The organism is Gelria sp. Kuro-4, from assembly GCF_019668485.1.
Taxonomy (GTDB): Bacteria; Bacillota; DTU030; order DUMP01; family DUMP01; genus DUMP01.
The window spans coordinates 56,149-111,303 of record NZ_AP024619.1 but is presented as its reverse complement, the minus strand read 5'-3'; the positions used below and the strand labels follow the sequence as shown (position 1 = coordinate 111,303).

Below are 55,155 nucleotides of genomic sequence, written 5' to 3'. Positions count from 1 at the left end.
ACCAGGACCAGCCGGGCATGGTGGCGCGCGTTTCCGTGGAACTGGCGGCCGCGGGCGTCAATATCGCCTTCATGCGGGTCTTCCGGCGGGCGCGGGGCGGCGAAGCCTCCATGGTGGTAGAAATGGACGAAGACGCACCGGAGCAGGCGGTCGCCCGGATCGCCGCGCTGCCGGGCATGCGGCGCGTACGCGTGGTGAAGGCGGTGAGCGCGTGCTGACCTTTGCGAGCGGAGCGGAACTGCTCGCCCTGGCGGAAAGGGAAAACCTCTCGCTGGGCACGCTGGCCCTGCGCTGGGAAAGCGAGCAGGAAAGAAAGCCGGAGGCGGAGCTTAAGGCACGCATGGCGGAGTACCTGGCAGTGATGCGCGCGGCGGTCGAGCGCGGCCTCACGGGGAAAGACCGGTCGCCCAGCGGCCTTGCCGGCGGCCGGGGCCGCCTGGTGTGGGAAGCCTCCGGTAAGGCGCGCGTCGGCGGAGCCACCCTGGCCCGGGCGGCGGCCCGCGCCTTGGCGGTGGCCGAAGTCAACGCCTGCATGGGGCGGATTGTGGCGGCACCGACTGCCGGTTCGTGCGGCATCGTCCCGGGCGTGCTCTTCACGGTGGCCGAGGAGAACCACAAGGACGACGAAGCGCTTGTCTTGGCGCTGTTTACCGCCGGGGTTATCGGCCAACTCATCGCCCGGCGGGCCACCCTGGCCGGCGCCGCCGGCGGTTGCCAGGCGGAGTGCGGCGCCGCGGCCGGCATGGCGGCAGCGGCCGCAGTGGAGCTGGCGGGCGGCAGCCCCGGGCAGGCGTTAGCCGCCGCCGCCATCAGCCTTAAAGGTTCGCTCGGCCTGGTGTGCGACCCCGTCGCCGGATTGGTGGAGGTACCCTGCATTAAACGCAACGCACTCGGCGCGGCCAACGCCCTGACTTCTGCGGAACTGGCGCTGGCCGGGGTGGAGAGCGCCGTCCCCTTTGACGAGGTGGTGGATGCCATGGCGGAGGTAGGTCGGAGCCTCCCGCGGGAGTTCAAGGAGACCGCCCTCGGCGGCTGTGCGGCCACTCCAACCGGACGGGCCTGGAAAGAGAAGCTGTGCCGGCCGTTTTAGTAAAAGGGCTGTGCGACCTGCGACCCGGATGAAGAATCCGGTTTATTTTTTTACACCTCAGCCCAGTTATTGGCAGGAATTTGCCGCCCAACGTCTAATATTATAGCCATGTCTACATCACATGAACAGATGTACACGAGACAAGCTCTGCAGGAAAGGGGGGAGGGGGTCAGGGTTTCTTGGGTTGAGGGGCGGGAAAAGGAGAGACAAAGGAGGAAGCGAGGGTGCGGAAAAGGATTGGTGTTTTACCGGTAGCGGTCTTGGTGGCAATCCTGGTACTTACGGCCGGATGTGCCCCGAAGCCGGCGGCCGAGCAACCGGCAGAGCAGGCCCCGGCGGCAGGTGACACCATCCGCATCGGTGTGTTTGAGCCTATGACCGGCGATTCGGCAGCCGGCGGTCAAATGACCTGGGAAGGCATCCAGCTGGCTTGGGAGCTGCACCCCCAGGTCCTGGGCAAGAAGGTGGACGTTAAGCTGGTGGACAACAAGACGGACAAGAACGAAGCCGCCAACGCCGTCGCCCGCCTGATTGAAAAAGAAAAGGTTGTGGCGATCATCGGCAGCTACGGGAGCTCCCTCTCCATGTCCGCCGGCCCCATCGTGCTGGAGAAGAAGGTGCCGGCCGTGGGCTGCTCCCCGACCAACCCGCTGGTGACGAAAGACAACCCGTACTACTTCCGCGTCTGTTTTATCGACCCCTTCCAGGGCAAGGTGATGGCCAAGTACGCCACGGAGAACCTTAGGGCCAAAACGGCGGTGATCATCCGCAACGTGGCCGACGCCTACTCGGTGGGCCTCTGCAACTACTTCAAAGACGCCTTCGTCAAGTTGACCGGAAATGAGAAGGCGATCCTGGCCGAGCTCGACTACCAGCAGGGCGACCAGGATTTCACCGCCCAGCTCACCACGGTAAAAACGAAGAACCCGGATGTTATCTTCGCCCCCGGCCCTTATAACGACGGCGCCCTGATGATCAAGCAGGCACGCAGCCTGGGCATTAAAGCCGCCTTCCTGGGCGGCGACACCTGGGAGGCGCCCGAGTTCATCCAGATCGGCGGGAAGGACGTGGAGGGCGTAGCCCTCTCCACCCACTACAGCGTGGACGCTGCACCCACGGAGGCGGCCAAGGAGTTCGTCGCGGCTTACAAGAAAAAGTACGACGGCAAGGCCCCGAATGCCTTCGCTGCGCTGGGGTATGACGCCTACATGGTGATCCTGGACGCCATAGAACGCGCTGGTTCGCCTGACCCGGTGGCCGTCCGCGACACCTTGGCCAAGACGGCGGACTTCAAGGGCGTCACCGGCACCATCACCCTGGACGAAAACGGCGACGCCACTAAGAGCGCCGTGATTCTCCAGGTGCAAAACGGGCAGTTCAAGTACCTCACCACGGTAGAACCGGAGTAAAGAAGAACGCCGGCTGAGGCAGGGTTTTCCGCCCGGCGGCTTCCGGGAGGCAGGAAGGGAAACCCTGCCGCGGCCTGCTCTTTAAGGCGGCTCAGATCTGCCGTAAAGTTTAGTGAGAAACGAGGCTTCAGCATGACCTTAACCCTGTTTTTTCAGCACTTGGCCAATGGGATTTCGCTGGGCAGCTTGTATGCCTTGATCGCCATCGGCTATACGATGGTCTATGGGATCGTCCGTCTCATTAACTTTGCCCACGGCGACCTCCTCATGGTGGCTGCTTATGCGGCTTTTTACGGTATCCTGCTCTTCAGCCTGCCCTGGTGGGCGGTTTTTCCGCTGGCGGTGGTTCTGACCACCCTCCTCGGCCTGAGCATCGAACGCGTGGCCTACCGGCCCCTCCGGGACTCGCCGCGCATCTCGGTGCTCATTTCCGCCATCGGCGTCTCATTCCTGTTGGAAAACCTGGGGCTGGTGGTGTTCGGCGGGCGGCCGAAGGCCTTCTTTGTGCCCCCCTTCTTTGCCACCATGCACAGCATCGGCGGCGTGGCGGTCGCCACCCTCACCCTGGTGATCCCGGTGATCACCGCCCTGCTGCTTCTCGGCCTGATTTACCTCATCTACCATACCAAGGTGGGCATGGCCATGCGCGCCGTCGCGCGGGACCTGGAGACGGCGCGGCTCATGGCCATCGACGTGGACCAAATAATCTCCCTCACCTTTGTGGTGGGCTCTTCCCTGGCGGCGGTGGGCGGCTTGATGTGGGGCCTGAAGTTCCCGCAGATCAACCCGCTGCTCGGCGTCATGCCCGGGCTCAAGTGCTTCATCGCCGCTGTTGTGGGCGGCATCGGCAACATCGCTGGGGCGGTGCTGGGCGGCTTTGTGCTCGGGGTGGGCGAGATCCTCCTGGTGGCCTTTGTACCCGAACTGGCCGGCTACCGGGACGCCTTCGCCTTTGTCCTCCTCATCTTGACCCTCCTCATCCGTCCCACCGGCCTTTTGGGTGAGCGGGTCGCGGAGAAGGTGTAGCCATGTTAGAGCGTAAACATTATCTCACCGCCGGTACCGGGCTCCTTCTCATTGCCGTCCTGGCCTGGGCCGACAGCGGCTTTTTCGGCCTCCTTCAGGCCTGGGATGCCTACACCGTGCGCATCTTCAACCTCTGCGGCATCAACATCGGCCTGGCCCTGGCGCTCAACCTGGTCAACGGCTTTACCGGCCAGTTCTCTTTAGGCCACGCCGGCTTCATGGCCGTGGGCGCCTACACCGCTGCCCTGCTCATTATGCCGCCGGCAGTAAAGCAGCTCAACTTCTTCATGGTGCCGCTGGTACCGGCGCTGGCGGGGATTAAGCTGCCCTTTGCGGTCGGTATTCTGGCCGGGGGCCTCATGAGCGCCGGCTTTGGCTTCCTGATCGGCGCACCGGTGCTCAGCCTGCGCGGCGATTACCTGGCCATCGCCACCCTGGGCTTTGCCGAGATCATCCGCGTGGTTATTGTGAACGTAAAACCGCTCACCAACGGCGCCCTGGGGCTCAAGGGCATTCCCGGTTACACCGACCTGTGGTGGAGCTTCGGCTACGCCGCCCTCACCACCTGGCTCCTGGTCCGCCTGGTTTCCTCCAGCTACGGGCGGGCGCTGAAGGCCGTCCGCGAGGACGAGGTGGCGGCCCAGGCCATGGGGGTTAACCTCTTTTACCACAAGATGCTGGCCTTTGTGCTGGGTGCCTTTCTGGCCGGGGTTGGCGGCGCACTGCAGGCCAGCCTCATCACCAGCATCGACCCTAACATGTATCGCTTCCCCCTGACCTTCCAGATTCTGCTCATCGTGGTGCTGGGGGGCATGGGCTCCATCACCGGTACGGTGATCGCCGCTACGGTGGTGACCGTTTTGATGGAATTCCTGCGCATAGTGGAATCACCCCTCACCCTGGGGGCGCTCACGCTGCCGGGCATTCCTGGGATGCGCATGGTAGTTTTCTCCTTGCTTTTAATCGTAGTCATCCTCTTTTACCGCAACGGCATCATGGGTGAAAGGGAGTTCTCTTGGGAGGCCGCCGGCGCCCGGCTCAGGCTGCTCCGGTGGCGGCGGGAGGTGAGCCGGTGAGCGCGCTGCTTACGGCCGAGAACCTGGCGATGCGCTTCGGCGGGCTTACGGCGGTGAACAACTTTTCCCTGGAACTGGCGGAGGGGGAACTGGTAGGGCTCATCGGCCCCAACGGCGCCGGGAAGACCACCGTTTTTAACCTTATTACCGGCGTTTACCGGCCCACAGCGGGTACCATCTCCTTCTGCGGCGAAAAGATCACCGGCCTCAGGCCGGACGCCATCGCCCGGCGCGGCATCGCCCGTACCTTCCAGAACATCCGCCTGTTCGGGCGCTTAACGGTGCTGGAGAACGTGCTGGTGGCCCAGCATTTGCGCCTGGGTGCCTCGCCGCTCGCGGCCGTGCTGCGACTACCCAACTACCGGCGCAGCGAAGCAACCATGCGGCGGCGGGCCGAGAGCCTGCTCGCGGCGGTAGGGCTGAGCGCCCTGGCCGAGGCGCCGGCCGCCTCCCTGCCCTACGGCCAGCAGCGGCGCCTGGAGATCGCCCGGGCGCTGGCCACCGGGCCCAGGCTGCTCCTCCTCGACGAACCGGCCGCAGGCATGAACCCGACCGAGACGGTGGACCTCATGGCCTTTCTGGAGCGCATCCGGCGCGAGTTCTCTTTGACCATTCTCCTTATTGAACACCAGATGCGGGTGGTAATGGGCATCTGCGAGCGCATTCTGGTGCTGGATTATGGTGAGCTGATTGCCGAAGGGCCGCCGGCGGCCATCCAGCACGACCAGCGCGTCATTGCGGCCTACCTGGGGGTGACGGCAGGTGCTTGAGGTCAAGAATCTCCACGTGTATTACGGCGGCATCCACGCCTTGAAGGGCGTCAGCCTCACCGTCCCGGAGGGGAAAATCGTCACCCTGGTGGGCGCCAACGGCGCCGGCAAAACCACCACCCTCAAGGCCGTCTGCGGCCTGGTGCGGCCTGCAAGCGGTGAGGTGCTCTTTCTCGGCCGGCGCCTGACCGGTCTTAAAACCACGGCCATCATCCAGGGCGGCGTTACCCTGGCCCCGGAGGGCCGCCATGTTTTCCCCGACCTCAGCGTAAAAGAGAACCTCATCCTGGGCGCTTACGCGCGGCGCGACAGCGCCGGCATCCGGGCCGACCTGGAAGGCGTCTACAACCTCTTTCCCCGGCTGAAGGAGCGGCAGGGGCAGCTCGCCGGGACCCTCTCCGGCGGCGAGCAGCAGATGCTGGCGGTGGGCCGCGCCCTCATGTCGCGCCCGCGCCTCCTTATGCTGGATGAACCCTCCCTGGGGCTGGCCCCGCTTCTGGTGCAGGAGATCTTCCGCATCATCCGGCGCATCAACGCCGAGGGAAAGACCATTCTCCTCATCGAGCAGAATGCCCGGGCCGCCCTGGAACTGGCCGACTACGGGTATGTGCTGGAGAGCGGGGCGGTGGCCCTTTCCGGGAGCGGGCGGCAGCTGCTTTCCGATGACCGCGTCCGGCAGGTGTACTTGGGTGAAACAGGTTGACCGGCGAAACTTCCCCGGGCTCTCTTTAAGTGGAACTTTGGGGTACCTGTGGGTACCCCTTTTGCATTGGGAGCAGCTTACTCTTTACAAGGGCGTCGGCCGAGTGGTAAGATAAGAGCGAGAAATTGTGATATAAATGACAAAGTCTGGGGGCCGTAGGATGCTGGAGGTCACGGTATGTGTGGGCAGCGCCTGCCACCTGAAGGGATCGGCTGAGGTGATCCGCATCCTCAAGGATTTAATCGCCGCCTACGACCTGGGAGACCAGGTGACGCTCGCCGGTTCCTTTTGCCAGGGCCACTGCACGGACGGTGTTGTCGTGCGGGTGGGAGAGGAGCTCATTACCGGCGTCAGCCGGGACCAGGTGTATGACCTTTTTCAGAAGAAAATCCTCGGGAGGTGCCGCCTGTGAGCGTCATCACCACCCGGGTGGCCGACTGCCGGGACTGCCACCGTTGCCTCAGGCACTGCCCGGTCAAGGCCATCTCCTTTGAATCGGGTCAGGCCCATGTGCTCGACGAGCGCTGCGTAGCCTGCGGCACGTGTACCCTGGTTTGTCCCCAGCACGCCAAGATCATTCACAGCGACCTGGCCCGGGCGCAGGATTTTCTCGCCCAGGGTGAAAAGGTGGCGCTCAGCCTGGCGCCGTCCTTTCCGGCCGCTTTCCCGCCGGCCGTCGCCGCTTCCCTTCCGGCCCGCGCCCGGGCCCTGGGTTTTACCTGGGTGGAAGAGACGGCCGTCGGCGCCGAGGTGGTGGCGGCGGAGTATGCCGCGTTGCTCAACGAGCGCGAGACGCCGCTTATTTCCGCCTGCTGCCCGGCGGTGGTGAACCTCTTGGAGAAACACCACCCGGAACTCCTGCCGTACTTGGCTCCCACCCTGTCGCCCATGACGGTGCACGCCCTGCTGCTTAAAGACCGCTTCGGGCCGGAGATAAAAGTGGTGTTCGCGGGGCCCTGTACGGCCAAGATCGATGAGGCCCGGCGCCCCGAGGTGGCCGGGCGGGTGGATGCTGTGATCACCTTTGCCGACCTTAAAGAATGGCTGGCTGCCGCGCCTGCGGCGTCGCCCCCGCCGGGGGCGGAGGCCTGGGGGTACAGGCTCCCGGCCCGCTCCTTTCCGGTGAGCGGCGGGGTGCTGGCCGCCGCCGGCATCAAGGCCGACCTCACCAGCGGGGTGGTGGCTGTGAGCGGCCTGGAGGAGTGCCTGGAGACCTTCGCCGACCTGGCGGCGGGGCGCATCCGGCCGCGGTTCATCGAGGCCATGGCCTGCCGGGGCGGCTGCGTAGGCGGGCCGGTTATGCCACAGGGTACCAGCGCAGCGGCGCGGCGCCTCCAGGTGGCTGCCTACTTCCGGGAAGCCGACGCTGCTCCCTCCCCCTGGCACATTCCTGCCGGGTTCCTGGCCGATGAGCGGCTGCGCCGCTCCTACGTGGACCGGCGGCAACGTCTCCCTGAGCCCAGCCCGGCCGAAATTGCCGCCATCCTGGCCCGTACCGGTAAGACCCGCCCGGCGGACGAGGCCAACTGTGGCGGCTGCGGCTACAGTTCCTGCCGGGAAAAAGCCTACGCCGTTTACCAGGGCTGGGCTGAAGAAGAGATGTGCATTCCCTTCATGAAGGCCAAGATTTCCTCGCTGGCCGGAGCCATCGTGGATTCCACCCCCAGCGCAGTGATTGTGGTGGACCCGGAGCTTACCATCCAAGAGTTCAACCCGCGGGCACGCAGCCTCTTTGCTCCCGGGAATGAGGCTGCGCAGGGGCAGCCCCTGTCTGCCTTCCTTGATCCCGGGGATTTCGCCCGGGCCTGGGCCGAGCAGAAAGCCATTGTGGATAAGCGCGTCGCCTACCCGGAGCGCCACCTGGTCACCCTTCAAACCATCCTGCCGATCAAAGACTACGGCCTCATCGTCGGCATCATCAACGATATTTCGGAAACGGAACGGCGCCGGCAGGAAGTGGAGGCCATGAAACGCGAGGCGCTCAGCCGGGCGGAACACGTCATTACCAGGCAGATGCAGGTGGCCCAGGAGATCGCCGGGGTCCTGGGCGAGACCACGGCCGAAACCAAGGCCACGTTGCTGGAGCTCATCCGCATTGTGAGCGGGAAAGAGGAGAAGAACAATGCGCCTCGTGGCTGACGTGGGGCAGGGCAGCCTGGCCAAGGCCGGCGAGGAGCTCTGCGGCGACCGGGTGGAAGTGGTGCGGCAGCCGCGCCAGACCACGGTGGTTCTTTCCGATGGACTTGGTAGCGGGGTGAAAGCCAATATCCTGGCCACCTTAACCACCAAGATTGCTGCAGGGCTCCTGGCCCGGGGTGTGTCTTTGGAGGAGGTGATCAGCACCGTCGCCCAAACCCTGCCTGTGTGCCGCGAGCGGCGCATCGCCTACTCCACCCTGGCCGTGGTGCAGGTGAAAACCAATGGGGCGGCGCGCGTGATGCTCCTGGACAGCCCGCCTGTCTTTCTGGTGCGCAAAGAGCAGGTTATCAGTTTCCCTACCCGGACGCGCCAGGTGGCGGGCCGTGCGGTGGAAGAGGGCGCTCTGGAGCTGGTGGCGGGCGACCGGCTGGTGCTGGTGAGCGACGGGGTGCTGCACGCCGGCATCGGTGGGATCCTCCCCCTGGGGCTGGGCGAAGAGGGGCTGGCCCGGCACCTCACGGAGCTCGCCCCCCGCTGCCCCACGGCCGAGCAGCTGGCCGAGCGCCTGGTGGAACTCTGCAATGCCTACTACACCCTGGCCCCGGGCGACGATACCACGGTGGTGGTGCTGGCCCTGCGCCGGCCGCGGCAGTTGGTCCTTTTTACCGGCCCGCCGCGCTCGCCGGCGGCCGATGCCGAGACGGTGGACAGGTTCATGCGTGCACCGGGCAAGAAGGTGGTTTGCGGCGGCACCACCGCCAAGATCGTGGCTCGGGAGCTGAGCCGGCCGCTCACCGTGGACCTGACCTATGAGGACCCGGAGATCCCTCCCTGCGGCCACATCCCAGGAATAGACCTGGTAACGGAGGGTATGTTAACCTTGAATCGAGCGCTCGTTTACCTCAAGGCGGGCCGCATTCCGGACCGGGCCGACGGCGCCAGCCAGGTGGCGCGCCTCTTGAGCGCGGCCGACGAAATAAAGATAGTGGCCGGACTGAGTGTCAATCCGGCGCACCAGAACCCGGACCTGCCGGCCGGGCTGAACCTGAGGGCGGGTACCGTGGACCGCCTGGCGGCAGAGCTCAAAGCTCAGGGACGTGTGGTGCAGGTGGAGTGGTGTTAGGCAGGCAACTTGACAGAGGTGCTTGTTCAGAGTACAGTATTTACTACCGGGAGAGTGTAACCTGGAGACAGGTAAGGGGGCGCACGGAGTGAGGGAAGGTAAAGAAGAACACGTGCCGATGGTGGTTATCCGCCGCCTGCCCAAGTACTACCGGTACCTGGGTGAGCTGGTGGAGCGCAAGGTGGAAAGGATTTCCTCGCAGACCCTGGCCGACATGATGGGCATTTCCGCCTCCCAGCTCAGGCAGGATCTCAACCACTTCGGGGAGTTTGGCCAGCAGGGTTACGGGTACCGGGTGGAAGACCTCTACCAGGAAATCGGCCGCATTATCGGCTTGGAAAAGGAATACAACATGGTCATCGTTGGTGCCGGCAACCTGGGCCAGGCCCTGGCGAACTATCCGAACTTCAGCAAGCGCGGCTTCATCTTGCGAGGCGTCTTCGATGTCAACCCCAAGCTGATCGGCCTCCGGCTCCGTGACAACGAGATCATAGATACTGACCGGCTCGAGGACTTCATCAAAAAGAACGACATTTCCATCGGCATCATCACCGTCCCCAAAGAGGCGGCGCAAGAAGTGGCCGATCGCATGGTCAAGGCCGGCATTAAGGCGATCTGGAACTTTGCTCCGATAGACCTGAAGGTACCCGAGGATGTGATCCTGGTGAACGAGCACCTGGCCGACCGGCTTATGGTGATTTCCTTCCGGCTGAAGGAACTGGGTTACGATGAGTAGCTACTCTCTCGAGTAGCTTTTTTCTTGTCAAGCGGACAGGGGTGTGTTAAGATGGTAGGAACAAGGCGGGTGAAAGCCCTACCCAAACGTGGTAAACCTACTGGCTAAGGAGGAAAAGCCGTGGAAGCTGACACGCCCCTCTGGCTGGAAGAAGGGCTTACCTTCGACGATGTGCTCCTGGAGCCGGCCCGTTCGGAGATTTTGCCGCGGGATGCGGATGTCACCACCTACCTCACGCGGGACATTCGCCTTAACATCCCGCTGGTGAGTTCGGCCATGGACACGGTGACCGAAGCGCGCCTGGCCATCGCCATGGCGCGTGAGGGTGGTATCGGCGTCATCCACAAGAACATGAGCATTGAACGCCAGGCCCAGGAAGTGGACAAGGTAAAACGCTCCGAGAGCGGTATTATCGTGGATCCCATTTTTCTTTCCCCTGAGCACCGGGTGGCCGACGCGGTGGAGATCATGGAGCGCTACCATATCTCCGGCGTGCCCATCACCGATCCCGAGGGGCACCTCATTGGCATCATCACTAACCGCGACCTGCGCTTTGAGGAGGATTACTCCCGGCCCATCAGCGAGGTCATGACCAAGGAGAACCTTATCACCGCCCCGGTGGGCACCACCCTGGAGCACGCGAAAGAGATCCTCAAGAAGCACAAGGTGGAGAAACTGCCCCTGGTGGATGAAAAGGGCCGCCTGAAGGGGCTCATTACGATCAAAGACATCGAAAAGGCCAAGAAGTACCCGAACGCTGCCAAGGATGCCGTGGGACGCCTGCGCGTCGGGGCGGCGGTGGGAGTGTCGGCCGACACCCTGGAACGGGCCCGCGCCCTGGTGAAGGCCGGGGTGGACGTGCTGGTTGTAGATACGGCACACGGCCATTCACGCGGCGTGCTGGAGATGGTGGCGCGCCTTAAGGGCGAGTTCCCGCAAACGCCCATCGTGGCCGGCAACGTGGCCACGGCCGCCGGGACAGAGGACCTGATCGCCGCCGGGGCCGATGCCATCAAGGTGGGAGTAGGCCCGGGGTCTATCTGCACCACGCGCGTGGTGGCGGGCATCGGTGTACCGCAGATCACGGCCATCTGGAACGCCTCTCGCGCAGCCGATAAGCACGGCGTCCCCATTATTGCCGACGGCGGCATCAAGTTCTCGGGCGATATCACCAAGGCGCTCGCGGCGGGGGCGGCCAGCGTTATGATCGGCAACCTCTTTGCCGGTACCGAAGAAAGCCCGGGCGAAACCATCATTTACCAAGGGCGCAGCTATAAGGTTTACCGCGGTATGGGTTCGCTCGGCGCGATGAAAGAGGGCAGCCGGGATAGATATTTCCAGGAAAATGTGGAGAAACTGGTACCGGAAGGAATTGAAGGGCGTGTGCCCTACAAGGGCCCCCTGGCGGAGACCGTGTATCAGCTCATCGGCGGGCTCCGGGCCGGCATGGGTTACTGCGGCGCCGCCAGCCTGGCGGAGCTTAAGCGCACGGCACGCTTTGTGCGTGTTACGGCAGCGGGCCTCAGGGAAAGCCATCCGCACGATGTAATCATTACCAAGGAAGCGCCCAACTACAGCGTGGACAGGTAGAGGCTGCAGCCGGAGGGGAGTGCCTGCCGTAAAATGGGAGAACGGCAGGGAAGGAGAATCGGCCGGCAGGTCGAATATACTGTAGTGAAGGTTAAAAGCATGTTAAGCCGAGCCAGGTAGTAGAACCCCACTGACTGTAAGGGGTGGTGGACCATGGTTAGGCCGCTTAGGTACGCTTCAGTAAGCCAACGCAGTGCCTGTACCTGTGGTGCTGATACCGCGGGAGGGCATGGTGCGTTGGCTTTCTGTGTAATCGGGGGGGATTCGCAAGGTAGCACGCGTCGACCGGAAGGGAGGTCCCCAATACCAAGGGAGGTGCTGCATGGTGAAGTGCACGGTGATCGAGACCGGGGGTTTCCAGCGGGGGATCTGTGATCTATGCGACCACCACTGTGAGCGGGACTATGAGGGTACCGGCCGCAGGTTTCCCCACGAGGAGCAGCTCCCAAATTGCGCTTTTTACCAGCGCGCCTACTACCTGAAGCCCCTGGAACCGAATCTGAGCCGCGTGAGGCGCCCCCAAGTAAACTAGGGCCAAGCGAGGATCCCGGCCGCACCGGCCGGGATCCTCGCCTTTAGCCGAACAATCTCTAAACATTCATGAGAGAAGTTCGTTTTTTACCTTGACATCCTCAGAAGGGCTCTGTTAAGATAAGCCTGTCAGAGAAAATAGAGGAAAAAGGAGGAAGTGTCAAGGTGAACAGAGAGGCTGTCGCACCGGCAGCGGACCAGGGCGGCTTCCTGGAAAAGTACTTTCACCTCACGGAGAATGGCACCACCGCGCGCACCGAGATTCTAGCTGGACTGACCACCTTTGTCACCATGGCCTACATTATTCTCGTGAACCCCATTGTGCTCAAGGCGGGTGGGCTGGATCCCGGGGCCGTCTTTATGGCCACCTGCTTCGCCGCCGCCGCCTCCACGCTCTTCATGGGCCTTTATGCCAACTACCCCTTCGCCCTGGCACCCGGCATGGGCCTTAACGCCTTTTTCGCCTATGTCATGGTCGGCGCCATGAAGCTCGACCCATACACCGCGCTCGGGGCCGTCTTTCTTTCTGGAATCATCGCCGTCATTGTTACTCTCACCGGCCTCCGCGAGCTCCTCATCCGCGCCATTCCGCTGCCGCTGAAGCACGCCGTTGGTGCCGGCATCGGTCTCTTCATCGCTTTTATCGGCCTCAAGAACGCGGGCCTCATTGTGCCCGACCAGGCCACCATTGTTGCCTTGGGCAACCTGTCCGACCCGAAGACCCTGCTCGCCGTGATAGGCCTCATTCTCACCGGTACCCTGGTGGCCCGCCGGGTGAAGGGCGGTATGCTGCTGGGCATTCTCCTTACCACCCTCATCGGCGTCCCGCTCGGGGTGACCAAGCTGCCGGCCGGCGTTATCTCGCCGCCGCCCAGCATGGCCGCCGGTTTTCTCAAGCTCAACGTGCTGGGAGCCCTGAAGTGGAGCCTTTTTCCCACCATTTTCTCGCTCTTTTTTGCCGATCTCTTTGATACCATCGGCACCTTCGTCGGCGTGGCCAGCCGGACCGGCATGATCGACGAGCAAGGCAACCTCAAGCGCGGCAACAAGGCCCTCTTTGCCGACTCAATAGGTACCGTGGTGGGGGCGCTCTTGGGCACCAGCAACACCACCACCTACGTGGAGAGCGCCGCCGGCGTGAGCGTGGGCGGGCGCACCGGGCTTACCGCCGTGGTGGTGGCCATTCTCTTCGTACTGAGCATCGTCTTTTCACCCGTCGCTCTGGCGGTACCGGGCGAGGCCACGGCGCCGGCGCTGGTCATCGTCGGCATCTTTATGGCAGCCAGCCTCACCGAGATCAAGTTCGGCGACTTCCTGGAGGCCTTCCCTGCCTTCCTCACCGTCATCCTGATGCCTCTTACCTTCAGCATCTCGCTCGGGCTTTCCCTGGGCTTTATCGCCTATGCCCTGGTGATGCTGCTCAGCGGTAAGGGTGCCCAGGTGCACTGGATGATGTACCTCCTGGCCATCCTCTTCACGTTATACTTCGCTTTCATCCACTAGAGCTGTCTGCGGCAGATAGAGGCGGCCGGTTCCGCGGCGGCGGGGCCGGCTTTTTCGGCGCCCGGACAAACCCTGGCCCTAAGTGTTGTTTCAGGGCGCAGGGCTGTGCTATACTGGCGGCGAGAAAGGGACAGAGGGGGACCGGAACGTGCGGCCCGTCATCGCCGTGTCCATGGGGCACAAGAAAGGAACGCACTACCTTAATGATCCCGTGGCCGAAGCCGTGCTGGGGGCGGGCGGCCTGCCCTGGCCGGTGCCGGTATGCGCCCGCGAGGTGGTGGAGCAAGTCTTGCTGCAGGCGCAGGGGCTGCTCCTGCCCGGCGGGGAAGACGTGGACCCGGCCGCTTACGGGGAGACGCCTGCCCCGGAGCTGGGGCCGGTGGACCTGGAGCGCGACGCCTGTGAGCTGGACCTGGTGCGCCTGGCCTGGGAGCGGGGCCTGCCCATCTTAGGCATCTGCCGCGGGGCCCAGGTGCTGAACGTGGCGCGCGGCGGCTCACTCCTCCAGGACATACCGTCTACGGTAGCAGGTGCCCTGGCACACCGCCAGGGCGAGCCTTACGGCCGGCCGGTGCACCGGGTGGTGGTTGACCCCGGCTCGCGCCTGGCGAAAATCCTAGGCGAGGGCGAGTTTGCGGTAAACTCCATGCACCACCAGAGTGTGAAGGCGCCGGGCGCCGGGCTTAAGGTTGTGGCCTGGGCCCCGGACGGCGTTGTCGAGGGCATCGAAAGCCAGGACCCGGCGCGTTTTGTCCTAGGCGTACAGTGGCACCCCGAGTACCTGGTAGACCCGGCCGCCGGCCGCCCCGCCATGCGCCGCCTGTTCGCCGCCTTCATCACCGCCACAGCGGAATAACTGCGGCGCGGCGGGCCGCTCCCCGGCCGAGCCGGCGGACCGGCTTCCCCGGACGTTCGGCCGGCGCTTTTCGCCCTACCGCCTTTTACGGAGCCTCGCGTATGTCGAAGCCGCGGAAGCTGAGCCCGGCTTGCCCTGTTTTCCGCATAGCTCCTGCCCACTTGGTGAGAATAACCGGGCAGGGGTGATTTTTTTGCGAGGAATTCCTGAAAACCCCCTTCACAAATTGCCACCGACGGCGTATAATGGTAACAGAAAAAGTCAAAGATAGTCAAACAGGTGATGCCCATGTGGTCACTGGCGGATGAGATGGAAAACTGGATCAAGGAGCTTTTAGGTGCGGCCGAGGAGGGAGTGGTGGAGCTTAGGCGCAGCGAGCTGGCCAGCCGTTTTTCCTGCGTCCCTTCCCAGGTGACTTACGTCCTGACGACGCGTTTTGTGCCGGAGCGCGGTTACCGCGTAGAGAGCCACCGTGGAGCGGGCGGGTACATCCGCATCGTCAAGCTGCCGCGCACCGACTGCCGCGCCCGCTTGGCTTCCCGGGTTGGGAACCGGCTTTCCGAGCGCGAAGCCCTCTCTCTGGTGGCGGATTTGTGCCGGGCCGGGCTTATCGACGAGGCGGCCGGCCGGTACCTGGCGCTTGTCCTCCGCGACGAGGCCCTGGGCCTGCCGGCGGCTCTGGCGGCCGAGGTGCGCGCCCGGATGCTGTTCACCCTGCTCGCCAATGTCTAGCCCGGCTGCAACCTTTCGGAGGTGACTGGCATGCTCTGTGAGAACTGCAAGAAACGCCCGGCTTCCGTCTATGTACGGCGCACGGTGAACGGGGTTACCACCGAGGCTCACCTGTGCGAGGAGTGCGCCCGGGAGCGGGGCGAGCTCAACATCCTCGCCGGGTCGAGTTTTGCCTTCCCGGACCTCTCTTTAGGCAGCCTTTTCTCCAGCCTCCTGGATAACCTGCCGGTGGGACCGAACCCAGCTACACTTACCGGCTCTGCGCTGCGCTGCCCCGAGTGCGGGCTGACCTACGGAGATTTCCGCGAGCGGGGCCGCTTAGGCTGCGCCCGCTGCTACAGCACCTTCCGGGAGCAGCTGGAGCCGCTTATCCGCCGGCTGCAGGGCGGGCTCCGGCATGCCGGCAAGGTGCCGCGCCGCAGCGGCGGCACCCTGCGCCTTAAGCACGACCTGGAGACCATGCGGCGGTACTTGAAAGAGGCGGTTGCCCGCGAGGCCTTTGAAGAGGCGGCTCGCCTGCGCGATGAGATCAAGGCCCTGGAGGAAAAACTGAAGGGGGGCGGTGAAGGTGCCTGATCAGGAGGCCGTCTTTACCCAGGTGCACTCCGCCTGGCTGGGGGAAGGACCGAACTCCGATATCGTCGTCTCCAGCCGTATCCGCCTGGCCCGCAACCTGGCCGATGTGCCCTTTCCCCCGGCGGCCGGCAAAGAAGCGCTGCTCGAGGTGCTGAACCGGGTACGCCGGGCGGCGCAGCACCTGCCCGAGGCGCGCCGCTATCAGCTCCTGGAGCTGATGCGCCTTTCACCGCTGGAACGGCAGGTACTTATTGAAAAGCACCTGGTGAGCCCCGAGCACGTCAAGGAGCCGGAAGGGCGCGGCGTGATCCTGCGCGACGACGAGGCGGTGAGCATTATGGTCAACGAAGAAGACCACCTGCGCCTGCAGGTGCTCCTGCCGGGACTCAACCTCGATGCCGCCTGGGACCTTGCGAGCCGCCTGGACGACTCCCTGGAGCAGCAGCTGGACTTCGCCTTTGACGAGAAGCTGGGCTTTCTGACGGCCTGTCCCACCAACGTGGGCTCGGGCCTGCGGGCCTCCATTATGCTGCACCTGCCGGCACTGGTGCTTCTGAACCAGGCCGGCCAGGCTTTTACCACCCTCTCCCAGTTCGGCGTGGTGGTACGGGGGCTTTACGGTGAAGGAACCCAGGCCCTGGGCAACTTCTTCCAGATATCGAACCAGATCACCCTGAGCCAGTCGGAAGAGGACCTCATTGCGAATCTCTTGGCTCTGGTGCGGCAGGTCCTGGAGCAGGAGCGGACGGCCAGAAGCCGCCTCTACCAGGAGGTGGGCAACCGCCTGGTGGACATGGTGTGGCGGGCCTACGGCACCCTCACCAACGCCCGCATCCTGAGCGGCGATGAGGCCATGAAGCTTCTTTCCGACGTGCGCCTGGGCGTCACCTTGAACCTCTTGCCCCAGGTAGAGCTCAGCACCCTCAACCGGCTCCTCATCCTTACCCGCCCCGGCTTTATCCAGCGCGTGGCCGGCCAGGCGCTGCCGGCGGCGGAGCGCGACACGCGCCGGGCGGCTATTGTGCGGGAGGAGCTGGCAGGGAAGAATAAGTAAATAAACGGCATCAACACGAAAAACCTTGGAGGTGGAACTATGTTTGCGCGGTTTACCCAGCGGGCCCAGCAGGTGATTATCCTGGCGCAGGAAGAGGCGCGCCGGCTCAACTACCCCTACGTGGGCACCGAGCACCTGCTTCTCGGCCTCATTCGTGAAGGAACGGGTGTAGCGGCCCAAGCCCTGGGCAGCCTGGGCATCCAGCTGGATCAGGTGCGGGCCGAGGTGGAAAAGATCATCGGTCCGGGGACGGGGGCGCCGGCCGGCCCGGAGTTGGGGCTGACCCCCCGGGCGAAACGGGTTATTGAACTCGCCCTGGACGAGGCACGGCGCATGGGTGTGGACTACATCGGCACCGAGCACCTGCTTCTCGGCCTCATCCGCGAGGGCGAGGGTGTGGCGGCCCGGGTGCTGGAAAACCTGGGAGCCGATTTAGAGAAGGTGCGCGCCCAGGTGCTGCAACTCCTGGGTGCAGGCCAGCCCCAGGACATCAAGCGCCAGAAGGGGCGCGGCCGCACCAACACCCCCACCCTGGATTCCCTGGGCCGGGACCTCACCGCCATGGCCCGCGAGGGCAAGATTGACCCCATCATCGGCCGCAGTAAGGAGATCGAGCGCGTCATCCAGATCCTTTCCCGGCGCACCAAGAACAACCCCGTGCTCATCGGCGAGCCGGGCGTCGGCAAAACCGCCATCGCCGAGGGTCTGGCCCAGCACATCGCCGAGGGCACGGTGCCGGAGCTCCTCAAGGACAAGCGCGTGGTCACCCTGGACCTGGCTGCCGTGGTGGCCGGCACCAAGTACCGCGGTGAGTTCGAGGAGCGGCTGAAGCGCGTGGTGGATGAGGTGCGCCAGGCTGGCAACGTAATCCTCTTCATCGACGAGCTGCACACCGTGGTGGGCGCCGGCGCCGCCGAGGGTGCCATCGATGCCAGCAACATCTTAAAGCCGGCCCTCGCCCGCGGCGAGCTTCAGTGCGTGGGTGCCACTACCCTGGACGAGTACCGCAAGTATATTGAAAAGGACGCGGCCCTGGAGCGGCGCTTCCAGCCCATCACCGTGGGCGAGCCCACGCGCGAGGAGACCTTGGAGATCTTAAAAGGCCTGCGCGATCGCTACGAGGCGCACCACCGCGTCAAGTACACCGACGACGCCTTGGAGGCGGCGGTGAAGCTCTCCGACCGCTACATCACCGACCGCTTCCTGCCCGACAAGGCCATCGACCTGATCGACGAAGCCGGCTCGCGCGTGCGCCTGAGCGCCTTTGTAGCACCGCCCGACCTGAAAGACCTCGAGGAGCAGGTGGAGGAGACGCGTAAGGAAAAGGAGGCCGCTGTGGCGGCGCAGGAGTTTGAGAAGGCGGCGCGCCTGCGCGACAAGGAGAAGGAGCTCAGGGCTAAGCTGGCGGAGACCAAGGGCCACTGGCAGGAGAGCAAGGATAAGGCGGCGCCTCAAGTCACCGCGGAGGATATCGCCGCCGTCGTCTCCGACTGGACCGGTGTCCCGGTGAAGCGGTTGGCCGAAGAAGAATCGGAGCGCCTGCTTCACCTGGAAGAGACCCTGCACAAGCGGGTCATCGGGCAGGATGAAGCCGTGCAGGCCGTGGCCCGCGCCGTGCGGCGGGCGCGCGCCGGCCTGAAAGACCCCAAGCGGCCCATCGGCTCCTTTATCTTCCTCGGCCCCACCGGCGTCGGCAAGACGGAGCTCGCCCGCGCCCTGGCCGAGGCCATGTTCGGCGAAGAAGAGGCCATGATCCGCCTCGACATGTCCGAGTATATGGAGCGGCACACCGTCTCGCGCCTCATCGGCGCGCCTCCGGGCTACGTGGGTTATGAGGAAGCCGGACAGCTTACCGAGGCCGTCCGCCGGCGTCCTTACTCGGTGGTGCTCTTTGATGAAATCGAAAAGGCCCACCCCGAGGTCTTCAACGTGCTTCTCCAGGTGCTGGAGGATGGGCGCCTCACCGACGGCAAAGGCCGCACCGTGGACTTTAGAAACACCATCGTCATCATGACCTCCAACGTGGGCGCTGAACTTCTGCGGCGTGAGCCCACCGTGGGCTTCCGCCCCGGCGGCGAAGCGGCCGGCTATGCGGACATGAAGGACCGCGTGCTGGATCAACTGAAGCGCACCTTCCGCCCGGAGTTCCTCAACCGCATCGACGAGATCATTGTCTTCCATGCCTTGGCCCAGGAGCACGTCCACGCCATTGTGGACATCATGCTCAAGGAAGTGGCTGAGCGGCTCAAGGAGCATGACCTTAAGCTGGAGGTGACGCCGGCAGCCAAAGAGGTGCTGGCCAAGGAGGGGTTCGATCCCACCTTTGGTGCCCGGCCGCTTAGGCGGGCCATCCAGCGCCTCCTGGAGAACCCGCTCTCCGAAGAGATGTTGGCCGGCCGCTTCAAGGAAGGCGACACCGTGACTGCCGACGCCGAGGAGGGCAAAATCGTCTTTCAGCCGGCCCGGCCGGCCGCGGCGGTCCGGGAGTAACCTCTGCGGGCAGCTGGGGCAGGGGCTGAGTTCAGGCCGTCCGCGCCCAAGGGAGCTCCCGCAGGGGCCTTAAACTGGTGTCTGAATGAGAAGCCGAGAAGGGAGAGGGGAACTTGGCGCGGGCGAAGGTTAGGTACGCCTGCCAGGAGTGCGGTTACAGCACTCCCCGCTGGCTGGGGCGCTGCCCCGAGTGCGGCGCCTGGAACAGCTTCATCGAAGAGCATCCGACCGCAGAAAGCGTTGCGCGGGGCACGGCGCCGGCGGCCGTGCCCGAACCCATCACCAGCATCACCGGTGCCGAAAGCGCGCGCTTTTCCACCGGCTCAAGCGAACTCGACCGCGTTTTGGGAGGCGGGATCGTCCCCGCCTCCCTGGTGCTGGTGGGCGGCGATCCCGGCATCGGCAAGTCCACCCTGCTGCTTTCCCTGGCAGCGCGCCTGGCGCGCGGGAGCGGCACCGTCCTTTACGTTTCCGGTGAGGAGTCGGCGCGCCAGATCCGCCTCAGGGCCGAGCGCCTGGACGCCTTGGCCGAGCGGCTCCTCCTTCTTCCCGAGACCGACCTCGGCCGGGTAGAAGAGGCCGCCCGTAGCCTGTCTCCCGTCCTTCTAATTGTGGACTCCATCCAGACCATGAACTGCCCGGCCTGCCCTTCGCCGCCGGGGAGCGTGGCCCAGGTAAGAGAGTGCACGGCAGCTCTCCTCAAGCTGGCCAAGGGCGAGGGCATCACCACCTTCATCGTCGGGCACGTCACCAAGCAGGGGGCCCTGGCCGGCCCCCGCCTCTTGGAACACATGGTGGACACCGTCCTCTATTTCGAAGGCGAAGGCAAGAACGCCTACCGCATCCTGCGCGCAGTGAAAAACCGCTTCGGCTCCACCAACGAGATCGGCGTCTTCACCATGGAAGAAGGCGGGCTGGCGGAGGTGCCCAACCCTTCGCAGCTCTTTTTAAGCGACCGGGCCGCGCCCGTACCAGGGGCGGCGGTGGTGGCCACCCTGGAAGGGACACGGCCCCTTTTGGTGGAGGTGCAGGCCCTGGTGAGCCCGGCCGGCGGCGGGCCACCGCGCCGGGTGGCCCAGGGGGTCGATCTCAGCCGCCTCCTCACCGTTATGGCCGTCCTGGAAAAGCGGGCCGGCCTGCCCCTGGCGGGCTCCGACGTGTACGTGAGCGTGGCCGGCGGCGTGCGCCTGGAGGACCCGGCGGCGGACCTGGGCCTCGCCATTGCCGTTTCCTCCAGCCTGGTCGGCCGGGCGCCGCTGCCGGCCTGCGCCGCGGCCGGGGAGATCGGCCTTACCGGCGAGGTCTTGAGCGCGGCGCACCTGAAGCTGCGCCTTAAAGAAGCCCAGGCACTGGGTTTTCACCAAATAGTGGTACCGGCGCGCCAGAGTAAGTCCTTGCCAAACATACCCGGGTTAGGTATACTAGGAGCAGAAACCGTCAGCGACGCGCTCCGGCAGGTGCTGGCGCACGGGCCGGGGGAGCGTCCCCGCCGCTGGTAGCGGCGGGGTGCAGGGCACTCAGGGAGAGGGGTGAGAGCATGCAGCAGATTGGTGTGGTGGTGGCGGCCCAGGGCGAGCGCGCCAAGGTAAAGGTCTGCCGGGCGACAGCCTGCAGTCACTGCGGCCGCTGCCCGGAGGGCGAGCGGCACACTTTGAGCCTTTTGGAATCGCCTAAGGAAATTGTGGTGGACGCCTTCAACGAGGCGGGCGCCCGGGAAGGCCAAACCGTGGAGCTGGCCGCCCAGGACGGCAGCGTTCTCCTGGCGGCGTTTCTGGCCTACATGGTCCCGCTCATCGCCTTTTTTGTGGGCGCCTTCCTCGGCGACTGGCTGGCACCCCGCCTCGGCCTGGTGAGTGCCCAGCTGGGAAGTATCATCTTGGGGCTTGCCTTTCTGGCCGGAACCTACGGCCTGCTTCGCCTTAAGAACCAGGCCCTGGGTCAAAGCCGCCGTTTTTTACCTACGATAGTGCGTGTTTTGCACTGAAGCGAAGCTTGTTGCAGCCATGCCGCCCAGAGGGGGCGGCATGGCTGTTTTTTTCTCTTGCCTGCTTCCGGTGCTCTGGGTATAATATAGGCAGATAGAATGAGAATCGTTATCAAACTGGCATCAGGTTCACCCCTGTCACATAGACATTAGCCGAAGAAGCTGGAGGAGGCGTAGACCGTGGACTGCTGCCAGAACAAGAGGCCTTGGTGGAAGCCTTTTGGTCGCCCAGAAAAGGACCGGGGCCGGCCGGAAGCAGGTGAACTGAAAAAGGTGGCCTTGGTGGGTAACCCGAACGTGGGCAAGAGCGTACTCTTCAACCGCCTGACGGGTATCTACGTCACTGTGTCCAACTACCCCGGAACCACCGTGGAGGTTTCGCGGGGTAAAGGGCGGTTTGGCGGGGAAGAGCTGGAGGTTATCGACACCCCCGGCATGTACTCGCTCCTGCCGATTACCGAAGAGGAGCGGGTGGCGCGGCGCCTCCTCATCACCGAGAGCCCGAGCGCCGTGCTCCACGTGGTGGATGCGCGCAACCTCGAGCGCATGCTGCCGCTCACCTTTCAGCTCATCGAGGCGGGGCAGCCGCTCATCCTGGTGCTCAACATCATGGACGAAGCGCGGCGGCGCGGGATCCACATCGACTGCACCCGCCTGGCGGCCGGGCTGGGCATACCTGTGGTGCCGGTGGCGGCAGCCTTAAACGAAGGTATCGACCTCCTCAGAGAGAAGGTGAGGGAAATTGCCGCCCGCGCTGCTTAGACCGTTGTACCCGGAAAGCATCGAAAAGGGCGCCGAGCGCCTGGTCGCCCTGCTGCGGGGGCACTACCGGCTGGCACCCCGGGCCATCGCCCTGCTGCTTCTCGAAGAAGACGAGGAAATAGGCGAGCTGGTGCGCCGCCAGGAAGGGCCGGCGCGCTGGAACGCCATCCGCGCCGTGGTGAGTGAGGTAAAAAGGGAGTTCAACGAGCCCGTGAGCTACATTTTGGCGGTGAAGCGGCAGGAGGCGGCCCGTACGCTGGCGCGGGCCGTAATCAGCCGGGAAGAGAGGCGCCGCCGGACCTGGGGCGAAATCCTGGGCGACCTTACCATGCGGCCCCTGGTGGGCATTCCGGTTCTCCTCCTGGTGCTCTACTTCGGCCTTTACCAGTTTGTCGGCGTTTTCGGGGCCGGCACCGTGGTGGACTACCTGGAGGGGAGCATTTTTTCCGCCTACGTCAACCCCTGGGTAAACGCCGCCGTGGACCGGCTTATTCCCTGGCCGCTCCTTCAAGACCTCATCGCCCATGATTACGGCATCATCACGCTGGGGCTGCGCTACGCCGTCGCCATTGTCCTGCCCATTGTGGGCAGCTTTTTCCTGGTGTTTTCCATTATTGAAGACAGCGGTTACCTGCCGCGCCTGGCGCTTTTGGTGGACCGGCTCTTTAAGGGCATCGGCCTTTCCGGACGGGCGGTGATCCCGCTTACCCTGGGCTTCGGTTGTGATACCATGGCCACCCTGGTGAGCCGTACCCTGGAGACGCGGCGCGAGCGCGTTATCGCCACGCTGCTTTTGGCCCTGGCCATTCCCTGCTCGGCGCAGCTCGGGGTGATCCTCTCGCTCCTTTCTGCCTACCCGCGGGCGCTGCTTGTTTGGCTGGGTTTCCTGCTGCTGGTCTTTCTTTTGGTGGGGTACCTGACGGCACAGCTTCTTCCCGGCGACGGTCCCAGCTTTTACATGGAGGTGCCGCCGCTCAGGCTGCCTCAGCCGGGGAACGTGCTCACCAAGACCTACACGCGCATGCAGTGGTACTTCCTGGAGATTGTGCCCCTTTTTGTCCTGGCGAGCGTCCTCATTTGGTTGGGAAAGGTTACAGGTCTTTTTGATGCCGTCCTCGACGCGCTGGGAACGGCCGTTGGTTACCTGGGCCTGCCGCGGGCGACGGGCGAGGCCTTCCTCTTCGGTTTCTTCCGCCGGGATTACGGCGCGGCGGGACTCTACGACCTGGCCGCCAGCGGTGCCCTCTCGGCGCGGCAGCTCACTGTAGCGGCGGCCACCCTCACGTTGTTCGTCCCCTGCATTGCCCAGTTCTCGGTCATGGTCAAAGAAAGGGGCTGGACCACCGCCCTGGGGATGGCCGCCTTCATCTTCCCCTTTGCCTTTGTCGCCGGGTACGTGCTCAATCTGGTGCTCGGCTTTACGGGGGTGCTGGGCTGATGACACAGGTAAAGTGCAGCTTTTGCGGCTTCAGCTTTGCGCCTGAGGAGGGGCGCGCGGCCTGCGCCGGTTGCCCCTTAAAGCGCCTGTGCCGGCGCATCAAGTGCCCGAACTGCGGCTTTGAGCTGGCCGTTTCCCCGCGCCGGCTGCGAAAGGAGGGAACGGGGGATGTTCGGCAGGCGAAGTAGGTGGCGCCGGGGCTGGGGCGGCGGCCGGCGGGCGGCGCGTGCCGGCGGGGCGCGTACCGTGGCCGACCTGGCGCCGGCGGAAAAGGCGGCGGTGCTGGGGCTGGCACCGGCGGCGCCGCGTGACCTCAACAAGCTCATGGCCCTGGGCGTGCTGCCGGGCGCGCCGCTCACCCTGCTCCAGCGCTCCCCCAGCCTTGTTGTGCAGGTTGGGGAGACGGTCCTGGCGCTGGACGAAAAAATCGCGCGGACTATTTTGGTGGGGCCGTCGCTGGAGGGTTGACAGGTGCCGGCAGAGCGGCTATAATAAGGGCAAAGGTACCCTACCCGGGTACAGGTACAGACGAAAGAGTAATAGTTGCCTGCACCTGCGGGGTAAACTAAAGCGGGCGGCGGAAGGAGGTTTTTCCGCATGGCTGGCTGGTGGGATAAATTCCTCAAACGGCTGGCTGCGGCCAGCGAGAAGCAGTTCGGCGGCGAGGCGCCCGACTGCTGCAAACCGCCCCAAAAGAAGCCGCCGGTGAAACCGGCCGATAAGTAAAGGAGATGGAGCACATGGGTTGCTGCTCAAGTAAACGCGAAGGACACACGGCTGCTGCGGGAGCTGGAGACGGTGTGGTTACCACGCAGGTGAGGGCTGCGGGCATGAGCTGCCAGCACTGCGTCATGGCCATAAAAAAGAGCGTGGGCAACCTGCCTGGGGTAAAAGACGTGAATGTCGACCTTGCCACCGGGCTGGTTACCGTAGCGCACTCTGCCACGGGACCGGACCGGGAAGCCATCCGCGGCGCCATCCGCGAGGCAGGGTACGAGCCGGAGGACTAAGCGCGCACGCCCGGGCTGCTCCCGGGCGTTCTTTTTCTGTCGGCTTTTCGGCTGGGGAGGAGGGGGATTGTGCTTCAAGGGACAACGCGGGCCGATAAGGTGCTCCTTGCCGGCATGGTCTTGGCGGCCGTAAGCATGTGGTTTGTCATCCGGGCGAACGGTGGGGCGGCGGCCCCGGCGGAGGCGGTGGTGGTACGGGCGGGAAAGGAAGTGCTGCGCGTTTCCCTGGCCCGCCCCGGCCTTTACAAAGTGCCGCTTGTCCGGGGCGAAGCCGTAGTTGAGGTGGCCCCGGGACGGGTGCGGATGCGGCCCATGCCCAGGAGCATTTGTCCCAGGGGTATCTGTTCCGAGACGGGATGGATTTCAACGCCCGCCCAGACCATTGTTTGTGTACCGAACCTTCTCAGTGTACGCCTTACAGGGGTGAGGGACGGTGCCGTTGACGCCCTGGCAGGTTAAATGAAAACTGCGGCAGGAATTCTTCTTTTTGTGCAGAATAAGAAATCTATATCTCTACCTAGGCGTCGGCCTAGGGATTTTCTTAAGAGAGGAAGGGTGAACCGTGGGCATCAAGACGGATAAAATCTGGATGGACGGGCGGCTCGTCGACTGGGAGGATGCGAAGGTACACGTTCTCACCCATGCCCTGCATTACGGCAGCGGAGTTTTCGAAGGGATCCGGGCCTACGAAACGGCCGGCGGCCCGGCGGTTTTCCGGCTCAAGGAACACGTGGACCGGCTCTTTGCCTCGGCCAAACTCCTTTACATGGAAGTTCCATACACCCACGAGGAGATCAGTGAAGCCATTAAAGAAACCATCCGCGCCAACAACTTGAAAAGCTGCTACATCCGCCCGGTGGTATACCGCGGCCTGGGCGAGATGGGGGTGAACCCGGCGAAGTGCCCGGTGAACGTCTTTGTCGCCGTGTGGCCCTGGGGCGCCTACCTGGGCGAGGAGGCCCTGGCCAAAGGTATCCGCGCCAAAGTAACCTCCTGGGCCCGTAACTACATCTCCTCGTTTCCGGCCAAGGGTAAGGTCAACGGCGCCTACGTCAACTCCATCCTGGCCAAGATGGACGCCCTCCAAAGCGGCTACGATGAAGCCATTTTCCTGGATACCGATGGGTACGTGGCCGAAGGGAGCGGCGAGAACATCTTTTGGGCCAAAGACGGCGTTATCTACACCACGCCGCTACCCACCGTACTCAAAGGAATCACCCGCGCTTCGATTATGGAGCTGGCGCGCGGGCTCGGTTATGAGGTGGTGGAGGCACGGGCGGCCCGCGACGAGCTTTACCTGGCGGACGAGGTCTGGTTCTGCGGTACGGCGGCCGAAATCACCCCGGTGCGGGAGATCGATGGCCACACCATCGGCGCGGGCCGGCGCGGCCCCATCGTTGAGGCCCTGCAGAAACGCTTCTTTGCCGTGGTTCACGGTGAGGTGCCTGAATACGAGAAGTGGCTCGCACGGGTGTAGCGGTTTGGCGACGGGTCGCTTAGTCCTTACCGAGCTCCCGTCCGCCGTGAGGTCTGGCGGCAACGGCACGTCCACGAGGCCTGACCCCGGGTGCAAAAAAGGGGCGCGGATTTCCGCGCCCCTTTGCGAAGTATGTGTCAGCTGAGGTGGAATGGGCCCAGGGCCAGTAGCCGTTCCTGCTCCTTGAGCAGCACGTCATAAAGATTAATATCGAGGAGATTGCAGAGCGCCGCCAGGTAAAAGAGCAGGTTCCCGATTTCTTCTTCCACCTGCTCCCGGCACTCCGCGCAGAGCCGGCCCTGCAGGTGGGTGGAGAGAAAACGAAGCGCCTCCTCCAAACCGGTGTCCGCGGGCACGCGCTGGCGCTGCGCCTGGATCTCCAGGCAGCCGCACGCTGTTACGCTTTTTACCACTGCGCGGTTGGTGCGCGCCCCTGCTTCCTGGATCTTACTTAAGACGTCCAGGATAGAGCGGTGGCGCAAGAGGTACTTCCCTACCGCTTCCTGAAATTCGTCGCAGATGAGATCCTTCATTCCGAGGCCTCACCCCTTCCCCTGGTCCCATTATACCCGTCGGCCTTGTCCCGTGTCAACGCGCGTTTTCTTGCCGACAGCCTGCCCCTCGGATTTTATGTTGACAGGAGAAGGTGCTTGTGATATAATCATTTACTTCTTGACACGCTTCCGCTTCCTATGGTACCATAGAGGTGTATAGTAGGCTAGGAGGCGCAGCCGATGTTCAAAGTAGGCGACAAAGTGGTTTACCCGATGCACGGGGCGGGTGTCATCGAGGCTATCGAGGAGCGGGAGTTTCTGGGCGAAAAGCGCCGGTACTACGTGATGCGGATGCCCATCGGCGACATGAAGGTGATGATTCCTACCGACAGCAGCGCCGAGGTTGGTCTTCGCCAGGTTATGTCCCACGAGGATGTGCTGCGGGTGCTGGAGATCCTGCGGGAGCATAAGAGCAAGATGTCAGGTAACTGGAACCGGCGTTACCGGGCCAACCTGGAGAAAATAAAGAGCGGCAACGCTTTCGAGGTTGCGGAGGTGGTGCGCAACCTGATCCTGCGCGACCGTGAAAAGGGGCTTTCGAGCGGCGAAAAGAAAATGCTCGACAGCGCCCGCCAGATTCTTATAAGTGAGCTGGTGCTGGCCCAGAACATGGAGGAAGACGAGGCGCAGTCGCTGGTGGACGGCCTGGCTGCAAACTGAGAGAACGTCAGCGAAACTGGCGTTTTTTCTTTCTTTTTGTTCCGGTAAAGGTTAAACAGGGTGGTAAATGTTTATAATAGCAGAGGAGAACAGGTATGATAGGGAGGTTTGATCCGGTGCTGGATTGCCAAAAACCTGACGGCGGGTTATACTGGAAAGGTGGAAGGGGGTGGAACTGAGGTGATTAAAGGTTTGGTGCGCGTATTTATCGCCCTCCTGGGGGCGCTCGGCGGCTACGAACTCATGCTCATCGGCATCCCGCTTCTTACGGAAGTGTTGCACTTAACACCGAGCGCAGTCGTTCATGCTGGCCTCCTGGTATTTGGGGGACTTACAGGCGGTATTATCTTTTATCTCATCGCCCCGCCCATTATAAGGCGTACTCTTAATTTCGTGGAATGGTCCGAGGGTCGGCTGCAAAAAATGCCGGCAACGGATGTTATCACCGGCGCGGTCGGGCTGGTGGTGGGGCTGCTTATCGCCAACCTGCTCACCCTGCCCTTTGGACGCCTGCCGGTGGTGGGACCCTTTATCCCCGTCCTGGCCAACGTTATTCTCGGCTACATGGGTATGAGCCTGGCAGTGAAGAAGAAGGAGGACCTCTGGTCTTTCGTTGCCAACTTTCCCCGTTTGACCAAGGACAAGGACAAAGAGAAGGAAAAGGCCGCCCGCTCCAGCGAGCCGGCGGCGGCGCCTAAGGTGCTCGACACCAGCGTCATTATCGACGGTCGCATTGCCGACATTGTCAAGAGCGGTTTTCTAGAGGGTACCCTGGTGATCCCCAATTTTGTGCTGGAAGAGCTCAGGCACATCGCTGATTCCTCGGACCTCTTGAAGCGCAACCGGGGACGCCGCGGCCTCGATATCCTTAACCGCATCCAGAAGGAACTGGGCGTTAAGGTGGTGATTTCCGACCGCGACTATGAGGATGTGGCGGAGGTGGACTCCAAGCTTTTGCGCCTGGCCAAAGACCTGAAGGGCAAGGTCCTTACCAACGACTACAACCTCAACAAAGTAGCGGAGCTCCAGGGTGTGCCGGTTCTTAACATCAACGAGCTGGCCAACGCCGTGAAACCGGTGGTACTCCCTGGAGAAGAGATGCTGGTCCATGTGATCAAGGACGGCAAGGAAGCCGGCCAAGGCGTGGCCTACCTGGACGACGGCACCATGATTGTGGTGGATGGCGGGCGCCGGCATATCGGCGAGACCATCGGCGTTTTGGTGACGAGCGTCCTGCAGACGGCCGCCGGGCGGATGATCTTCGCCAAGCCCAAGGCCATGGAAAAGGTAGTATAGAGGTGAAGGGACAGGTCTGCGCCTGTTGATGGGCGTCGGTGCAGCGTTCTCCCGCAGCCTGCTTGTAGCAGAGGGCGGGGGCCGGTCCGACGTTGGGCGCGATACCTGTCCCCATGGCAACCGCGGGGTTCCGCTCTTTCGTGGGCGGCGTTTGCCGTGCAGGTTTTCGTCGCCGGTGAGGGGACAGGTCTGCGCCTGTTGATGGGCGTCGGTGGAGCGTTCTCCCGCAGTCTGCTTGCGGCAGGGGGGCGGGGGCCGGTCCGACGTTGGGCGCGATACCTGTCCCCATGGCAACCGCGGGGTTCCGCTCTCACGCCGGTGGCGTTTGCCGCACCGGGTCGTGCTCCAGGTGGGACAAAGGAGGATTTTCGCCCGGCGGCGGCGAAAGAAGGCCAAGAGACGGAAGTGGGCGAGGGCGGAAGAATGACCAAGGTTTATGCTGTAGTGCCCGCCGCCGGCTCCGGGCGGCGCATGGGCGCAGAGACGAAAAAACAGTTCCTCCTTCTCGGCGGACGGCCTCTTTTTTTGCGCTGCCTGGAGGTTTTCGCCGCGCACCCGGCGGTGGCCGGCACCTACCTCGTGGTGGCACCCGGGGACGAGGAGCAGGTGGCGCGCCTTATTCGTGCTCACGGCATCGCCAAAGTGCGCGGCATCGTGCCGGGCGGGCGGGAAAGGCAGGATTCGGTGCGCCTGGGTCTGGAGGCGCTCCCGGCCGCTACCGACTACGTTCTTATCCACGACGCCGCGCGCCCCTTCTTAACCCTCGAGCTTATCGAGCGCACCCTGGCGGCGGCGCAGCGCACCGGAGCGGCGGCGGCCGCCGTACCGGTGAAAGACACCATTAAAGTGGCGGGACCAAGCCTTTTGGTCGAGAAAACGCTGGAGCGCCGGCTGCTCTGGGCCATGCAGACGCCGCAGACCTTCGCCTACGGCTTAATTCTTAAGGCGCACCGGCAGGCGCACGCCGAAGGCTTTATCGGCACCGACGACGCCGTGTTGGTGGAGCGGCTGGGTCACCCCGTAGAGCTCGTGCCCGCGAGCGACGGCAACATCAAGATCACCACGTCCACCGACCTGCTCCTGGCCGAGTGCCTGCTGGCCCGGGCGAAGGCGGAGCGGGATGAGAGCTTGGGGGCTTCCGCGCTCCAGGAGAAGGTCCGCGGCAAAGAAAGCCCCGGCCGGGAGGCTTAAAAAAGAAAGGAAGGGCGACCATGCGTATCGGCACCGGCTTTGACGTGCACGCCTTTAAGCCCGGCCGCCGCCTGGTTTTGGGCGGGGTGGAAATCCCGCACCCGTGCGGCCTCGAGGGCCACTCGGATGCCGACGTGCTGCTCCATGCCATCGCCGACGCGCTCCTGGGCGCGGCGGCCGAGCGGGATATCGGCTATCACTTTCCCGACACCGACCCGGCCTGGGCGGGCGTCTCTAGCTTAATCCTCCTGGCCGAAACCGGGGAAATCCTGGCCCGGCGCGGCTTCAGCATCGTCAACATCGACAGCACCGTAATCGCCCAGGAGCCCAAGCTTGCGCCTTATGTGGAAAAAATGCGCGCCAATATCGCCCAGGCCCTCAAAATTCCCTTGGAGCGCGTAGCCGTAAAGGCTACCTCCACCGAACACCTGGGCTTTACCGGCCGCAGCGAAGGCATCGCCGCCCAGGCCGCATGCCTGCTGGAGGAGTGAGAACAAGACAGGAAGTGTGGGAGGAAAGCATGTGGGCACGCGTTGCGGCTGCACACGGTGGCGTGTATAAAAGTTGGCGGCGTGGTTATACTGGGAATGTAGGACGACCTGTCCTGCATTCTTTTGTTACAAGGAGGAAAAAAAGTGCAGACAAAGGCGCACCTGCTCCTGGCAGGCTGCGTCCTGGCTACGCTGGTTATCATCCTCGGCCCGCACGTTTCCCAAGGTCATGCCCAGGAGGTGCATGCGGCGGCACAGGCCCTGGTTGGTGAGCGGGGGGATGCCGGGTGGCAACTCTCGCTGCGGCTGGGCGGAGAAACAGGCGCCATACCGGAAGTGGCGGTGGGGCACCGGGTGGTCCTCAGGATGCGCCGCGCTGCCGGCGGTTACACGCCCTGGGAGCGCGCCCGCATAGTGCTGGACCGGCTCGCCCACGCCGCCCGGCGGGGGATGGACCCGAAGAGCATCGTGCCCGACCTGGCCGGGGAGGAGGCGGTGGTACGCGCCGGAGAACTGCTCCTGGTTACGGCCGACCGCGATACGGCCCGGGCCAACTCGCTCTCGCCGCCGGAACTGGCCTTGACTTGGGCCAACAACCTGCGCACCAGCCTGGGTGCCCCGGCTCTCAGCCGGGAAGAGGCCTACCGCGCCATGAGCCGCGGCCGCACGCTCACCGCCCGGGCCTCTTGGTACGGGCCGCGCTTTCACGGCCGGCGCACCGCCAACGGAGAGATCTTTGACCAGAACATTTATACCGCCGCCCACCGGACCCTGCCCTTCGGCACGCTGGTCCTGGTGACGAACCCGGCCACCGGCCGGTCGGTGGTGGTGCGCATCAACGACCGCGGCCCCTATATACGCGGGCGCAGCATCGACCTGTCGCGCGCTGCGGCCCGGGCCATTGGGATGGAACAAGCTGGCGTAGCCGACGTAGAGCTGGCTATTCTTAGCCGGTAACCAGCGGGGAAAGGCAACCGAGTCGGTTGCTTTTCCCATTTTTCGTTATGCGTCCCTGTTACTTGCAGGGGCGGCATGGTATAATAAATGAGATTAGAACCAAGGGAGGCCGGCTTCTGATGGACAAAGTGCGTGTCAGGTTTGCCCCCAGCCCCACCGGACCGCTGCACATCGGCGGCGCGCGGACGGCGCTTTTCAATTGGCTGTTTGCTAAAAGGACCGGGGGTACCTTCGTGCTGCGCAGCGAGGACACGGATCGTGAGCGTTCTTCCCGGGAAAGTGAAGCGGCCATTATGCGCGATTTGGCGTGGCTGGGCATTACCTGGGATGAGGGCGTGGATGTGGGCGGCCCGCGCGGCCCCTACCGGCAGACCGAACGCCTCGACATCTACACGCGCTTTACAAATCGACTCCTGGAAGACGGCCTGGCTTACCAGTGCTTCTGTAGCGAAGAAGAGCTGGCCCAGCAGCGGCGCGAGATGCTGGCCCACGGCGAGACGCCCCGCTACCAGGGACGCTGCCGCAGCCTCACGGCGGAAGACAGGGAACGCCTGCTGGCTGAAGGGCGCAAACCGGTGGTGCGCTTCCGCGTACCCGGCGGCAAAAAACTGGTGGTGGACGACCTGGTACACGGCGAGGTGGAGTTTGCCAGCGAAGAGATCGGCGATTTCATCATTGTCAAATCCGATGGCATACCCACCTACAACTTCGCCGCCGTTATCGATGACCACCTCATGGGTATCTCCCATGTCATCCGCGGCGAGGAGCACCTCTCCAACACGCCGCGCCAGCTGCTCCTTTACCAGGCCCTGGGCTGGAAAGAGCCGCAGTTCGCCCACATCCCCCTCATTCTGGACGAAGATCGCACGAAAATGTCCAAACGCAAAGGGGACGTGGCGGTGGAGGAGTACCGCCGGCGGGGCTACCTCCCGGAAGCCATCGTCAACTTCCTGGCCCTCCTGGGCTGGTCGCCGGAGGGGGAAGAGGAAATCTTTTCTCTCCAGGAGCTAACGCAGCGCTTTTCCCTGGAGCGCGTTTCGAAGAGCCCGGCCGTTTTCAACACCGAAAAGCTCAAGTGGCTCAACGCCCACTATATAAAAGCAAGCCCCGACGAGCGCATCCTGGAGTTGGCCCTGCCGCACCTTAAGGCCGCCGGCTACGTGGCAGGGGAGCCGGGGCCCGAGGAGCGCGCCTGGCTGCTTAAAGTGGTGGGGGCAGTAAAAGAGTACCTGACGGAGGTCAGCGAGATCACCGACCACATCGACTTTTTCTTCAGCAAGGAAGTGAAGCCGGAGGACTCCAAGACCCGCCAGATCCTCAGGGAAGAGCAGGTACCGAGTGTTTTTGCCGCCGCCGGCGAGCACCTGGATGCCCTGCCGGAGCTTACGCCGGAGGCGGTGCGGGCGGACCTAAGGCGCCTCACCAAGGAACTGGGCCTAACCGGCCGCCGGGTTTACATGCCGTTGCGCATTGCCCTCACCGGGCGGGCCCACGGCCCCGAGCTTTATCAGGTGATAGCGATTCTCGGCCGCGAGCGCGTGAAGGAACGCCTGGCCGCCGCCCTGGCCGGCCGCTCGTAAGAAAGGAGGATAATCCGCCGTGCCGCTACAAGTCTTCAACACCCTCACGCGGCGCAAGGAAGAGTTTCAGCCCCGGGAGCCCGGGAAGGTGAGCATCTACGTCTGCGGCGTCACCCCTTACAACTTCTGCCATGTCGGCAACGCCCGCCCCTACCTGGTGTGGGACGTTTTCCGCCGTTACTTCGCCTACAAGGGCTACTCCGTGCGCTACGTCCAGAACTTCACCGACGTGGACGACAAAATCATTAACAAAGCGCGGGAGGAGGGCACCGGCGCCCTGGCGGTGGCCGATCGCTACATCAAGGCGTACTTCGCGGACATGGATGCCCTGGGCATTCAGCGCGCCGATGTCTACCCGCGCGTCACCGATCATATCCCGGACATCATCCGCGTGGTGGCGGGGCTGGTCAAGTCCGGGCATGCCTACGTGCTGGACGGCGACGTTTATTACAGCGTGGAGAGCTTTCAGGAATACGGCAAGCTTTCCGGCCGCAGTCTGGAGGAACTCAATGCCGGGGCGCGCGTCGAGGTCAACGAGAAAAAGCACCATCCCATGGATTTCGCCCTCTGGAAGGCGGCCAAAGAGGGGGAGCCGGCCTGGGACAGCCCCTGGGGCCCCGGGCGGCCCGGCTGGCACATCGAGTGCTCGGTGATGGCGCTGAAGTACCTGGGCGCCGGTTTCGACTTCCACGGCGGCGGCTCCGACCTGATCTTCCCGCACCACGAGAACGAGATCGCCCAGTCGGAGGCCTACACCGGGAGCACCTTTGCCCGCTACTGGGTGCACAACGGCTTTGTGAACATGGGTGGCGAGAAGATGGCCAAGTCCGTAGGGAACGTGGTGCGGGTGCGCGATGTCCTCGAGCGCTTCCCCGGGGCCGCCCTGCGCTACTACATGCTCTCCACCCACTACCGCAGCCCCATCGACTTCAGCCTGGAGGAGATGCCGGCGGCCCAGCGCGGCTGGGAGCGCCTGCACCACCTGGAGGAGAACCTGGCGCGGGTGCTGGGCGCCGGCGCTCCCGCGGTACCGGCTCAGCTTTCCACGGACGCCCGGGCGTTGCTCGCCAAGCTTGACAGGTACCGCCGCGACTTTGAGGCGGCCATGGACGACGACTTCAACACCGCCCAGGCCCTGGCCACGCTCTTCGACCTCGCGCGCGACCTCAATGCCTACCTGGCTGCCGGGGAGGTAAGCGGCGAACGGGCCTATGTCCTGGCGCAGGGCCGGGAGGTTTTTCTGACCCTGGGCGGCGTTTTAGGCCTCACCGGGCTCAAGGCCGGTGCCCAGGAAAACGCCGCTCTGCTGGAAGGCCTGATCGAGCTCGTGGCCGAGCTCCGGCAGGAGGCGCGGCGGCGTAAAGACTTTGCCACCGCCGACCGCGTGCGCGACCGCCTGGCCGAGCTGGGCGTTATCCTCGAGGATACGGCGCAGGGGCCGCGCTGGCGCTTCAAATGAGCGAGCTGCCTTCTTCCCTGGCCCTGGCCTACCTGGGTGACGCCGTGCTCGAACTTTACGTGCGCCACCGCCTGGTGACGGCCGGGCCGGCGCCCGTGCGGGACCTGCACCGGGCCACCGCGGCCCGCGTTTCCGCGGTGGCGCAGGCGGCCGTGTGGGACAAGCTGGCGCCCGAGCTCACCGCAGAGGAGGCGGCTGTGGCCCGACGGGCGCGCAATGCCCACCCGGCGCATGCCCCCCGCGGCGCCCGGCCCGAGCATCACCTCAGCACCGCCCTGGAGGCCGTCCTCGGTTACCTCTACCTCCTCCTCACGGGGTCAGGTATCAACTTCCCAAAGTTTTTCTCACAACTGCGAAGACGCACCAACCAGCCCAGGATAAGACGGTAATACCAAGTAATTCAAGGGGAGAAATCGCTCCATGTTTGTCAAACTCCTGAACCATACCCCCGACCCGGAACGCACGGTGGCCGCGGCCGCGCGCCTCTGCTACTCTCCCGTGGGGGCGGCTGACCTCTTCACGGGCCTCAGCGACAAGGAGGTGGCGCGTCTCCTGGCGCACCTGGTGGAGAGCGGGCACGAGTCGCCCACGGAGCACGTCACCTTCACTTTTGCCATCGAGGGCGTAAGCCGCGCGCTCACGCACCAGCTGGTACGCCACCGCATCGCTTCGTATTCCCAGCAGTCGCAGCGCTATGTGCGTGAAGAGAGTTTTGATTACATTACCCCGCCCAGCGTAGCGGCAGACCCTGCGCTGAAGGAGCGTTTTACCGCGACCATGGCCGCCGTTCAGTCGGCCTACAATGAGCTCCTCAAGTCCGTTCCGCCCGAAGACGCCCGCTACGTGCTGCCGAACGCCTGCGAGACCAAGATCGTCGCCACCTTTAACGCCCGCAGCCTGTACAACTTCTTTAAGTTGCGCTGCTGCCGGCGGGCGCAGTGGGAAATCCGGGCGCTGGCCTGCGCCATGCGCGAAGAGGTGCGCCGGGTGGCACCCCGGCTTTTCGCCCTGGCCGGCCCCAGCTGTGAGACGGAGGGCGTCTGCCATGAGGGGCGATTTTCCTGCGGGCGCGCCCCGCTCGCCAGTCATAGCGGAAAAGGGCAGGGCGTAGAATAGAAGTGCCGGCGGGACAGGTTGACCGGCCGGCGGCATGAAGTGGGTGGTGCAGCATTGCCGCAAAACGAAACCATCTGGGGGCGCAACGTGGTGCTGAGCGCCCTTAAGGCGGGGCGGCCCCTCAACAAAATTCTCCTTTCCACCGGCGGCCGCGGGCGGGAAGTGGCCGCTATCCGCGAAGCGGCGCGGGCGCAGGGCGTGCCGGTGGAAGAGGTGGACCGCCGCCGGCTGGACCAGTTGGCCGAGGGCGGTCACCACCAGGGCGTTCTGGCCCTGGCGGCGCCGCGCGCCTACCGCGAGGTGGAGGACCTCTTGGCCCGGGCGCGCGCCGCCGGAGAGGCCCCGCTCCTGGTGCTCCTCGCCCACGTGGAGGACCCGCGCAACCTGGGTGCCATAGCCCGTAGTGCCGCTGCCGCCGGGGCACACGGACTGATCATCCCCGGCCGGCGGGCGGCGCCGATTACAGCGGCCGCGGACAAAGCGGCGGCCGGGGCGCTGGACTTTCTTCCTGTCGCCCGCGTAACCAACCTGGCCCGCACCCTTGATGAACTCAAAGCTGCGGGCCTGTGGAGCGTCGGCGCCGATATGGACGGCGAACAAGTTTACTTCGACGCCGACCTGAGCGGCCCGCTGGTGCTGGTGATCGGCGGGGAAGACAAGGGGCTGGGCGTGCTCCTCAAGCGGGAGTGTGACCTCACCGTGCGCATTCCCCTCCTGGGCCCGGTTCCCTCCCTGAACGCAGCGGTGGCAGCTTCTTTGCTCCTTTATGAAGTGTTGCGCCAACGCGGCGTGCGGTCCCGCGCGCCAAGCTGAGAGGCCGTAGAGTGGCGCAGCGTGGGACTTGGCTTGTCCCATGGGAATCCGCCGTACTTGACGGGCTGAACGCTGCAAATATATAATAGAGGCGTTGAGGACAACCTGTTGCAGTACAAGTTAATACCGGACCGCGGCAACCTAGCGGATGGAGGCGAGGCTTGTGACCGTGGGTGCAACCCAGGAAGTGCTTCCTGATCTGGACGAGGCTCAGGACGAGGAGCTGGTGGCCCAGGCCCGTGATGGCAGCGAAGTTGCCTTGGAGATGCTCATCAACAAGTACAAGAACTTCGTGCGGGCTAAGGCACGCTCTTACTTCTTGGTAGGGGCCGACCGGGAGGACATTATTCAAGAAGGTATGATCGGCCTTTACAAAGCGGTGCGCGACTTCCGCAACGATAAGCTGTCGTCCTTCCGCGCCTTTGCGGAGCTGTGCGTAACGCGGCAAATCATCACCGCCATTAAAACAGCTACCCGGCAAAAGCACATTCCTTTAAACTCCTACGTATCACTGAATAAGCCGATTTACGATGAGGATTCCGACCGCACGCTCCTCGACGTCTTGTCTGGTGTCCATGTCAGCGATCCGGAAGAACTCGTCATCAACCGGGAAGAGTTCGATGACATCGAGGACAAAATGGGTGAGATCTTAAGCGACCTCGAGTGGAAGGTTCTCGTGTCGTATCTCGAAGGCCGCAGCTACCAGGAGATCGCGGTGGATCTCAACCGCCACGTTAAATCCATCGATAATGCCCTGCAGCGCGTCAAGCGCAAACTCGAAAAGTATCTGGAGAAACGTTCGGAAAGCTAAAGGTTGACTTAAAAGCGCCTTCAGGTTATCATAAAAGAGCGAGCCGACGTAGCTCAACTGGCAGAGCAGCTGATTTGTAATCAGCAGGTTGCGGGTTCGAGTCCCATCGTCGGCTCCAGGAATATCAAGCCCTCCAGGTCACTCTGGAGGGCTTTCCTTATGCTCCTTACTGCAACCGTACTGCAACGTCAAGTTTTCTATTGCAGTGCGTTCAAAGTCTGGTGCAACGTGGGTGTAAACCTCCATTGAGATGTCAACTGTGGCGTGCCCCAGGAGTTTTTGCACAACCCTTGGGTGCGTGCCCATTTCACCAAGGCGGGATGCGAAGGTGTGTCTCAGCGTGTGCGGGCTGACACCTTCAAGTCCCGCCGCTTTTGCTATCTCCGCAAACTCTTTAGAAAAGTTCCGTGGGCTGATATGAGTACCTACAATAGTTGCGAACACAAGCCCCTGGTCTCGGTAGGCGTCGCCGAAGAAGGCTTTTTCAAACTCCTGCGCCTCTTTGTGCTTCTGAAGTACGGTTAGTATTTCAGGAGCGAGGGGTATTACGCGAATGCTGCCTTTGGTCTTTGGGGTTTGCTCAACGTTCCTGGTCTTGGGTTTTGGCTGGTTCCGGATTGTTACTAAGTTTCGACGGACTTGTAGCAATCCACGTTCAAAGTCTATGTCTTCCCAGTGCAAGGCCAGGAGTTCTCCGCGCCTAAGTCCGGTAGTCAAGCCTAAGTAAATAGCGACGTACAAGCGGTTTCCCTGAGCGGCCTGTAGTAACTGGGCTGTCTCTTCTGACGTTAGAGCGCGTTTTTCTTTTTGTGTTTGGCGAGGTGGTACAGCGGCTTCTGCCACATTGCGCGGAACCAGCTGGTTTTGCATAGCTTGTCTTAGCGCAGCGTGGAGGATGGTGTGCATTATGGCTACTGTACGCGGAGAGCATCCCCCCTTGAGCTTGTCGGTATAGAGTTGTTGCAAGGCGTGGGGTTGCAACTGTTGCAGTGGCGTGTCTCCCAGCGCTGGGATAATGTGTCGTCGAACAAGCATTTCGTAGCTGTCCCAGGTAGTTTGTTTTAGGTTGGGCTTTTTGTAAGTGTCCAACCAGAGGGTGAGCCATTCCTTGACTGTGATTTTGCTGGGTTCGATGAGAGTGCCTTTGGTTTCGTCGGCTTGTGCAGCTCGAAGCTTCGCCAAAACTTCCGCCTGTGTGCGTCCGTAAAAGCTGCGGCGTTTCCCTGTGGCTTGCACAGTCATTTGGGCTACCCATGTGCCGTTGGCGCGTTTGTATACCGACCCTTCGCCGTTAGCACGTTTCTTTTTCTTAGCCATTGTTGTTTCTCCTCGGCATACGGGGCACACGCTTGACGATGCCTTGCACAACCCCATCAATGTGCAAACTGTCTGGTTCAATCTTAATGTCGGGGTAGTTTTCGTTCGCCGGGCGCAGCACATACTGCCCGTTTTTACGGGCCAAATACTTAGCGGTTGACTCATCCCCTATGCGGGCGGCAATCAAGTCCCCCACTTCAGCAGTCTCAGTTTTATGCACCAATAGCAAGTCGCCTGAATTTATCCCCGCGTCAATCAAACTATCTCCCTGTACAATCAGAGCATAGTCAATGTTGCTATCGGCTGGAACAGGCTGCCATCCCTCGATGTCAGGATCACCCACCATAACGGGGTATCCGGCTGGAATTTTGCTCAGGATCGGTACCGTCTTGGTGTGGATGGCATTGGCAGTGTATTCTTGCAACATGTGTTTTAGATAGGCGTGGCGGGTGGTTAATTTGTCTAAAGCTTGGATGTCTCCTGGAGTTGGTATGGGGCTTTCTGCAATGCGCGTTTTCACCTTGGCAATATCCTTTTCTATGTCTTCGAGGTCTTGCCGGATTCGGTTGGGGTTTTCTCCGCGCAGTTCGCCGAGTGTAACGCCAAACACAGCGGCAAGCTTTTCTTGGATGTTTTGCTCTGGATACCTCCTTCCATGTTCATAATTGTAGATGGCCGTTTCAGTCACTCCAATCTTTTGGGCCAATTCTTTTCTAGACATCCCATGCTGCATCCGTAGTTTAACGATGTTCTGCCTGATGCTCGCTTTTTCAGTACTCACAAACATTCCTCCCCTAGTAACTTCTTTTGCTGTTGACAACGACTCAACAGTGTGTTATATTACAGGTGATACCAAACAGGTGATAGGGGTGGTGATAAAATGGCTGTAAATCGTGTTGCAGAATTTCGTCATGCCAGGGGATTGACGCAAGAACAAGCGGCCCGCGCGGCGGGTTTGACACTTACTGGGTGGCGCTGGATTGAACAAGGCAAGCGTACACCTAGCGTTGCAACGGCGGCCCGCATCGCAGCGGCCCTGGATGTGACCATTGACGACCTGTTTTGTTGAGCGTTGTCGTTACGGTTTGTATTATATCTTATGTTTACCAGTTTGTCTATTATTTACACCAAACTGTTGTTAAAGTTTTTGGAAACGAAAGGAGGTGAGCACGCCGTGCAGACGTGCCATTTTGGAACGTTCCTGCGCCAAGCTAGGTTGGAAAAAGGGCTTACACAACAGCGTCTGGCGGCAAAGTTACAAATTACCCAGCAAATGCTTTCCGCTATTGAGCGGGGGTGCAGACGCTGCCATGAGGACATCGCTGCAAGGGCAGTGGATGTGTTAGGTGTTCCTTCTCTGCGTGCTCGTTATTGCTTGGAATGCCCATTCAACTGCAACGGTTTGGGGGTTGCATAATTGCAGGCCATAGAAAACACATGGCTCGATTCATACCAAACAGAGGGTGTACAATTCCTTGTTGACACGAAACGAGCCATCCTTGCCGATGATGTTGGGCTGGGTAAAACTGCACAGGCCATTCATGCTGCACTCAGGATAGGTGCCTCTCGTGTTTTAGTAGTAACCAAAAAATCCTTGGTGTATAACTGGAAGCACGAAATCAGGCGTTGGGCCGGAGAAGAAGGCGTGATTCTTACAACCAAGTCTGTGTTGGATGTACCAAACCGCTTTGTACTTACTAACTACGAAACAGTTGTGCGTCGTATAGACGCTTTACTTGAGCAACACTGGGATGCGCTTATTGTAGATGAAGCAGCATACGTCAAGAACCGCAAAGCCAAACGGTCAATAACCATCTTCAAGTTGGCACAGACCATTCCTTATGTGTGGTTGCTCACGGCCACGCCGATGCCGAACAACGTTGCTGAGCTTTGGTCACTACTACACATTTTAGACCGCAAGAAGTACACCTCGTACTGGCGCTTCGTTGACCAATACTGCTGGACCGAACCAAATTTCTTTGGAGGCAAAACCTTTCTACCGGGGATAAAGGACGAGGTTGGTTTTCAACGTGAAATTGCTCCCATCATGTTACGGCGTACCAAGGAACTGTTGAACTTACCCCCTGTTAGCTATGAGACCATCTACGTCGAACAGACGGGCGAGCAACAACGCATTTACCGCGACCTGAAGAAAAGCTTTCTTTCCATCATAGACGATACCCACTATGTCATGGCCCCTACAGCACTGGCCCAGCTTACTAGACTACGGCAGGTGGTATGTTCTCCAGCGTTGGTTGGCGGCAAGGATGACAGCGCGAAGACAGACGCCTTAATTGAATTGCTGGAGGAATTGGCAGCTCAGCACAAGATACTCGTGTTTACAACCTTTGCAGAGTATGTAAAGTTACTTCTTCCAGAACTCACCCCCTTTGGTGCTGTAAGTATCACCGGAGAACACAGCCAGGAGCAACGCCTGAAGGCAACCGAAACTTTCCAGGCCGACGATAAGTGCCGGGTGCTTGTAGGCACCATCGGAGCGATGGGAGAGGGGCTGAATCTTCAGTCAGCAGATGTTGTGGTTTTCCTCAACAAGGATTGGGTACCATCCAACAATTTGATTCAGGCTGTAGGCCGTGCCCACCGGAGAGGCCAGACCAAGCCGGTGCATGTCATCAGCTTGATTACCAAAGGCACAGTAGATGAGTATGTGGAGGAGGCGTTGGAAGCGAAGCTTGTGACTCATCAGGCGTTTGAGGCAATCATTAAACGGTTGAGGGAGGAAGACAAATGAGGAAAGAAGAGCGTTGGAGTGCTGCAGAGGAAATGTTACGACAGGCACGTTCGTTCGTGCTTATTACTGAAGACGATACTGGAGTGCATGTCAATGTAACTGGTAAAGAAGACTTTTTACCCTTTGCTACGCTGTGCTTGCTCAGGGACACTTTGGAGTTTCTAAAACCCGTAGATGAAGGTGAGCGTGGATGAAGGTTCGTGAGTTACATGCTTCAGAGATCGTTACTTACAACTTGTGCCCACGCATGTACCGTTACCAGTATGTAGACCGCCTTGTGCCGAACGTCACCGACCACAAGCCCTTTTTGGGCCGCGGCGTTCACAAGGGTTTGGAGGTGTACTACAGTAGTAGCCCTCATAATGCTGAAGCCGGGCTTGCTGCCTACGTACAGTGGATACAAGAAGAGACCGCTAAGATGTCAACCGACATGCCGCCGGACGTGGCAGAGCAATACCAGAAGGACTTCGAGTTGGGCCAAAAGATGCTGGAGCATTATTTCAGTTGGGCACAGGCAAATGACGGTTTTGAGGTCGTCTCAATGGAGCAGCCCTTTGAGGTGCCCATCTGGACACCGCGTGGACGTCGTGCACCGAAAGTCAAACATGTTGGCAGGTTTGATGGGATTGTTCGAGACATCTATGGGTCTTTGTGGTTGATGGAGTTTAAGACCTACAGTCAGGTGCCGTCTGAATCCGACCTGCGCCTTGACCAGCAGGCTGGGTACTACTTGGTTGCTGCCCGCCAGCTATTCCCGGACGACACCGTGGCTGGGATCATCTACACAATCCTCAAGAAGGTTGACCCGGCCAGGGCTAAGAGTGAGCCTATTTACCGGACATGGGTAATGCGGAACGAGCACGAGATTGAGGTGTTGCGTAGACGTTTGTACCACGTGTACAAGCGTATTTCCGAAGACAAACTCTTCATACCAACCCCCGGCCAGCACTGTGGTTGGCGGTGTGCTTACAAACAGCTTTGCATTGCTGAGGAGGATGGTAGCGATGTGAACCAGTTGGTTGAGGCGTTCTTTACTCAAAAACAAGAGGAGGAGGCTGCGTAATGACAAAGGAAGTCATTACCCCGCCGAAACCTTCCAAGATCAAGAAGGTTTCGGCCCGCAAAATGTACGTCAAGGGCTTGATTTACGGTGAGCCTGGAGCGGGGAAAACCTACTTGGCTTGCACTGCGCCGAAGCCGTTGGTGCTCTTGACGGAGCCTGCTGTATCCGATTCCACGATGTTGGCTGTGAAGCGCGACCTTGGTGTTGACCCGGACGTGTGGGAAATCCTCGAATGGAACGATCTCGAAGAGGCGTTTGAGTACCTACAAAGTGCTCAACACCCCTATGAAACTGTAGTCATTGACAGCCTAACCGACCTGTACCGCCGGGTTATGCGCCTGACCATCAACAACGCAGTGGAAAAGCGGCCCCAGCACGACCCGGATGTACCTGAGAAGGGTGACTGGTTCCGCGTTCAGGAGCGCGTGCGGTACATTGCCCGCATGTTTCGCGACCTGCCGATGCACGTGATCTTTACGGCCCTGGTGATGGATATCCGTAACGAAGTACGCCGAGTGCCGCTGGTGCAGCCTAAGAGCTTGGCGCAGGAGCTGCCTGCTTACTGCAACCTTGTCGGTTATCTCGGTGTGCAGGAGATCAATGGAGAGTACGTTCGGAAGCTCCTGGTGGAGCCGACTGACGTATATGCAGCAAAAAATCCGGGAGGTGCGTTACCACCAATAGTTGAAAATCCGAACCTCAGGGCGATCTTTGACCAGATTACTACTTTGGGAATTACGAAAGGAGAGGTCAATAATGCCAAAGCTATTGCTTGATTTCAACGACGTTGATCTTGAAGGCGGCTTTACTCCTGTTCCAGCGGGTATCTATGAAGCACGAATTGACACTTCCGAAGTTGAGGTCAAAACGTCTCAGAACGGCAATGCCTACGTAACCCTAGTGTTCGTTATTGAGAACCACCCGGAATTCACCGGACACAAGGTGTTTGAGAACTTCATGATCCGTGGCAAAGGAGCCTGGAAGATGGGGCGGCTACTCAAGACACTGGGGCTGCTACCTACCGATGCTATCAGCTTCCCCTTTGACACCGCCGAGCTACACAACAAGCGGTGCAAAATCAAGGTGAAGCAGGAAACCTATGAAGACAAACTGCGTAACCGCGTGGACGCTTTTATGCCGTTGGATTCTGCGGCAGGCGCAGCGGGGGCTGCAAAGAAGAAAATCTCCTTCTAACCCACAATAGGCAGCGTGCTTAGCGAAGGCCGCCACAGCTAGGCGCAAGGAAAGGCGGGGGCCGGCGGTGGAGCCTCCTTAGCCCCCGTCCTCGGCTGCCTCATACAGGAGGGATGAAAATGAGTGTCTTAGCAACATTAAGAACAAAGAAGTTACATGAGTGGCAGGAATTGTTTGACCATGCCCGTGCTTGGGAGTACGGGAGTGTGCATCCGCACAATGAAATCGCTGAAATAATCGGAGTGGTTGCTGGTAGCGGTAAGTATTATGCAGTGGTACGGCGGTGTAACAAAGAGTTGCTGAGGAAAGCACAAAAATGGTTGGAAGCTGTACCAGGATCAGGGTATCGAGTGATTACGCCTGACGAGCATTTGAAAGTGGCTGGTAAATGCATGACACAAGCGCGGAGGCGTATATCTAAAGGTTACGCGATTGCTTATGCCACGCCAGTCGAACGCCTAAGCTCCGATGGTCGTGTGGCCTGGACAGGTTTCATCGAAAGGACTGAGCGTTTTATGGCGATGGTCGAGGCAGAAAACCATGCCTTGGCAAAAATAGCTGACGGCAAGGCTAAACTGGCCTTATCTGCCTCAAGAGAAAAAATGTTTTGAGCAACGGACTATTGTGATGTGGCTTCTAGGGTTTGGTTCGGTAGGGTGTGGTCTGGTAAGGTTCGGTATGGTCGGGTTTGGTGCGGTATGGCTTCTAGGGTAAGGTATGGTCAGGTGCGGTCAGGTTCGGTGCGGTTTGGTGCGGTAGGGTTTGGTTCCTACAACACAAAGGAGGTAGTAAAATGCCTGAAAGCATTCAGGTTCGGATTAATGGAATTTCTCCCTTGTTAATGCACTCTCCGGCGGGGGTTAATCCGACCCACCCATTAGTGAAGGAAATTAAGAAAATAACGAGTAAGCCTGCCAAGAAGAAAACCGACGTTGATACACTCTTGTTGATGGACCTTGAGTTTAGGTTGAATATGTACTACGATGAAGAGCTTGGACCTTATATCCCAGCGGACATGTTGGAGGCCGCACTTAGAAACGGTGCTAGGCGAACTAGGAAGGGGAAAAGCGCAGAAGCAGGCGTTGTAATTGAGCCTGATAGAATCAAACTTATTTATGACGGTCCCCGAAAGATAGATGAATTAGTAACATTGCCAGAATTCCGAGATGTACGTTCCGTCGCAGTAAAGCAAAGTAGGACATTGCGTTGTCGTCCAAGATTTAATAAATGGGGTTTACAATTCACCATCAACTATTTACCGTTGCTTATTAACAGAGAGGATGTAATTGAGGCTTTGATATTGGCAGGTCAGCAGTGCGCAATCGGAGACAACCGCCCACGGTACGGACGGTTTAATGTTGAAGTTTTAGCGTAAGGTATGGCTTATAGGGTAGGGTTTGGTTTGGTTAGATAGGGTTTGGTTGGATAGGGTAGGGTTCGGTGAGGTACGGTTTGGTTCGGTTGGGTACGGTGTGGTGTGTTTAGGTAGAGCCTCTAAAACAAAACAAAACAAAACAAAGACCTTAGAGGAAAGGGGTTAACGGTTATGATGTTGTTTAGGTTGCTGGATCACCTTTTCTACGCTTGGAGTGAGTGGCTTCCGAAACCGTTGGCTTGGGTACGAGCGTTTTGCTGGCAGCATTATGTAGCACCAAGGTACTAAATTCGTTGCCCGCCCTGTCCGCAAGTTTGGGCGGCACCCCGTCTAAGTTGTCATGCACGGCGGGGCGGGCTAAGTCAAAGGAGGAAAGGCGCTATGGGTTTCATTGAACCTACCTTGTATCCGTCTTGTACAAAAGTATATATCCCTGTGGATTCTATCACGGCAATCTATGAGGATGTCCCAGGAAAGACAGTCATAGCGACCACAAAAGGGAGCTGGGTCGTTCGGGAAACGCCGGAACAGATACTGGCGATGATTCCGAGCGATACGTAAGCAAATCAGGGCGCATGCAGCTCTCCCCGACCGCAAGGGCCCGCGGTGGCATGTATGCCGCACGGTTGTCTATGCACGGCGGGGCGGGCAAATATCAGGGCGGCGGCGTGGTGGGAAATGCACACGATGAGGTTGCCGCGGAGGGTGCACACGAAACGGCAGCCAATAGCACCCGGTTCAAATCCGGGCCGCCCTGAACCAAGACGAGAGGAGGCGTAGCGATGGCTAAGTATAGGCTATGGTGCACCGTAGAACTATATGTGCCGGTAGAAATGGAGCTTAAGAAAGACCCTAGAGACATGCTTTACAGGGAATGGAGCGACCTTGAGGAAAAAGTGGAGGACACCTTTATTGAGTATTTAGACAAGGCTGGCGTAACCCATGTGGCGATTGAAAATTGGATGGTAATAGGGGATGGGGAGGCATAGCCAAAAATGGATTGGGCTCTTGCTGGTTGGATTATCCTAGTGATTTTATTCCTTCGCGTGGTTCTTCTTGAACTTCGCATCAGGTATGGTTGTAAGGAATGCTTAAGAAGGCTGGAAAGATATGGGAGAGAATGTACTGGACGAGCTGAAGAGCACAATTTGTATTCTAAGTATGACTTAACTCTTGATCAGCAACGGATGTTAAAGGATGAGTACATTCTAGGGCTTAGAGACGCCAGAAACATTGCGGCAAAGTGCTTCAGGGAAGTGTTCGGAATACGGAAGTAACTAAGTTGGAAAGGGGTGTAGCCGATGGATAAATTCATTCGATTGACAGAATACGGAGGAGAAAACAGGGAGTTTTACTTCGCCGTAGGAGCCATCCAAGCGTTTTGGGGCCACCTATCTACGCGCACATGGTAGCAGTCTATACCGTTGGGGGTTGTGATGGTCGGCAACGAAACCTTTACCGTATGCCAGTCGCCCGATGAAATCGTCAGGCGGATACAAGAGGCGAAGGAGGCGTAGAGATGTTCAGCGATTATACCGAGTACTATGAAGCTCTAGATTGGGAAGGGCAATACATCGAAAACGAAAACACTAGGCTGGAAGCGGAAAATGAAGCTGCCAAGGAAGAAAAGGAGGAATAGACATGTCTTCGCAGTTTTCCAAGACGCTGTACACTATAGCCTACGCTCCTGAGTCCTTCGTTAACATACGTGCTACTTCTGAGGGGCTAAGGATTGAAAATTGGGAGGATAAGTCCTTGGTTGCTGCTGTGATTTTATCTTGGAGAGAAGTCAAGAAATTACGCGAGACACTTAGCATTGAAGATAGAAAGGTAGATGAGGAGGCATAGCCAATGGCTAAGTACCGCAAGAAGCCTGTGGTGATTGATGCGGAGGTATATCGACCTGGACTAGAGGACGGGTTTGCTTGTGTAGATAAAGGTTGTCCTTTTATGGGCGCTGTTTCCCCAAACGTAAAATGGGGGATGTGTACTGACTGTGAAAGGAATCAACCCTACGTCATGACGTTGGAAGGCCCGTTGTTTATCTCTCCTGGTGACTACATCATCACTGGCGTCAAGGGTGAGCGTTACCCCTGCAAACCGGACGTGTTTGAGGCAACGTATGAGTCTGTGGAGGAGGAGTAACATGCTTGGTCACTCCGAGTTAAAAGACGGCTTGGCTCTTTTGCTTGAGAAAACGGCTCGTTGCAAGTACGAATTAGACGATGTAGTACGCGAAATAAAAGCAATCTACATGCTCGTTGCCGACAAGGCAGACGAGGAGGAGTGCAGATGAAGTGCCCAGTTTGCGGCAAAGAATTGAAATGGAATGACTGCTACGGCCCCTACGTAGGCCCCGGCGAGATTGAACAAGTAGGGGATATTTACTGGTGCGGGAACGGGCGGTGCGAAGCGGGCTACTTTTACACTGACTCCGAAGGAACGTTGCATGAAGGGTATCCGGTTAGTGAGGAGGTGTAGCCCATGTCAAAAGCTGTCCGGTACAGGTCCGCCTTAGTGCATGCCGGGCTAGAAATAGCCCTAGCGATGAACGGCTTACAGATACCCGAAGATACGGAGTGGGTGCGAAAACATGCCCAAGCTGCCTTAGATATCATTAACGAAGCATTGGAGAAGGCGTAGCCATGCGAGAAGCAGTTAAGTGGCCCGCTGAGCAGATGAAAACGATTACGGAAAAGAGCGATTGTGTAGACAAAGCAGGAAAGAATCAGGGATGGGAAGTTTCGTCTTGCAAAGAATGCGATGGTGATTTGGGATTGATAAGAAACACATGGTGCTTAAGATGTGAAAAACCAATAAGCAAAGTCCTATGGGAGCTTATTAAGGTGAAGGAGGTGTAGCCATGCCTGAGCGGGATTGGCAGAAGGATTGGGAACTGTGCGAGAAGGCCGACCCTGAGCCGTGGTATGCAGAGGTGTACGCGCAGCGGGTAATGCCGTATATATGCGAACATGCTACTCCTGGTAATGTGCGCTTTATCGCTGAAGCCCGCTCCGCCCTTCCGTACTGGCTCCAGCGGGTGCGAGAGTTGGAGGTGAAGTGGCTGGCAGAAACAGAAGAGAAGATTAGGTTGCGCTATACTAAAACCCAACTCGAAGAAGAAAATGCCAAGCTGCGGCAGCGGGTGCGGAAGTTGGAGGCGCAGGTAGCGGCAATGCGGGAAGCTTTGGAGGGCTTGATGTATTCAGACGGCCACTTCCGAGGAGAATGCAGTGCATTCCGCTGCCACCCTACTTGTGAAAAGGCCCGCAAAGCGCTGGCCGCGCTGGAGGAGGAAGGCACTAACCATGGATAGATGTTCACCCATGATTGTCATCAAGCTTGATGCCGTTGCGCGCACCTTGGCACGTAAGTACAGTTGCCCTATTTACCTAGTCGGTTCTGCTCTTAACACGGACACTCCAAGGGATGTGGACATTCTAGCTATTATGCCGGACGACGAGTTTGCAAAGAGATACGGCTCCGTTAAGGAGTGGGTGCAGCAAGGCGAAACAGGCGATTGGGGCGAGGCACGGTGGCGCTGGTCACGAGAATGTACAAGGCAAACAAAACAACTTTGGAGAGTGACGGACATGAAGATAGACTTCCAGATTCAGCCTGAATCCTATGCGAATTCCTACAAAGCGCCCAAGCTATTGCTGGCAGAAAGGAGAGGGCGTAACCATGAACTATGACTTATGGCCCTTAGCTACTGTAACTCTTGCTTTGTTTTTGATTTGGGCAGAGATTCGTTGGAAGCAAGAACGCAGGAAATATATAGAGCAAATTATTGGCCTACGAACATCGTTAGAGCGGGAAAAGGAGCATAACAATGAGCGCCGAAGGAGGAGTGGCCATGACGCGGGTATGGTGCGGTAAGTTGGGCCACATCCAATGGTACGTCATCCACGTCGATACGGAGGCACATAGACCTGTCGGCGAGCTTCCGCCGGAGCAGCAGGAGCGAATCCGGGCGGCGGTGGAGCGGTTCTCGCAACGGTTAATGGAAGGGGAGAGTAGTGATGAGACCTGATTATAGCGACATTACCAAGCGCTTAGGACCACCTCTTTGGTGGGATGAGTACGGCGTGCCGCGTTATGATCCCTTCAAGCCTTCTATGTGTGATGTATATGTTAAAAAGGTAGCCCTACTGATTGTCAAGTGCCAAGAATGCGGAAGAGAGTTTAAAGTAGCTGTAAGCACAGCTTTCTCTTTCTATGAGCCTACACCTAATAAGTATAGTTGGTGTTTCTACGGGGACCCGCCTAGACACGATGACAAAGACTGCCCAGCAGGAAACACGATGAACAGCATTCCTGTACAAGTACTTGAATACTGGGAACGCGGTTCGAGCGGCCACATGTGTTGGCGGCGGAGGCCGGAATACGAGTGCGTATTTACAGAGGAGGCGGAATAGCTGTGCAGGTGGCACTCATTAACCACACACCCGACCCTGTAATAACCATGTCCCGAGCAGCAGCAGTGTGTTACGACAGCGAACCATCCACGAAAATCGTAGAGCATTGCCTGAAGTCCGGCCATGAGAGCATCACCGAGTTTGCTACCTTCCACTTTGAAATTGTTGGGATAAGCAGGGCGTGTTCACACCAGTTGGTAAGGCACAGATTGGCGAGCTATGCCCAGCGGAGCCAAAGATATTGTAAAGAGGGCGCTACACAATTTGTTTATCCCCCATCTATAAGGGCTAACAGCACAGCTGTGCAATGTTACAATGCGGCTCTCGTTGAGGTGTTAGTAACTTACCGTCATCTGCTTGACTTAGGTATCCCTCCTGAAGACGCCCGTTATATACTGCCAAACGCTACACAGACGGCCCTTCACGTCAGCATGAACTTCCGAGAGTTACGCCACTTCTGCGAGCAGCGCTTATGTTCTCGTGCTCAATGGGAAATTCAAGAGGTGGCACTGAGAATGAAAATGGAGGTTGAGAAAGTCTCACCGTTCTTGGCAAAGTACCTTGTGCCAAAATGCGAGCGGCTTGGATACTGCCCGGAAGTCAAAAGCTGCGGCAGAACCGTAAGAAAGGAGACTTTAGATGCTTCTAGCGTTTGACCCCGGTAAAACTACCGGGTTTGCATGGTTCGATGAAGACCGATTTAAGGTATCCGGTGCAGGGCAAGTAGTTATGGATGTGGTTCCGAAGTTGCTAAAGACATTCCCTCGGCCCAAAACCATCCTCCTAGAAGCCTTTCGCGTATATCCTTGGAAATCAGCTGGCTTGGTGTGGGATAATCTGCCTGCACCACAAGTTATAGGAATGATTAGGTCTTGGGCGGATGAGTGTAATGTTCCCATCATCGAACTTCCAGCATCTGTTCGCAAAACCATAACTAACGACGTACTCAAGGCGTTCAAAGCATGGGACATGACAGCAGGGATGCCCCACGCGCGGGATGCTACCCGGCACCTTTTGTGGTACTGCCGTAAAGAGTTCCCTGAAAGGTTTATCGAAGTATTGAAGGAGCGTGGTTCGGGTGTTGGCACGAGGGAAAGACATTCGGCCTGACGGTGCTCAGTGTGATAAATGCACATTACAAGATTACCCCTGTGTAGGTGGTTGTGGGCCTGCCCAGGCAGACATAGTGATCTGCGGGGAGGCCCCTGGCCCCACCGAAGCGGCCCGCGGCGTGCCCTTTGTCGGGAGGGCGGGAAAGCTGCTTGACACAGTGTTAAAAGAGGTTGGCATTGACCGAGATGAATGTTACCTCACCAATGCCTGTTTGTGTGCACCTGAACCTATCCGCCCCCCAAAACCGAAGGAGTTGAAGGCGTGCCTCCCCCGGCTGTGGCGGGAAGTTTTAGCACACCGGCCAAAGGTGGTTATTGCCCTTGGCAATACGGCCCTCAAAGCCCTTGCCGGCAAGCACGGGATCAGCAATTGGCACGGGGCGCTCCTCAGTCCTGACCTACCAGAGGCTGTAGACACAACCATCGTTCCAGCGTACCATCCTGCCGCTGTACTGCGGTCTCCAAGATTGTACCAGGACCTAAAGACCGACTTGGAAAAAGCGTTGCTGGTGTTACAAGGAAAATTAGAGCCACCGAAAGAATCCTCCAGCGATGTCAAGACAGTGGTAATTGACAATGTAGAAGACGCACGTGAACTGATTGACCGTTTGTGGCAATTGTACCATGGTCAAGAAGTCGCTTTAGACGTTGAGACATCTAGCACAGGGGAGTTACTATGTATCGGTCTATCTTGGAAGCCGGGCACGGCCGTAGTGGTAACAAAGAACGCTTTGCAAAACAACTACATTCGTGATAAGTTGGATGTTGCTTTGGGTAGGTTGACCATCGTCGGGCACAATCTCAAATACGACCTTCAGGTTTTGTGGAGACATGGAATTCCAAGCCCATGCACAGGGGCAGACACCATGTTGGAACACTATTTGCTGAACAACCTGCCCGGCACGCACGGCCTGAAGCAACTAGCCAAGGACTACCTCAACATGCCGGAGTACGACGCCGAGCTTAAGCCGTACCACAAGACCGGGTTTGAAAACTGCCCTCCAGAGACCTTGTACAGGTACAACGCCAAGGACGCCAGCTATACCCTTCAGTTGCACAGGTTGTTTCAGGAAAGGCTTTCTGAAAACGATCACAGGGTGCTGGAAACCCTTTTGTACCCAGCCAGCGATGTGCTCGCCAGAATGGAATCCCTCGGCGTCCTTGTGGATATACCTTTACTGCGGAACATGGACATTGAGTACGCCACTGCCGTAGATGATTTACTGCACCAGCTTCACCAGCATGCCGGGCATGAATTCAACCCGAACTCCCACAAACAGCTTCTAGAGGTGCTGTACAAAGAATTGGAATTGCCGATTCCTGGTAGGCTGTCTTCCGACAAAGATGCTCTGGAGGAGCTTAAAGGGTATCATCCCATCGTGGACGTGCTGTTAGAGTACCGCACTAAGAAAAAATTGCACTCTACTTACGTTAAAGCCTTGCTTGAAGCTGCCGACATTAACGGTAGAGTCCACACCACCTTCAACCTTCACGGAACAGTTACCGGGCGGCTTTCCAGCAGCAACCCAGTTAACCTGCAGAACATCCCCAAGGACAGTGACATACGAAAAATCTTCATTGCCACACCGGGCTATACACTGGTGGAAGGTGATTTGTCTCAAGCTGAAGTCCGTGGGTTGGCGTACTACTCACAGGACGAAAATCTCATCCAGGCCATTCGTGCCGGCGGCGACATGCACATTCGCACAGCCTGTCTCATGTTCAAGGTCAAGCCAGAAGAAGTGACCAAGGAGATGCGCCAGAAAGCAAAACACCTCACCTTCGGCGTAATTTATCAAATGTCCGCCCCATCCCTGGCGGCAGAGCTAGGAATTTCAGTGAGTGAGGCAGAAGATTTAATTGAGGAGTATTTCAAGGCGTTCCCACAGGCACAGGAGTGGATTGAGGAAACCAAGCGCAAAGTGTTAGAGGTGGGCAAGGTTTCTACACCCTTCGGGCGCACTCGCAACTTCGGGTTTATTGGAAACGACAATCGCAACGAAGTCTTACGACAGGCTGTAAATGCACCAATTCAATCGCTGGCGAGCGACGTAACGCTCACCGCTCTCATCAAGGCTGGCAGGTGCTTGGTAGGCAACCCGAACACACGCCTGTTGCTTACGGTGCATGATTCAATCCTGCTCGAAACCAAAGAAGACCCCGTAGAAGTGGCCCGCTGGTTGCAGGGAATCATGTCTGCCCCGGTACTGGACGGCAGTGTACCCTTTGACGCTGAAGTCAAGATCGGCCCTTCCTGGGGAGAACTTAAAACCATTGAGGAATACTTATCCGCAAAGGCGGCATAAAAAGAAAAGCCCTTGGACTATATCCAAGGGCATTACATAGGGGCCTCTATTTCAATATAGTATTCATACCAACCTGGAATGTGGGTTTCGTAGGCTCTCAACGCACCGCGTGGGGTAAACCCTCGCTGGCGCACCTGCTCCTCCAACTTCTTCAGTGCTTCCTGCATTGTGTTGGCGAGGACACGTCCACAGGTGAAGTACCGCTCTTCACTCATATCGAGACATGCACGTCCTTTCTGGTACCATCTAGCCGGATACGTGGAACCCCCAACTTGCTAGGCACCAGGAGCTTTTCTTCTGCGTACCCGCCCCACTTCAGGAAGGAACTCGAAGAGACGAAAGTGAGTTTTGTTTCTGTGATTTTGTTATTTCGAGTATCGGGGACGTAGTAGGTTTCTTGGAAGGCGGTCATCCAGTGGATGTGCCCTGTGATGTAGATATCGGCCAGTACGATATCTCGCAGCCTACGAAGCGAGTTGGCCTTAGCTCCTACCGTGCGGCCCGACCCCACTCCATGCGTGGCATAAACCGTGTAGCACTGTGGCTTACCGTTCTTACTGCCCGCGCCCAAGGTGATTTTTAGGAGGACGGAATGGGGTGAGTAGAAAACCCCCAATTCATCTGCCAGAAGCTCAGTGGTGTCTATGCCGTCCTCACGCATGATCCGCTGTTCGTGATTGCCCTCGACGGCGGCCAGAATACGGTCCTTGATTGGCAGGAGTAACTTCTTGGCGTACCGCAGTTGCTGCTGCGGATTTAGTCTCTCTTGGTAAATGTCGCTCTTGGAGCTTTTCAAGGCCGTGTTCATCAAGTCGCCTAACAGAACTACCCATGCGTTTGGTGTTTGAGCAATCCAGTCAGCAAGGCGCATAAACTTCTGCTCATCAAATAAAGGATCGCCTACGTGTAAATCCGAAATAGGCACAAGGTAGGCTGCTTTAATGTCCGTAGGCAGGGCCACGGCATGATAAAGCAACGTTATACCCCCTAATGAGAAAAACGGGGGTTATTTACCCCCGTTCTTGTCCTTAGCCTTTAATACCTCTAATGCGTTGCGGATAGTATCTGGAATTGGTACTTCCATCTCGGCTAGATTTTCCACTATAGACAATCCTTCGTTAGCAAACAAGAACATGATAACGATGCTTCTCACCGCTCCGGTCGCCCCTGTAATGAGATCGACCTGTGCTGCCAAAGCTACAAGAAACAGGTAAGCGACCTTTTTGGTAATGCCCTTAAAGCCGATATAGCTGTTGAGTTTGCCCAGGTACACAGCTTTGCTTACGCCTGTAAGGTAGTCAAGTACCATTACCATAAGAAGCGCGTACAAAGCTATGTCCCACCCTCCCAGATAGTAAACTATAACTCCACCGACAACTCCTACAGCAGCCTTGAAATCAGCAAGCGTCACGGTTTATCCCTCCCTTTTAAGCAACCTGTTCACTACTGCCGCCAACTGAGCACGGGTAACGGGTTCATCCGGGCCGAAACGTCCGTCCGGGTAGCCACTCATGAGACCGGCTTTGGCAACTGCCTCGATGTCGGCCTTAGCCCAATGACCTTCGATGTCCCTGAACACGTCTGATACCTCCTTATCAATGCCCCACAAAGCATGAGCAGTGATTATGGAAACCAGCTTATCTGCGTACTCGGGATCGGTTGCGTAACCACACTCTTGTAATGCTCTGGCTGCCTCCTGGTAGTTCTTGGCTTGTCGCACTTTCAAGTATCGGGGGGAGGCCAGCAGCTTTGCATGATCGAGGATGCTTTCGTTGAAGTCTTTATATCCTCGGAAATACGCCGTCACTGTCTTGGCTACGCCGTTAACGTACTCCGTAGTGGTTTTGGCAACCTTGGCATACCCGCAACCTTCTGTCCATTTGATTCCGAAAAGGTTATACTGGATATGAGCTTTACCCCAACCAGACTCCAAAGCTGCCTGAGCAATGGTAATTGAGGGTAGAATGCCGTACTTTCTGTAGCTTTCAATGGCCCCCAGTTTAACTAAGTCAATGAATTCTCCGGGACGCATTTCCTGCGATTCCTCCTTTCCTGTGATAACCTGAACATGAAACTCCGGCACAGGTTTGGGGATCAAATCAAGAAACCACCTGCGAATTTCTTCACTAGGCGGTTTCGGATCAACGGCCTCATCCATTGTTCGGAAACGCTCCAGCTTAGCTGTCGAACTTCCAAACAACCATCTAAAGTCCTCGGCAAAGACTTCATATAGCTGATCTTCCCATGCCCAGCCGTAGTTTATCTCCGGCCCAAGGTTACGCAGCTTTCTGTAGGCAGCCAGCATCGGCGTTTCTTTACCATAAAACTCCTTGCTGTCTGTGAGGTGAAGCATCACAGCGTGTCCAAGCTCATGGGTAATCACCATCGCCGCCCGAGGTTCATCAAAATCGGCCTGGGCGCAAATGATGATATACTGTGGGTAGGTCTTGGCAACCGTACCGGTGTCACTCCAGGTACGCCCGTCGTAGTACATGTATTGAAGGTCGGTGATGAACACTGGGAAATCCTTTAGCCAACCCAATGGGAACTGCTCATTTAAGGCCGCCAGAGCCTTGAGCACGTCCGTAACCGAAACTGTACCCCAATGCGGCGGT

At 59.6% G+C, this 55,155-nt stretch carries 67 protein-coding genes, 1 tRNA gene and 1 pseudogene (2 of these 69 cut by a window edge); 63 read left to right on the top strand and 6 right to left on the bottom strand.

What is annotated here, in order from left to right; genetic code table 11:
• The 29 genes from sdaAB to K5554_RS00570 all read left to right on the top strand — a co-directional run.
• Positions 1-218, top strand: partial view of an L-serine ammonia-lyase, iron-sulfur-dependent subunit beta gene (gene sdaAB, locus K5554_RS00705; RefSeq protein ID WP_221039275.1) — the final stretch only. Its footprint begins 460 nt before the window's first position; only the last 218 of its 678 coding nucleotides appear in the window; the start codon falls outside the window, past its left edge; its stop codon occupies positions 216-218.
• Positions 212-1,090 (top strand): L-serine ammonia-lyase, iron-sulfur-dependent, subunit alpha, encoded by an 879-nt coding sequence (gene sdaAA, locus K5554_RS00700; RefSeq protein ID WP_221039274.1) that lies wholly within the window; start codon positions 212-214, stop codon positions 1,088-1,090. Before sdaAB ends, sdaAA begins: the two co-directional genes overlap by 7 nt.
• 224 nt (positions 1,091-1,314) lie before the next feature.
• Complete coding sequence (locus K5554_RS00695; protein ID WP_221039273.1) at positions 1,315-2,499, top strand: ABC transporter substrate-binding protein; 1,185 nt, start codon at positions 1,315-1,317, stop codon at positions 2,497-2,499.
• 132 nt (positions 2,500-2,631) lie between these two features.
• Positions 2,632-3,525, top strand: coding sequence for a branched-chain amino acid ABC transporter permease (locus K5554_RS00690; protein WP_221039271.1), 894 nt, complete (start codon positions 2,632-2,634; stop codon positions 3,523-3,525).
• Between the two features lie 2 nt (positions 3,526-3,527).
• The gene (locus K5554_RS00685; protein WP_221039270.1) at positions 3,528-4,601 is read left to right on the top strand and encodes a branched-chain amino acid ABC transporter permease; all 1,074 of its coding nucleotides are present in this window, start codon (positions 3,528-3,530) and stop codon (positions 4,599-4,601) included.
• A gap of 29 nt (positions 4,602-4,630) precedes the next feature.
• Positions 4,631-5,371, top strand: a complete 741-nt coding sequence (locus K5554_RS00680; protein WP_221040463.1) for an ABC transporter ATP-binding protein — start codon at positions 4,631-4,633, stop codon at positions 5,369-5,371.
• The gene (locus K5554_RS00675) at positions 5,364-6,074 is read left to right on the top strand and encodes an ABC transporter ATP-binding protein (protein WP_221039269.1); all 711 of its coding nucleotides are present in this window, start codon (positions 5,364-5,366) and stop codon (positions 6,072-6,074) included. The genes K5554_RS00680 and K5554_RS00675 overlap by 8 nt, the downstream gene beginning before the upstream one ends.
• Positions 6,075-6,234: 160 nt before the next feature.
• Positions 6,235-6,486: an NAD(P)H-dependent oxidoreductase subunit E gene (locus K5554_RS00670; RefSeq protein ID WP_221039268.1), complete on the top strand. Its 252-nt coding sequence runs from the start codon at positions 6,235-6,237 to the stop codon at positions 6,484-6,486.
• Positions 6,483-8,213 carry a [Fe-Fe] hydrogenase large subunit C-terminal domain-containing protein gene (locus K5554_RS00665; RefSeq protein WP_221039267.1) on the top strand — a complete coding sequence of 577 codons (1,731 nt, stop codon included), beginning with the start codon at positions 6,483-6,485 and terminating at the stop codon, positions 8,211-8,213. Before K5554_RS00670 ends, K5554_RS00665 begins: the two co-directional genes overlap by 4 nt.
• A complete protein-coding gene (locus K5554_RS00660) occupies positions 8,197-9,336 on the top strand; it encodes a SpoIIE family protein phosphatase (protein ID WP_221039266.1) in 1,140 nt (379 codons plus the stop codon). The genes K5554_RS00665 and K5554_RS00660 overlap by 17 nt, the downstream gene beginning before the upstream one ends.
• Before the next feature lie 88 nt (positions 9,337-9,424).
• Positions 9,425-10,072 (top strand): redox-sensing transcriptional repressor Rex, encoded by a 648-nt coding sequence (locus tag K5554_RS00655; protein ID WP_255565442.1) that lies wholly within the window; start codon positions 9,425-9,427, stop codon positions 10,070-10,072.
• A 120-nt stretch (positions 10,073-10,192) separates the two neighbouring features.
• Positions 10,193-11,662 carry an IMP dehydrogenase gene (gene guaB, locus K5554_RS00650; protein ID WP_221039265.1) on the top strand — a complete coding sequence of 490 codons (1,470 nt, stop codon included), beginning with the start codon at positions 10,193-10,195 and terminating at the stop codon, positions 11,660-11,662.
• A 322-nt stretch (positions 11,663-11,984) separates the two neighbouring features.
• The gene (locus K5554_RS00645; protein ID WP_221039263.1) at positions 11,985-12,194 is read left to right on the top strand and encodes a hypothetical protein; all 210 of its coding nucleotides are present in this window, start codon (positions 11,985-11,987) and stop codon (positions 12,192-12,194) included.
• 164 nt (positions 12,195-12,358) lie between these two features.
• Positions 12,359-13,696 (top strand): NCS2 family permease, encoded by a 1,338-nt coding sequence (locus K5554_RS00640; protein WP_221039262.1) that lies wholly within the window; start codon positions 12,359-12,361, stop codon positions 13,694-13,696.
• Between the two features lie 148 nt (positions 13,697-13,844).
• Positions 13,845-14,552, top strand: a complete 708-nt coding sequence (locus K5554_RS00635; protein ID WP_221039261.1) for a gamma-glutamyl-gamma-aminobutyrate hydrolase family protein — start codon at positions 13,845-13,847, stop codon at positions 14,550-14,552.
• 288 nt (positions 14,553-14,840) lie between these two features.
• Positions 14,841-15,284, top strand: coding sequence for a CtsR family transcriptional regulator (locus K5554_RS00630; RefSeq protein WP_221039260.1), 444 nt, complete (start codon positions 14,841-14,843; stop codon positions 15,282-15,284).
• 30 nt (positions 15,285-15,314) lie between these two features.
• Entirely contained in the window at positions 15,315-15,860 is a 546-nt protein-coding gene (locus tag K5554_RS00625) for a UvrB/UvrC motif-containing protein (RefSeq protein ID WP_221039258.1), read from the top strand.
• Positions 15,853-16,914: a protein arginine kinase gene (locus K5554_RS00620; RefSeq protein ID WP_221039257.1), complete on the top strand. Its 1,062-nt coding sequence runs from the start codon at positions 15,853-15,855 to the stop codon at positions 16,912-16,914. Before K5554_RS00625 ends, K5554_RS00620 begins: the two co-directional genes overlap by 8 nt.
• 39 nt (positions 16,915-16,953) lie before the next feature.
• The gene (locus K5554_RS00615) at positions 16,954-19,404 is read left to right on the top strand and encodes an ATP-dependent Clp protease ATP-binding subunit (RefSeq protein ID WP_221039256.1); all 2,451 of its coding nucleotides are present in this window, start codon (positions 16,954-16,956) and stop codon (positions 19,402-19,404) included.
• A 113-nt stretch (positions 19,405-19,517) separates the two neighbouring features.
• Positions 19,518-20,903: a DNA repair protein RadA gene (gene radA / locus K5554_RS00610; protein WP_221039254.1), complete on the top strand. Its 1,386-nt coding sequence runs from the start codon at positions 19,518-19,520 to the stop codon at positions 20,901-20,903.
• Positions 20,904-20,941: 38 nt separating this feature from the next.
• Complete coding sequence (locus K5554_RS00605) at positions 20,942-21,388, top strand: SoxR reducing system RseC family protein (RefSeq protein WP_221039252.1); 447 nt, start codon at positions 20,942-20,944, stop codon at positions 21,386-21,388.
• 180 nt (positions 21,389-21,568) lie between these two features.
• Positions 21,569-22,150 (top strand): FeoB small GTPase domain-containing protein, encoded by a 582-nt coding sequence (locus K5554_RS00600; protein ID WP_255565441.1) that lies wholly within the window; start codon positions 21,569-21,571, stop codon positions 22,148-22,150.
• Positions 22,131-23,588: a nucleoside recognition domain-containing protein gene (locus tag K5554_RS00595; RefSeq protein WP_221039251.1), complete on the top strand. Its 1,458-nt coding sequence runs from the start codon at positions 22,131-22,133 to the stop codon at positions 23,586-23,588. Before K5554_RS00600 ends, K5554_RS00595 begins: the two co-directional genes overlap by 20 nt.
• The gene (locus K5554_RS00590) at positions 23,588-23,776 is read left to right on the top strand and encodes a hypothetical protein (protein ID WP_255565439.1); all 189 of its coding nucleotides are present in this window, start codon (positions 23,588-23,590) and stop codon (positions 23,774-23,776) included. Before K5554_RS00595 ends, K5554_RS00590 begins: the two co-directional genes overlap by 1 nt.
• Complete coding sequence (locus K5554_RS00585; protein ID WP_221039250.1) at positions 23,757-24,056, top strand: FeoA family protein; 300 nt, start codon at positions 23,757-23,759, stop codon at positions 24,054-24,056. The genes K5554_RS00590 and K5554_RS00585 overlap by 20 nt, the downstream gene beginning before the upstream one ends.
• A gap of 129 nt (positions 24,057-24,185) precedes the next feature.
• A complete protein-coding gene (locus K5554_RS14320) occupies positions 24,186-24,314 on the top strand; it encodes an LDCC motif putative metal-binding protein (RefSeq protein ID WP_255565438.1) in 129 nt (42 codons plus the stop codon).
• Between the two features lie 14 nt (positions 24,315-24,328).
• A complete protein-coding gene (locus K5554_RS00580) occupies positions 24,329-24,598 on the top strand; it encodes a heavy-metal-associated domain-containing protein (protein WP_221039249.1) in 270 nt (89 codons plus the stop codon).
• A 69-nt stretch (positions 24,599-24,667) separates the two neighbouring features.
• On the top strand, positions 24,668-25,057 hold the full coding sequence (locus tag K5554_RS00575; RefSeq protein WP_221039248.1) for a NusG domain II-containing protein: 390 nt from the start codon (positions 24,668-24,670) through the stop codon (positions 25,055-25,057).
• 103 nt (positions 25,058-25,160) lie between these two features.
• Positions 25,161-26,075: a branched-chain amino acid transaminase gene (locus K5554_RS00570; RefSeq protein WP_255565437.1), complete on the top strand. Its 915-nt coding sequence runs from the start codon at positions 25,161-25,163 to the stop codon at positions 26,073-26,075.
• A gap of 137 nt (positions 26,076-26,212) precedes the next feature.
• On the opposite strand, the gene K5554_RS00565 is transcribed toward K5554_RS00570, so the two are convergent.
• A complete protein-coding gene (locus K5554_RS00565) occupies positions 26,213-26,608 on the bottom strand; it encodes a DUF1573 domain-containing protein (protein WP_221039247.1) in 396 nt (131 codons plus the stop codon).
• Positions 26,609-26,809: 201 nt separating this feature from the next.
• Between K5554_RS00565 and K5554_RS00560 the strand changes: the two genes are divergently transcribed.
• The 12 genes and pseudogenes from K5554_RS00560 to K5554_RS00505 all read left to right on the top strand — a co-directional run bounded on the left by K5554_RS00560 (position 26,810) and on the right by K5554_RS00505 (position 37,121).
• On the top strand, positions 26,810-27,289 hold the full coding sequence (locus tag K5554_RS00560) for a CarD family transcriptional regulator (RefSeq protein ID WP_221039246.1): 480 nt from the start codon (positions 26,810-26,812) through the stop codon (positions 27,287-27,289).
• Positions 27,290-27,469: 180 nt separating this feature from the next.
• Positions 27,470-28,585, top strand: coding sequence for a PIN/TRAM domain-containing protein (locus K5554_RS00555; protein WP_255565436.1), 1,116 nt, complete (start codon positions 27,470-27,472; stop codon positions 28,583-28,585).
• A gap of 423 nt (positions 28,586-29,008) precedes the next feature.
• Positions 29,009-29,776, top strand: coding sequence for a 2-C-methyl-D-erythritol 4-phosphate cytidylyltransferase (gene ispD / locus K5554_RS00550; protein ID WP_221039245.1), 768 nt, complete (start codon positions 29,009-29,011; stop codon positions 29,774-29,776).
• 20 nt (positions 29,777-29,796) lie between these two features.
• A complete protein-coding gene (gene ispF / locus K5554_RS00545; protein ID WP_221039244.1) occupies positions 29,797-30,267 on the top strand; it encodes a 2-C-methyl-D-erythritol 2,4-cyclodiphosphate synthase in 471 nt (156 codons plus the stop codon).
• Between the two features lie 681 nt (positions 30,268-30,948).
• Positions 30,949-31,224 (top strand): annotated as a pseudogene (locus K5554_RS14620) (septal ring lytic transglycosylase RlpA family protein); the annotation flags it as partial.
• Between the two features lie 119 nt (positions 31,225-31,343).
• The gene (gene gltX, locus K5554_RS00535; RefSeq protein ID WP_221039242.1) at positions 31,344-32,804 is read left to right on the top strand and encodes a glutamate--tRNA ligase; all 1,461 of its coding nucleotides are present in this window, start codon (positions 31,344-31,346) and stop codon (positions 32,802-32,804) included.
• Between the two features lie 19 nt (positions 32,805-32,823).
• Positions 32,824-34,263, top strand: a complete 1,440-nt coding sequence (gene cysS, locus K5554_RS00530) for a cysteine--tRNA ligase (protein ID WP_221039240.1) — start codon at positions 32,824-32,826, stop codon at positions 34,261-34,263.
• Complete coding sequence (locus K5554_RS00525; protein ID WP_221039239.1) at positions 34,260-34,652, top strand: ribonuclease III domain-containing protein; 393 nt, start codon at positions 34,260-34,262, stop codon at positions 34,650-34,652. Before cysS ends, K5554_RS00525 begins: the two co-directional genes overlap by 4 nt.
• 31 nt (positions 34,653-34,683) lie before the next feature.
• Positions 34,684-35,379 (top strand): FAD-dependent thymidylate synthase, encoded by a 696-nt coding sequence (gene thyX / locus K5554_RS00520; protein ID WP_221039238.1) that lies wholly within the window; start codon positions 34,684-34,686, stop codon positions 35,377-35,379.
• A gap of 54 nt (positions 35,380-35,433) precedes the next feature.
• Positions 35,434-36,192, top strand: coding sequence for a 23S rRNA (guanosine(2251)-2'-O)-methyltransferase RlmB (gene rlmB / locus K5554_RS00515; protein ID WP_221039237.1), 759 nt, complete (start codon positions 35,434-35,436; stop codon positions 36,190-36,192).
• A gap of 163 nt (positions 36,193-36,355) precedes the next feature.
• A complete protein-coding gene (gene sigH, locus K5554_RS00510; RefSeq protein WP_370636922.1) occupies positions 36,356-37,003 on the top strand; it encodes an RNA polymerase sporulation sigma factor SigH in 648 nt (215 codons plus the stop codon).
• Between the two features lie 42 nt (positions 37,004-37,045).
• A tRNA-Thr gene (locus K5554_RS00505) sits at positions 37,046-37,121 on the top strand.
• 20 nt (positions 37,122-37,141) lie between these two features.
• Here K5554_RS00505 and K5554_RS00500 read toward each other — a convergent pair.
• A complete protein-coding gene (locus K5554_RS00500) occupies positions 37,142-38,320 on the bottom strand; it encodes a tyrosine-type recombinase/integrase (RefSeq protein WP_221039235.1) in 1,179 nt (392 codons plus the stop codon).
• On the bottom strand, positions 38,313-39,101 hold the full coding sequence (locus K5554_RS00495; RefSeq protein ID WP_221039233.1) for a S24 family peptidase: 789 nt from the start codon (positions 39,099-39,101) through the stop codon (positions 38,313-38,315). The genes K5554_RS00500 and K5554_RS00495 overlap by 8 nt, the downstream gene beginning before the upstream one ends.
• 99 nt (positions 39,102-39,200) lie before the next feature.
• Here K5554_RS00495 and K5554_RS00490 point away from each other — a divergent pair, with 99 nt between their 5' ends.
• The 22 genes from K5554_RS00490 to K5554_RS00385 all read left to right on the top strand — a co-directional run bounded on the left by K5554_RS00490 (position 39,201) and on the right by K5554_RS00385 (position 52,540).
• Complete coding sequence (locus K5554_RS00490) at positions 39,201-39,389, top strand: helix-turn-helix transcriptional regulator (RefSeq protein ID WP_221039232.1); 189 nt, start codon at positions 39,201-39,203, stop codon at positions 39,387-39,389.
• A 30-nt stretch (positions 39,390-39,419) separates the two neighbouring features.
• Positions 39,420-39,737 (top strand): helix-turn-helix domain-containing protein, encoded by a 318-nt coding sequence (locus tag K5554_RS14615; RefSeq protein ID WP_370636921.1) that lies wholly within the window; start codon positions 39,420-39,422, stop codon positions 39,735-39,737.
• A complete protein-coding gene (locus K5554_RS00480; protein ID WP_221039230.1) occupies positions 39,738-41,072 on the top strand; it encodes a DEAD/DEAH box helicase in 1,335 nt (444 codons plus the stop codon).
• Positions 41,069-41,266, top strand: coding sequence for a hypothetical protein (locus K5554_RS00475; RefSeq protein ID WP_221039229.1), 198 nt, complete (start codon positions 41,069-41,071; stop codon positions 41,264-41,266). The genes K5554_RS00480 and K5554_RS00475 overlap by 4 nt, the downstream gene beginning before the upstream one ends.
• On the top strand, positions 41,263-42,135 hold the full coding sequence (locus K5554_RS00470; RefSeq protein ID WP_221039228.1) for a PD-(D/E)XK nuclease family protein: 873 nt from the start codon (positions 41,263-41,265) through the stop codon (positions 42,133-42,135). Before K5554_RS00475 ends, K5554_RS00470 begins: the two co-directional genes overlap by 4 nt.
• Complete coding sequence (locus K5554_RS00465) at positions 42,135-42,911, top strand: ATP-binding protein (RefSeq protein ID WP_221039226.1); 777 nt, start codon at positions 42,135-42,137, stop codon at positions 42,909-42,911. Before K5554_RS00470 ends, K5554_RS00465 begins: the two co-directional genes overlap by 1 nt.
• Entirely contained in the window at positions 42,892-43,329 is a 438-nt protein-coding gene (locus tag K5554_RS00460) for a DUF669 domain-containing protein (protein ID WP_221039225.1), read from the top strand. Before K5554_RS00465 ends, K5554_RS00460 begins: the two co-directional genes overlap by 20 nt.
• Positions 43,330-43,448: 119 nt before the next feature.
• Complete coding sequence (locus K5554_RS00455; RefSeq protein WP_221039224.1) at positions 43,449-43,940, top strand: hypothetical protein; 492 nt, start codon at positions 43,449-43,451, stop codon at positions 43,938-43,940.
• A gap of 182 nt (positions 43,941-44,122) precedes the next feature.
• Positions 44,123-44,704, top strand: a complete 582-nt coding sequence (locus K5554_RS00450; RefSeq protein ID WP_221039223.1) for a hypothetical protein — start codon at positions 44,123-44,125, stop codon at positions 44,702-44,704.
• Positions 44,705-45,085: 381 nt separating this feature from the next.
• The gene (locus K5554_RS00445) at positions 45,086-45,265 is read left to right on the top strand and encodes a hypothetical protein (protein ID WP_221039222.1); all 180 of its coding nucleotides are present in this window, start codon (positions 45,086-45,088) and stop codon (positions 45,263-45,265) included.
• Positions 45,266-45,486: 221 nt separating this feature from the next.
• Positions 45,487-45,693 carry a hypothetical protein gene (locus K5554_RS00440; protein WP_221039220.1) on the top strand — a complete coding sequence of 69 codons (207 nt, stop codon included), beginning with the start codon at positions 45,487-45,489 and terminating at the stop codon, positions 45,691-45,693.
• A 652-nt stretch (positions 45,694-46,345) separates the two neighbouring features.
• Positions 46,346-46,552, top strand: coding sequence for a hypothetical protein (locus K5554_RS00435; protein WP_221039219.1), 207 nt, complete (start codon positions 46,346-46,348; stop codon positions 46,550-46,552).
• Positions 46,553-46,555: 3 nt separating this feature from the next.
• On the top strand, positions 46,556-46,849 hold the full coding sequence (locus tag K5554_RS00430; RefSeq protein WP_221039218.1) for a PGDYG domain-containing protein: 294 nt from the start codon (positions 46,556-46,558) through the stop codon (positions 46,847-46,849).
• A 147-nt stretch (positions 46,850-46,996) separates the two neighbouring features.
• The gene (locus tag K5554_RS00425; protein ID WP_221039217.1) at positions 46,997-47,185 is read left to right on the top strand and encodes a hypothetical protein; all 189 of its coding nucleotides are present in this window, start codon (positions 46,997-46,999) and stop codon (positions 47,183-47,185) included.
• Between the two features lie 3 nt (positions 47,186-47,188).
• On the top strand, positions 47,189-47,347 hold the full coding sequence (locus K5554_RS00420; RefSeq protein ID WP_221039216.1) for a hypothetical protein: 159 nt from the start codon (positions 47,189-47,191) through the stop codon (positions 47,345-47,347).
• A gap of 2 nt (positions 47,348-47,349) precedes the next feature.
• On the top strand, positions 47,350-47,565 hold the full coding sequence (locus K5554_RS00415; RefSeq protein WP_221039215.1) for a hypothetical protein: 216 nt from the start codon (positions 47,350-47,352) through the stop codon (positions 47,563-47,565).
• A 2-nt stretch (positions 47,566-47,567) separates the two neighbouring features.
• Positions 47,568-48,020 (top strand): hypothetical protein, encoded by a 453-nt coding sequence (locus K5554_RS00410; RefSeq protein WP_221039214.1) that lies wholly within the window; start codon positions 47,568-47,570, stop codon positions 48,018-48,020.
• A gap of 10 nt (positions 48,021-48,030) precedes the next feature.
• Positions 48,031-48,399 (top strand): hypothetical protein, encoded by a 369-nt coding sequence (locus tag K5554_RS00405; RefSeq protein WP_221039213.1) that lies wholly within the window; start codon positions 48,031-48,033, stop codon positions 48,397-48,399.
• A 161-nt stretch (positions 48,400-48,560) separates the two neighbouring features.
• Complete coding sequence (locus tag K5554_RS00400; RefSeq protein ID WP_221039211.1) at positions 48,561-48,737, top strand: hypothetical protein; 177 nt, start codon at positions 48,561-48,563, stop codon at positions 48,735-48,737.
• Positions 48,738-49,067: 330 nt separating this feature from the next.
• On the top strand, positions 49,068-49,778 hold the full coding sequence (gene thyX / locus K5554_RS14610; RefSeq protein ID WP_370636920.1) for an FAD-dependent thymidylate synthase: 711 nt from the start codon (positions 49,068-49,070) through the stop codon (positions 49,776-49,778).
• A complete protein-coding gene (locus K5554_RS00390; protein WP_221039208.1) occupies positions 49,762-50,232 on the top strand; it encodes a hypothetical protein in 471 nt (156 codons plus the stop codon). Before thyX (K5554_RS14610) ends, K5554_RS00390 begins: the two co-directional genes overlap by 17 nt.
• Positions 50,192-52,540: a DNA polymerase gene (locus K5554_RS00385; protein ID WP_370636919.1), complete on the top strand. Its 2,349-nt coding sequence runs from the start codon at positions 50,192-50,194 to the stop codon at positions 52,538-52,540. The genes K5554_RS00390 and K5554_RS00385 overlap by 41 nt, the downstream gene beginning before the upstream one ends.
• A gap of 211 nt (positions 52,541-52,751) precedes the next feature.
• Here the strand turns inward: K5554_RS00385 and K5554_RS00380 are convergent, their stop codons facing one another.
• The 3 genes in view from K5554_RS00380 to K5554_RS00370 are tightly spaced (at most 30 nt apart) and all read right to left on the bottom strand, a layout consistent with a single transcriptional unit that may run on beyond the window.
• Complete coding sequence (locus K5554_RS00380; protein WP_221039206.1) at positions 52,752-53,516, bottom strand: metallophosphoesterase; 765 nt, start codon at positions 53,514-53,516, stop codon at positions 52,752-52,754.
• 30 nt (positions 53,517-53,546) lie between these two features.
• Complete coding sequence (locus tag K5554_RS00375) at positions 53,547-53,951, bottom strand: holin family protein (RefSeq protein WP_221039205.1); 405 nt, start codon at positions 53,949-53,951, stop codon at positions 53,547-53,549.
• A gap of 3 nt (positions 53,952-53,954) precedes the next feature.
• A protein-coding gene (locus tag K5554_RS00370; protein WP_221039204.1) for a glucosaminidase domain-containing protein crosses the window boundary here: on the bottom strand, positions 53,955-55,155 show its 3' portion. 107 nt of this gene lie beyond the right edge of the window; the window shows 1,201 of its 1,308 coding nt (coding positions 108-1,308); the start codon falls outside the window, past its right edge; it ends in the stop codon at positions 53,955-53,957.

What these genes read in the sequence shown, in the direction of transcription:
- K5554_RS00690 (WP_221039271.1), top strand. Translation starts at nt 2,632, where the DNA reads ATGACCTTAACCCTGTTTTTTCAGCACTTGGCCAATGGGATTTCGCTG.
- K5554_RS00685 (WP_221039270.1), top strand. Translation starts at nt 3,528, where the DNA reads ATGTTAGAGCGTAAACATTATCTCACCGCCGGTACCGGGCTCCTTCTC.
- K5554_RS00680 (WP_221040463.1), top strand. Translation starts at nt 4,631, where the DNA reads ATGCGCTTCGGCGGGCTTACGGCGGTGAACAACTTTTCCCTGGAACTG.
- K5554_RS00670 (WP_221039268.1), top strand. Translation starts at nt 6,235, where the DNA reads ATGCTGGAGGTCACGGTATGTGTGGGCAGCGCCTGCCACCTGAAGGGA.
- K5554_RS00660 (WP_221039266.1), top strand. Translation starts at nt 8,197, where the DNA reads ATGCGCCTCGTGGCTGACGTGGGGCAGGGCAGCCTGGCCAAGGCCGGC.
- K5554_RS00645 (WP_221039263.1), top strand. Translation starts at nt 11,985, where the DNA reads ATGGTGAAGTGCACGGTGATCGAGACCGGGGGTTTCCAGCGGGGGATC.
- K5554_RS00630 (WP_221039260.1), top strand. Translation starts at nt 14,841, where the DNA reads ATGTGGTCACTGGCGGATGAGATGGAAAACTGGATCAAGGAGCTTTTA.
- K5554_RS00625 (WP_221039258.1), top strand. Translation starts at nt 15,315, where the DNA reads ATGCTCTGTGAGAACTGCAAGAAACGCCCGGCTTCCGTCTATGTACGG.
- K5554_RS00615 (WP_221039256.1), top strand. Translation starts at nt 16,954, where the DNA reads ATGTTTGCGCGGTTTACCCAGCGGGCCCAGCAGGTGATTATCCTGGCG.
- K5554_RS00605 (WP_221039252.1), top strand. Translation starts at nt 20,942, where the DNA reads ATGCAGCAGATTGGTGTGGTGGTGGCGGCCCAGGGCGAGCGCGCCAAG.
- K5554_RS00590 (WP_255565439.1), top strand. Translation starts at nt 23,588, where the DNA reads ATGACACAGGTAAAGTGCAGCTTTTGCGGCTTCAGCTTTGCGCCTGAG.
- K5554_RS00585 (WP_221039250.1), top strand. Translation starts at nt 23,757, where the DNA reads ATGTTCGGCAGGCGAAGTAGGTGGCGCCGGGGCTGGGGCGGCGGCCGG.
- K5554_RS14320 (WP_255565438.1), top strand. Translation starts at nt 24,186, where the DNA reads ATGGCTGGCTGGTGGGATAAATTCCTCAAACGGCTGGCTGCGGCCAGC.
- K5554_RS00580 (WP_221039249.1), top strand. Translation starts at nt 24,329, where the DNA reads ATGGGTTGCTGCTCAAGTAAACGCGAAGGACACACGGCTGCTGCGGGA.
- K5554_RS00565 (WP_221039247.1), bottom strand. Translation starts at nt 26,608, where the DNA reads ATGAAGGATCTCATCTGCGACGAATTTCAGGAAGCGGTAGGGAAGTAC.
- K5554_RS00560 (WP_221039246.1), top strand. Translation starts at nt 26,810, where the DNA reads ATGTTCAAAGTAGGCGACAAAGTGGTTTACCCGATGCACGGGGCGGGT.
- ispD (WP_221039245.1), top strand. Translation starts at nt 29,009, where the DNA reads ATGACCAAGGTTTATGCTGTAGTGCCCGCCGCCGGCTCCGGGCGGCGC.
- ispF (WP_221039244.1), top strand. Translation starts at nt 29,797, where the DNA reads ATGCGTATCGGCACCGGCTTTGACGTGCACGCCTTTAAGCCCGGCCGC.
- gltX (WP_221039242.1), top strand. Translation starts at nt 31,344, where the DNA reads ATGGACAAAGTGCGTGTCAGGTTTGCCCCCAGCCCCACCGGACCGCTG.
- K5554_RS00525 (WP_221039239.1), top strand. Translation starts at nt 34,260, where the DNA reads ATGAGCGAGCTGCCTTCTTCCCTGGCCCTGGCCTACCTGGGTGACGCC.
- thyX (WP_221039238.1), top strand. Translation starts at nt 34,684, where the DNA reads ATGTTTGTCAAACTCCTGAACCATACCCCCGACCCGGAACGCACGGTG.
- K5554_RS00500 (WP_221039235.1), bottom strand. Translation starts at nt 38,320, where the DNA reads ATGGCTAAGAAAAAGAAACGTGCTAACGGCGAAGGGTCGGTATACAAA.
- K5554_RS00490 (WP_221039232.1), top strand. Translation starts at nt 39,201, where the DNA reads ATGGCTGTAAATCGTGTTGCAGAATTTCGTCATGCCAGGGGATTGACG.
- K5554_RS14615 (WP_370636921.1), top strand. Translation starts at nt 39,420, where the DNA reads ATGTTTACCAGTTTGTCTATTATTTACACCAAACTGTTGTTAAAGTTT.
- K5554_RS00475 (WP_221039229.1), top strand. Translation starts at nt 41,069, where the DNA reads ATGAGGAAAGAAGAGCGTTGGAGTGCTGCAGAGGAAATGTTACGACAG.
- K5554_RS00470 (WP_221039228.1), top strand. Translation starts at nt 41,263, where the DNA reads ATGAAGGTTCGTGAGTTACATGCTTCAGAGATCGTTACTTACAACTTG.
- K5554_RS00465 (WP_221039226.1), top strand. Translation starts at nt 42,135, where the DNA reads ATGACAAAGGAAGTCATTACCCCGCCGAAACCTTCCAAGATCAAGAAG.
- K5554_RS00460 (WP_221039225.1), top strand. Translation starts at nt 42,892, where the DNA reads ATGCCAAAGCTATTGCTTGATTTCAACGACGTTGATCTTGAAGGCGGC.
- K5554_RS00455 (WP_221039224.1), top strand. Translation starts at nt 43,449, where the DNA reads ATGAGTGTCTTAGCAACATTAAGAACAAAGAAGTTACATGAGTGGCAG.
- K5554_RS00450 (WP_221039223.1), top strand. Translation starts at nt 44,123, where the DNA reads ATGCCTGAAAGCATTCAGGTTCGGATTAATGGAATTTCTCCCTTGTTA.
- K5554_RS00445 (WP_221039222.1), top strand. Translation starts at nt 45,086, where the DNA reads ATGGGTTTCATTGAACCTACCTTGTATCCGTCTTGTACAAAAGTATAT.
- K5554_RS00440 (WP_221039220.1), top strand. Translation starts at nt 45,487, where the DNA reads ATGGCTAAGTATAGGCTATGGTGCACCGTAGAACTATATGTGCCGGTA.
- K5554_RS00435 (WP_221039219.1), top strand. Translation starts at nt 46,346, where the DNA reads ATGTCTTCGCAGTTTTCCAAGACGCTGTACACTATAGCCTACGCTCCT.
- K5554_RS00430 (WP_221039218.1), top strand. Translation starts at nt 46,556, where the DNA reads ATGGCTAAGTACCGCAAGAAGCCTGTGGTGATTGATGCGGAGGTATAT.
- K5554_RS00425 (WP_221039217.1), top strand. Translation starts at nt 46,997, where the DNA reads ATGAAGTGCCCAGTTTGCGGCAAAGAATTGAAATGGAATGACTGCTAC.
- K5554_RS00420 (WP_221039216.1), top strand. Translation starts at nt 47,189, where the DNA reads ATGTCAAAAGCTGTCCGGTACAGGTCCGCCTTAGTGCATGCCGGGCTA.
- K5554_RS00415 (WP_221039215.1), top strand. Translation starts at nt 47,350, where the DNA reads ATGCGAGAAGCAGTTAAGTGGCCCGCTGAGCAGATGAAAACGATTACG.
- K5554_RS00410 (WP_221039214.1), top strand. Translation starts at nt 47,568, where the DNA reads ATGCCTGAGCGGGATTGGCAGAAGGATTGGGAACTGTGCGAGAAGGCC.
- K5554_RS00405 (WP_221039213.1), top strand. Translation starts at nt 48,031, where the DNA reads ATGATTGTCATCAAGCTTGATGCCGTTGCGCGCACCTTGGCACGTAAG.
- K5554_RS00400 (WP_221039211.1), top strand. Translation starts at nt 48,561, where the DNA reads ATGACGCGGGTATGGTGCGGTAAGTTGGGCCACATCCAATGGTACGTC.
- K5554_RS00390 (WP_221039208.1), top strand. Translation starts at nt 49,762, where the DNA reads ATGCTTCTAGCGTTTGACCCCGGTAAAACTACCGGGTTTGCATGGTTC.